Origin of the sequence: Bradyrhizobium vignae (genome assembly GCF_004114425.1) — a bacterium.
Lineage (GTDB): Bacteria > Pseudomonadota > Alphaproteobacteria > Rhizobiales > Xanthobacteraceae > Bradyrhizobium > Bradyrhizobium vignae.
Window position 1 is genome coordinate 112,240 of record NZ_RDQF01000011.1, and the last position, 56,942, is coordinate 169,181.

At 64.5% G+C, this 56,942-nt stretch carries 51 protein-coding genes, 1 tRNA gene and 1 pseudogene (2 of these 53 only partly in view); 31 read left to right on the forward strand and 22 right to left on the reverse strand.

Translation table 11 applies throughout. From position 1 onward, the window contains the following. From EAV90_RS12355 to EAV90_RS12425, 15 genes are all read left to right on the forward strand, one after another. Positions 1-546 carry the 3' portion of a sugar phosphate isomerase/epimerase family protein gene (locus EAV90_RS12355; protein WP_122403244.1) on the forward strand. It extends 270 nt beyond the left edge of the window, so 546 of the gene's 816 nt are visible here — the last part of the coding sequence; the start codon falls outside the window, past its left edge; the stop codon is at positions 544-546. Positions 547-575: 29 nt separating this feature from the next. Next, positions 576-2,213 (forward strand): ABC transporter substrate-binding protein, encoded by a 1,638-nt coding sequence (locus EAV90_RS12360; RefSeq protein ID WP_122403245.1) that lies wholly within the window; start codon positions 576-578, stop codon positions 2,211-2,213. A 1-nt stretch (position 2,214) separates the two neighbouring features. Continuing rightward, positions 2,215-3,198, forward strand: coding sequence for an ABC transporter ATP-binding protein (locus EAV90_RS12365; RefSeq protein ID WP_122403246.1), 984 nt, complete (start codon positions 2,215-2,217; stop codon positions 3,196-3,198). Then, positions 3,195-4,175, forward strand: coding sequence for an ABC transporter ATP-binding protein (locus EAV90_RS12370; protein WP_129143478.1), 981 nt, complete (start codon positions 3,195-3,197; stop codon positions 4,173-4,175). The genes EAV90_RS12365 and EAV90_RS12370 overlap by 4 nt, the downstream gene beginning before the upstream one ends. Then, positions 4,175-5,104 carry an ABC transporter permease gene (locus tag EAV90_RS12375; protein ID WP_162500274.1) on the forward strand — a complete coding sequence of 310 codons (930 nt, stop codon included), beginning with the start codon at positions 4,175-4,177 and terminating at the stop codon, positions 5,102-5,104. The genes EAV90_RS12370 and EAV90_RS12375 overlap by 1 nt, the downstream gene beginning before the upstream one ends. After that, entirely contained in the window at positions 5,101-6,024 is a 924-nt protein-coding gene (locus tag EAV90_RS12380) for an ABC transporter permease (protein ID WP_122403249.1), read from the forward strand. The genes EAV90_RS12375 and EAV90_RS12380 overlap by 4 nt, the downstream gene beginning before the upstream one ends. A gap of 267 nt (positions 6,025-6,291) precedes the next feature. Continuing rightward, positions 6,292-8,142, forward strand: coding sequence for a dihydroxy-acid dehydratase (gene ilvD, locus EAV90_RS12385; RefSeq protein WP_122403250.1), 1,851 nt, complete (start codon positions 6,292-6,294; stop codon positions 8,140-8,142). Positions 8,143-8,541: 399 nt separating this feature from the next. After that, on the forward strand, positions 8,542-8,859 hold the full coding sequence (locus tag EAV90_RS12390) for a hypothetical protein (protein WP_122403251.1): 318 nt from the start codon (positions 8,542-8,544) through the stop codon (positions 8,857-8,859). A gap of 325 nt (positions 8,860-9,184) precedes the next feature. Further along, entirely contained in the window at positions 9,185-9,508 is a 324-nt protein-coding gene (locus EAV90_RS39425; protein ID WP_162500275.1) for a hypothetical protein, read from the forward strand. 274 nt (positions 9,509-9,782) lie between these two features. Further along, positions 9,783-9,872 (forward strand) — tRNA-Ser (locus EAV90_RS12400). Positions 9,873-10,113: 241 nt separating this feature from the next. After that, complete coding sequence (locus tag EAV90_RS12405; RefSeq protein ID WP_129143479.1) at positions 10,114-10,509, forward strand: hypothetical protein; 396 nt, start codon at positions 10,114-10,116, stop codon at positions 10,507-10,509. A 721-nt stretch (positions 10,510-11,230) separates the two neighbouring features. Continuing rightward, the gene (locus EAV90_RS12410) at positions 11,231-11,527 is read left to right on the forward strand and encodes a hypothetical protein (RefSeq protein ID WP_129143480.1); all 297 of its coding nucleotides are present in this window, start codon (positions 11,231-11,233) and stop codon (positions 11,525-11,527) included. Positions 11,528-11,577: 50 nt separating this feature from the next. After that, positions 11,578-13,707, forward strand: a complete 2,130-nt coding sequence (locus EAV90_RS12415; protein WP_245509495.1) for a VTT domain-containing protein — start codon at positions 11,578-11,580, stop codon at positions 13,705-13,707. Continuing rightward, positions 13,707-14,414 (forward strand): endonuclease/exonuclease/phosphatase family protein, encoded by a 708-nt coding sequence (locus EAV90_RS12420; protein WP_122406671.1) that lies wholly within the window; start codon positions 13,707-13,709, stop codon positions 14,412-14,414. The genes EAV90_RS12415 and EAV90_RS12420 overlap by 1 nt, the downstream gene beginning before the upstream one ends. A 212-nt stretch (positions 14,415-14,626) precedes the next feature. Continuing rightward, positions 14,627-14,818 (forward strand): hypothetical protein, encoded by a 192-nt coding sequence (locus EAV90_RS12425; RefSeq protein WP_122403255.1) that lies wholly within the window; start codon positions 14,627-14,629, stop codon positions 14,816-14,818. A 124-nt stretch (positions 14,819-14,942) separates the two neighbouring features. Here the strand turns inward: EAV90_RS12425 and EAV90_RS12430 are convergent, their stop codons facing one another. Continuing rightward, positions 14,943-15,137, reverse strand: a complete 195-nt coding sequence (locus EAV90_RS12430) for a hypothetical protein (protein ID WP_122403256.1) — start codon at positions 15,135-15,137, stop codon at positions 14,943-14,945. Between the two features lie 247 nt (positions 15,138-15,384). Here EAV90_RS12430 and EAV90_RS12435 point away from each other — a divergent pair, with 247 nt between their 5' ends. The 3 genes from EAV90_RS12435 to EAV90_RS12450 all read left to right on the forward strand — a co-directional run bounded on the left by EAV90_RS12435 (position 15,385) and on the right by EAV90_RS12450 (position 17,780). Then, positions 15,385-15,705: a DUF1476 domain-containing protein gene (locus EAV90_RS12435; RefSeq protein ID WP_162500276.1), complete on the forward strand. Its 321-nt coding sequence runs from the start codon at positions 15,385-15,387 to the stop codon at positions 15,703-15,705. An 86-nt stretch (positions 15,706-15,791) separates the two neighbouring features. Beyond that, positions 15,792-16,106 (forward strand): hypothetical protein, encoded by a 315-nt coding sequence (locus EAV90_RS12440; protein WP_376707307.1) that lies wholly within the window; start codon positions 15,792-15,794, stop codon positions 16,104-16,106. Between the two features lie 747 nt (positions 16,107-16,853). Then, positions 16,854-17,780, forward strand: a complete 927-nt coding sequence (locus EAV90_RS12450) for a septal ring lytic transglycosylase RlpA family protein (RefSeq protein ID WP_122403258.1) — start codon at positions 16,854-16,856, stop codon at positions 17,778-17,780. On the opposite strand, the gene EAV90_RS12455 is transcribed toward EAV90_RS12450, so the two are convergent. After that, entirely contained in the window at positions 17,774-18,730 is a 957-nt protein-coding gene (locus EAV90_RS12455; RefSeq protein ID WP_122403259.1) for an alpha/beta fold hydrolase, read from the reverse strand. The two genes, EAV90_RS12450 and EAV90_RS12455, sit on opposite strands and share 7 nt — an antisense overlap. Positions 18,731-18,883: 153 nt before the next feature. On the opposite strand from EAV90_RS12455, the gene EAV90_RS12460 reads away from it, so the two are divergent. The 6 genes from EAV90_RS12460 (at position 18,884) to EAV90_RS12485 (ending at position 25,563) form a co-directional block, all read left to right on the forward strand. Beyond that, on the forward strand, positions 18,884-20,146 hold the full coding sequence (locus EAV90_RS12460; protein ID WP_162500277.1) for a D-alanyl-D-alanine carboxypeptidase family protein: 1,263 nt from the start codon (positions 18,884-18,886) through the stop codon (positions 20,144-20,146). Positions 20,147-20,148: 2 nt separating this feature from the next. Then, positions 20,149-20,835 carry a dTMP kinase gene (gene tmk / locus EAV90_RS12465; protein WP_122403261.1) on the forward strand — a complete coding sequence of 229 codons (687 nt, stop codon included), beginning with the start codon at positions 20,149-20,151 and terminating at the stop codon, positions 20,833-20,835. Next, positions 20,832-21,878 carry a DNA polymerase III subunit delta' gene (locus EAV90_RS12470; protein ID WP_122403262.1) on the forward strand — a complete coding sequence of 349 codons (1,047 nt, stop codon included), beginning with the start codon at positions 20,832-20,834 and terminating at the stop codon, positions 21,876-21,878. Before tmk ends, EAV90_RS12470 begins: the two co-directional genes overlap by 4 nt. 110 nt (positions 21,879-21,988) lie before the next feature. Next, a complete protein-coding gene (gene metG / locus EAV90_RS12475; protein ID WP_122403263.1) occupies positions 21,989-23,962 on the forward strand; it encodes a methionine--tRNA ligase in 1,974 nt (657 codons plus the stop codon). A 13-nt stretch (positions 23,963-23,975) separates the two neighbouring features. Next, positions 23,976-24,752, forward strand: coding sequence for a TatD family hydrolase (locus tag EAV90_RS12480; RefSeq protein ID WP_122403264.1), 777 nt, complete (start codon positions 23,976-23,978; stop codon positions 24,750-24,752). Positions 24,753-24,765: 13 nt separating this feature from the next. Then, entirely contained in the window at positions 24,766-25,563 is a 798-nt protein-coding gene (locus EAV90_RS12485; RefSeq protein WP_122403265.1) for an MBL fold metallo-hydrolase, read from the forward strand. A 338-nt stretch (positions 25,564-25,901) separates the two neighbouring features. Here EAV90_RS12485 and EAV90_RS12495 read toward each other — a convergent pair whose 3' ends face one another. Genes EAV90_RS12495 through EAV90_RS12505 form a run of 3 tightly spaced genes read right to left on the reverse strand, consistent with a single transcriptional unit; the run spans position 25,902 to position 30,510 of the window. After that, on the reverse strand, positions 25,902-27,551 hold the full coding sequence (locus EAV90_RS12495; protein ID WP_162500278.1) for an acyl-CoA synthetase: 1,650 nt from the start codon (positions 27,549-27,551) through the stop codon (positions 25,902-25,904). Positions 27,552-27,573: 22 nt separating this feature from the next. Further along, on the reverse strand, positions 27,574-29,463 hold the full coding sequence (locus EAV90_RS12500; RefSeq protein ID WP_122403267.1) for a TRAP transporter large permease: 1,890 nt from the start codon (positions 29,461-29,463) through the stop codon (positions 27,574-27,576). Positions 29,464-29,478: 15 nt separating this feature from the next. Beyond that, positions 29,479-30,510: a TRAP transporter substrate-binding protein gene (locus EAV90_RS12505; protein WP_122403268.1), complete on the reverse strand. Its 1,032-nt coding sequence runs from the start codon at positions 30,508-30,510 to the stop codon at positions 29,479-29,481. Between the two features lie 454 nt (positions 30,511-30,964). Here EAV90_RS12505 and EAV90_RS12510 point away from each other — a divergent pair, with 454 nt between their 5' ends. Continuing rightward, positions 30,965-32,164: a M24 family metallopeptidase gene (locus tag EAV90_RS12510; RefSeq protein ID WP_129143481.1), complete on the forward strand. Its 1,200-nt coding sequence runs from the start codon at positions 30,965-30,967 to the stop codon at positions 32,162-32,164. Between the two features lie 120 nt (positions 32,165-32,284). Here the strand turns inward: EAV90_RS12510 and EAV90_RS12515 are convergent, their stop codons facing one another. The 8 genes from EAV90_RS12515 to EAV90_RS12550 form a co-directional block, all read right to left on the reverse strand. After that, on the reverse strand, positions 32,285-32,974 hold the full coding sequence (locus EAV90_RS12515; protein ID WP_122403270.1) for a DUF4956 domain-containing protein: 690 nt from the start codon (positions 32,972-32,974) through the stop codon (positions 32,285-32,287). A gap of 233 nt (positions 32,975-33,207) precedes the next feature. After that, complete coding sequence (locus tag EAV90_RS12520; protein WP_129143482.1) at positions 33,208-34,023, reverse strand: hypothetical protein; 816 nt, start codon at positions 34,021-34,023, stop codon at positions 33,208-33,210. 86 nt (positions 34,024-34,109) lie between these two features. Continuing rightward, entirely contained in the window at positions 34,110-35,402 is a 1,293-nt protein-coding gene (gene fsrB, locus EAV90_RS12525) for a siderophore utilization protein FsrB (RefSeq protein ID WP_129143483.1), read from the reverse strand. Positions 35,403-35,458: 56 nt separating this feature from the next. Continuing rightward, positions 35,459-37,447, reverse strand: coding sequence for a TonB-dependent siderophore receptor (locus EAV90_RS12530; protein WP_129143501.1), 1,989 nt, complete (start codon positions 37,445-37,447; stop codon positions 35,459-35,461). Positions 37,448-37,964: 517 nt separating this feature from the next. Continuing rightward, a complete protein-coding gene (locus tag EAV90_RS12535; protein ID WP_122403274.1) occupies positions 37,965-38,630 on the reverse strand; it encodes a methionine ABC transporter permease in 666 nt (221 codons plus the stop codon). Continuing rightward, the gene (locus EAV90_RS12540) at positions 38,620-39,744 is read right to left on the reverse strand and encodes a methionine ABC transporter ATP-binding protein (RefSeq protein WP_164936886.1); all 1,125 of its coding nucleotides are present in this window, start codon (positions 39,742-39,744) and stop codon (positions 38,620-38,622) included. The genes EAV90_RS12535 and EAV90_RS12540 overlap by 11 nt, the downstream gene beginning before the upstream one ends. Before the next feature lie 249 nt (positions 39,745-39,993). Then, positions 39,994-41,466 carry a DASS family sodium-coupled anion symporter gene (locus EAV90_RS12545; protein WP_129143484.1) on the reverse strand — a complete coding sequence of 491 codons (1,473 nt, stop codon included), beginning with the start codon at positions 41,464-41,466 and terminating at the stop codon, positions 39,994-39,996. 143 nt (positions 41,467-41,609) lie between these two features. After that, positions 41,610-42,368: a hypothetical protein gene (locus EAV90_RS12550; protein WP_129143485.1), complete on the reverse strand. Its 759-nt coding sequence runs from the start codon at positions 42,366-42,368 to the stop codon at positions 41,610-41,612. 62 nt (positions 42,369-42,430) lie between these two features. On the opposite strand from EAV90_RS12550, the gene nthA reads away from it, so the two are divergent. From nthA to EAV90_RS12565, 3 genes are read left to right on the forward strand one after another with little or no spacing between them, the layout of a single operon-like run. Then, entirely contained in the window at positions 42,431-43,063 is a 633-nt protein-coding gene (gene nthA / locus EAV90_RS12555; RefSeq protein WP_129143486.1) for a nitrile hydratase subunit alpha, read from the forward strand. Further along, positions 43,060-43,719 carry a nitrile hydratase subunit beta gene (gene nthB, locus EAV90_RS12560; RefSeq protein WP_129143487.1) on the forward strand — a complete coding sequence of 220 codons (660 nt, stop codon included), beginning with the start codon at positions 43,060-43,062 and terminating at the stop codon, positions 43,717-43,719. Before nthA ends, nthB begins: the two co-directional genes overlap by 4 nt. Continuing rightward, entirely contained in the window at positions 43,719-44,099 is a 381-nt protein-coding gene (locus EAV90_RS12565; RefSeq protein WP_164936887.1) for a nitrile hydratase accessory protein, read from the forward strand. Before nthB ends, EAV90_RS12565 begins: the two co-directional genes overlap by 1 nt. Before the next feature lie 158 nt (positions 44,100-44,257). Here EAV90_RS12565 and queC read toward each other — a convergent pair whose 3' ends face one another. Beyond that, complete coding sequence (gene queC / locus EAV90_RS12570; protein WP_129143489.1) at positions 44,258-44,974, reverse strand: 7-cyano-7-deazaguanine synthase QueC; 717 nt, start codon at positions 44,972-44,974, stop codon at positions 44,258-44,260. Between the two features lie 127 nt (positions 44,975-45,101). Here queC and mazG point away from each other — a divergent pair, with 127 nt between their 5' ends. After that, positions 45,102-45,926 carry a nucleoside triphosphate pyrophosphohydrolase gene (gene mazG, locus EAV90_RS12575; RefSeq protein WP_129143490.1) on the forward strand — a complete coding sequence of 275 codons (825 nt, stop codon included), beginning with the start codon at positions 45,102-45,104 and terminating at the stop codon, positions 45,924-45,926. A gap of 11 nt (positions 45,927-45,937) precedes the next feature. Here the strand turns inward: mazG and EAV90_RS41215 are convergent. From EAV90_RS41215 to EAV90_RS12595, 5 genes and pseudogenes are all read right to left on the reverse strand, one after another. After that, positions 45,938-46,083 (reverse strand): annotated as a pseudogene (locus EAV90_RS41215) (GDCCVxC domain-containing (seleno)protein). Positions 46,084-46,132: 49 nt separating this feature from the next. Next, positions 46,133-47,509: a GTPase HflX gene (hflX, locus tag EAV90_RS12580; protein ID WP_164936888.1), complete on the reverse strand. Its 1,377-nt coding sequence runs from the start codon at positions 47,507-47,509 to the stop codon at positions 46,133-46,135. 11 nt (positions 47,510-47,520) lie between these two features. Then, positions 47,521-47,769, reverse strand: coding sequence for an RNA chaperone Hfq (hfq, locus tag EAV90_RS12585; protein ID WP_007591126.1), 249 nt, complete (start codon positions 47,767-47,769; stop codon positions 47,521-47,523). 242 nt (positions 47,770-48,011) lie between these two features. Beyond that, positions 48,012-49,382, reverse strand: coding sequence for a nitrogen assimilation response regulator NtrX (gene ntrX, locus EAV90_RS12590; RefSeq protein ID WP_036039494.1), 1,371 nt, complete (start codon positions 49,380-49,382; stop codon positions 48,012-48,014). 17 nt (positions 49,383-49,399) lie between these two features. After that, a complete protein-coding gene (locus EAV90_RS12595; RefSeq protein ID WP_129143492.1) occupies positions 49,400-51,751 on the reverse strand; it encodes a sensor histidine kinase in 2,352 nt (783 codons plus the stop codon). 177 nt (positions 51,752-51,928) lie between these two features. Between EAV90_RS12595 and EAV90_RS39430 the strand changes: the two genes are divergently transcribed. Continuing rightward, positions 51,929-52,075 (forward strand): hypothetical protein, encoded by a 147-nt coding sequence (locus EAV90_RS39430; protein WP_164936889.1) that lies wholly within the window; start codon positions 51,929-51,931, stop codon positions 52,073-52,075. Positions 52,076-52,641: 566 nt separating this feature from the next. Here EAV90_RS39430 and ntrC read toward each other — a convergent pair. Genes ntrC through dusB form a run of 3 tightly spaced genes read right to left on the reverse strand, consistent with a single transcriptional unit; the run spans position 52,642 to position 56,219 of the window. Continuing rightward, entirely contained in the window at positions 52,642-54,084 is a 1,443-nt protein-coding gene (ntrC, locus tag EAV90_RS12600; RefSeq protein ID WP_122403283.1) for a nitrogen regulation protein NR(I), read from the reverse strand. A 9-nt stretch (positions 54,085-54,093) separates the two neighbouring features. Next, complete coding sequence (locus EAV90_RS12605) at positions 54,094-55,269, reverse strand: two-component system sensor histidine kinase NtrB (RefSeq protein ID WP_027573361.1); 1,176 nt, start codon at positions 55,267-55,269, stop codon at positions 54,094-54,096. Then, a complete protein-coding gene (dusB, locus tag EAV90_RS12610) occupies positions 55,266-56,219 on the reverse strand; it encodes a tRNA dihydrouridine synthase DusB (protein ID WP_244608022.1) in 954 nt (317 codons plus the stop codon). The genes EAV90_RS12605 and dusB overlap by 4 nt, the downstream gene beginning before the upstream one ends. A 325-nt stretch (positions 56,220-56,544) precedes the next feature. Here dusB and EAV90_RS12615 point away from each other — a divergent pair, with 325 nt between their 5' ends. Continuing rightward, on the forward strand, positions 56,545-56,942 hold the 5' end (the start) of the coding sequence (locus EAV90_RS12615) for a bifunctional 2-C-methyl-D-erythritol 4-phosphate cytidylyltransferase/2-C-methyl-D-erythritol 2,4-cyclodiphosphate synthase (RefSeq protein WP_129143493.1). It continues 799 nt past the right edge of the window; the window shows 398 of its 1,197 coding nt (coding positions 1-398); its start codon is at positions 56,545-56,547; the stop codon falls past the right edge of the window.

A 56,942-nucleotide genomic window follows, 5' to 3' on the forward strand; every position in this document is an offset into this window, starting at 1 on the left:
GGGCTGGACGCCGCCGAGTTCCTCGGCGCAACGCAGATGGTGATCCATTCGCCGTTCACGACCTGGGACCACAACAATCTCGATCTCTATCCCGACAATCGCGGCAATCTCGTCGAACGCGTCAAGGCGACGCTCGCCGAGGTGATCGCGCGCGCCGAAACCATCGGCTGCGAAATCGTCATCGAGAACATCGAGGACAAGGATCCGCGCGACCGCGTGCGCCTTGCCAAGGCGCTCGAAAGCAGCAAGGTCCGCGTCTCGCTCGACACCGGCCACGCCAATTACGCGCATGTCTCCACCGGAGCGCCGCCGGTCGACTATTACGTCGAGACCGCCGGCGACATGCTGACGCATGTGCACCTGCAGGACACCGACGGCTTTGCCGACCGGCACTGGGCGCCGGGCGAAGGCAATATCCCCTGGATCGCCGTGTTCCGCGCCCTTGGCCGGCTGACGTCCAACCCGCGGCTCATCCTCGAGCTCCGTAACCACGACGACATCCGGAAGGGCGCCGCGCATCTCGCCGCGCTCGGTCTCGCTGAATAGTCGGATCGGAAAGGGCAGGGGTCATCATCATGAGCAAGCTCACCCGTCGCACCATCCTGACGTCCGGTGGTGCCGCCGCCGGCACATTGCTGCTGCCGCGCTTTGCGATCGCGCAAGGCGACAACCGTCCGTCGGTGACGATCGCCGTGCAGAAGGTTACCAATGCGAACGTGCTCGACGTGCTGCGCGAGCAATCCAATGTCGGCGAGCGCGTGTTCTTCTCCTCGATCTGGGAAGGCCTGATCTCCAAGAATTGGCGCGGCAATCTGGAAGCCGTGCCTGGCCTTGCGACCGAATGGCACCGCATCGACGATCAGACCGTCGAGGTGAAACTGCGACAGGGCGTTAAATTCCACAACGGCGACGAGCTGACGGCGGAAGACGTCGTCTTCACCTTCAGCCGCGAGCGCATGTTCGGCGAGACCGAGGCCAAGAGCCGCTCCACCATCCAGGCCTTTGAGAAAATCCCGACGCCGCGCCCGGGCAAGGAGCTGCCGCCGGATGTGCCGGCCGTCGCCCGCCGGATCTGGCCCGACCTCGTGCGCGTCGATGCCGTCGACAAGTACACCGTGCGCTTCTACAACGCGACGCCCGATGTCACGATCGAGGGCCGGCTGTCGCGCTACGGCTCCGACATCATGAACCGCCGCGCCTGGGAAGAGTCCGCCAGCTATCTCGACTGGGCGCGCAAGCCGATCACGACGGGTCCGTACAGGGTCGTCGAGCTCAAGCCCGACGTGTCGCTGACCCTCGAAGCGCATGACGAATATTGGGGCGGCCGCCCGCCGCTCAAGCGCATCCGTTTCCTCGAAGTGCCTGAAGTCGCGAGCCGCATCAACGGTCTCTTGTCGGGCGAATACCAGTTCGCCTGCGACATCCCACCGGACCAGATCGCCGGCATCGAGAAGAACGCCGCGTTCGAAGTGCAGGGCGGCACCATCCTCAATCACCGGCTGACCGTGTTCGACAAGAACCACGCCGTGCTCGCCAACCCGCTTGTCAGGCGTGCCTTCACCCACGCGATCGACCGCCAGGCCATCGTCGACAGCCTGTGGGCCGGCCGCACCCGCGTGCCGAAGGGGCTGCAGTGGGAATTCTACGGCGACATGTTCAATGCCGACTGGAACGTGCCGGCCTACGATCCCAAGCTCGCGCAGGATCTGTTGAAGCAGGCGGGCTACAAGGGCGATCCGATTCCCTATCGCCTGCTCAACAACTACTACACCAACCAGGTCGCGACCGCGCAGATCCTGGTCGAGATGTGGAAGTCGGTCGGGCTCAACGTGCAGATCGAGACCAAGGAGAACTGGTCGCAGATCATGGAGCGTGCGCCGACCCGCGCCGTGCGCGACTGGTCGAACTCGGCCGCGTTCAACGATCCGGTGTCCTCGCTGGTCGCCCAGCACGGCCCGAACGGCCAGCAGCAGCAGATCGGCGAATGGACCAATGTCGAGCTCAACAAGCTCTCGGAGTTCCTGGAGACCTCGACCGACCGCGCCGCCCGCAGGAAGGCATTCCACCGCATGCTCGAGATCGCCGAGCGCGAAGATCCCGCCTACACGGTGCTGCACCAGAACGCGACCTTCACGGCCAAGCCGAAGTCGATCAAGTGGAAGGCGGCGCCCGCCTTCGCGATGGATTTCCGCGCCGGCAATTTCGAGGCCTGACGTGCCGCCGCTGGTCAGCATCCGGGACTTGCGCGTCGCCTTCAACGGCGTGCCGGTCCTGCGCGGCGTCGACATTGTCTTGCAGAGGGGCGAGGCCCTCGGCCTCGTCGGGGAGTCCGGCTCCGGCAAGTCGGTGACGTGGCTGGCCGCGCTCGGTCTGTTGCCCCGGCATGCGCATGTCACAGGCTCGGTGCAGCTCGAGGGACGAGAGATCCTCGGCGCGCCGGCAGCCGAGCTCGATCATGTCAGGGGCGGGCGCATCGCCATGATCTTCCAGGATCCGGCGAGCGCGCTCAATCCGGTGCTGACCATTCGCAAGCAGCTCTGCGAAGCACTGGCGCTGCATCGTGATCTCCAAGGCAGCGCCGTGAAGACGGAAGCACGGCGGCTGCTCGAACTCGTCGGCATTCCCGATGCGGCGCGGCGGTTAGAGGCCTATCCGCACGAATTCTCCGGCGGGCAGATCCAGCGCATCATGATCGCGATGGCGCTGGCCGGAAATCCCGATCTCCTGATCGCGGACGAGCCGACCACGGCGCTCGACGCCACCATCCAGGCCCAGATCCTGGAGCTGCTCTCTACGGTCCGCCGCGAGCTCGGCATCGCGATGGTGCTGATCAGCCACGATCTCGGCGTCGTCGCGGAGAATTGCGACCGTGTCGCGGTGATGTATGCCGGCCGCATCGTCGAGGACGCCCCGAGCAACCAGCTGTTCGCCGATCCCGTGCATCCCTACGCGCAGGGCCTGATCGGCGCACTGCCGCCGCTCGACGGACCGCGGCGGCGTCTCACCGCTATTCCTGGAACGGTGCCCGATCCCGCGCAGATGCCAAGCGGCTGCGCTTTCGCGCCGCGCTGCGCGCTGGCAGCCGAACCGTGCGGCCTGGCCGCGCCGAGCCTGGCGCCAATCGCGAACGACCGCAGCGTCGCCTGCATCCGCGCCGAGGCTTCGCGCCGCGCGCTGCTCGGGATCGCCGCCGAATGAGCGCGCCGCTCGTCGAGGTCTCCGCGATCTCGCGCACCTATTCGATGCGCTCCGGAATGTTCGGCCGAGCGACGGCTGTGCATGCCGTCGACGCCGTGTCGCTCACGATTGCCAGAGGCCAAACGCTGGGCCTTGTCGGAGAGTCCGGCTCGGGCAAGTCGACCACGGGGCGGATCGTGCTCGGCCTCGAGCCGTCCGATAGCGGCGAGGTGCGGTTTGGCGGCAAGCCCATGGCCGCGCCGGGAACAGCCGTGTGGCGCGCCCAGCGCGCGCGCATGCAGATGATCTTCCAGGACCCGCTGGGGGCGCTGGACCGGCGCCTGCCGGTCGCAACGCAGATCCGCGAGCCGCTCGACATCCACGGCCTCGGCACGCCCGCGATGCGCGAGGAGCGCGTGCGCGAATTGCTGCGCGCGGTCGAGCTGACACCGGCGCAGCGCTATCCGGGCGCGCTGTCCGGCGGCCAGCGCCAGCGTATCGTGCTGGCGCGGGCGCTGGCGACCAAGCCCGATTTTCTCGTCTGCGACGAGCCGGTCAGCGCGCTCGACGTCTCGATCCAGGCGCAGGTGGTGAACCTGCTCGCCGATCTCCAGGCCCAGCTGTCGCTGACGCTGCTGTTCATCAGCCACGACCTGCGCGTCGTCAGGCAGATCAGCAATGTCGTCGCCGTGATGTATCTCGGCCGCATCGTCGAGATCGGCAGCGCCGACGATCTCTTTGCGCGCCCCGAGCACCCCTATACGGAGGCACTGGTCTCGGCCTCGCCCGCGCCGGGCCGCCGCAGCGCCGGCCGGATCGTGCTGTCAGGCGATCCGCCGAACCCGGCGGCGCGCCCGCAAGGCTGCGCCTTCCATCCGCGCTGCCCGCGCGCGATTGCACGCTGTGCGAGTGAGGTGCCGACGCTCGCGGCCATCAGCGGTGACAGACGGGTCGCGTGCCATCTCGTCACGGGCACGCCGGCGCGGGACGCGGCGTGATGGGACGCTATTTCGCCATTCGGATCGGACGCGCGGCGCTGACGATCGTGCTCGTCGTCACCTTCGCGTTCGTCGTGCTGCGTCTCTCGGGCGATCCCGCGCTGATGATCCTGGGACCCGAGGCGCCGCCTGAGGTGCTCGCGGCGTTTCGCAAGGCCTGGGGCCTCGATGATCCCATCTGGTTTCAGTATCTCGACTATTTCGGCGCCATCGCCAGGGGCGAGCTCGGCCGCTCCATGCGCGACGGCCGGCCCGCGATCGAGCTGGTGCTGGAGCGGATTCCGGCGACGCTGGCGCTGACCTTGCCGGCCTTCGTCTTCAAGGTCGCGCTCGGCATTCCCGCCGGCATCTACGCCGCGCTGCATCGCGGCTCGGGCATCGACCGTGCCGTGATGATGACGGCGGTGGCTGGTTTCACGGTACCGAGCTTCGTGCTCGCGCTGGTGCTGGTGCTCGTCTTCGCCGTGCAGCTCGGCTGGCTGCCCTCAGGCGGGCAAGACAGTTGGCGCCACGCCATCCTGCCGATCGCAACGCTGAGCCTCGGCGGAGCTGCTGTGCTGGCGCGCTTCACCCGCAGCGCAATGCTCGAAGTGCTGGGCCAACCCTACATCCGCACCGCCTCGGCCAAAGGCGTGCCGTGGCGCAAGGTGGTGACCTCGCATGCGCTGCCGAACGCGGCGATCCCGACTGTCACCATTCTCGGCTTCATGGTGGGTACGCTGATGGCCGGCGCGGTCGTGGTCGAGAGCGTGTTTGCCTGGCCGGGAGTAGGGCGCCTGCTCGTCGTCGCGGTCGCCAACCGCGACCTCGCGGTCGTGCAATGCATCCTTCTGCTGGTTGCCATGACCATGGTGACGTCCAACCTGGTCGTCGACTTCCTCTACGGCTTCCTCGATCCGCGGCTGCGCAGCAAAGGAGCGCACGCATGACCGACGCGACGCTGAAGGACACCAAGGCGTTTTCAAGCGACGTGGATTCCGTCTCGCGTAAAGAAAACGCGTCAAGACTAGGATCTAGCGTCCGCCGCCGCATCAGCCTGCCGGCGATTCCTGTCTCGGTTGCGCTCGCGATCTCCTGGATCGTGGCGATGCTCGTCATTGCGGCTTTCGCGGAGAAGATCGCACCTTACGGCTTCACCCAGCTCGACCTGCGCAACCGGCTCTCGGCGCCCGGCAATGCCGCGCACTGGCTGGGTACCGACGAGCTCGGCCGGGACGTGTTGTCGCGGTTGCTCGTCTCCATCCGCATCTCGCTGCTGATCGCCTTCGGCGCCACCGCGATCTCGGCGATGGTCGGCACCACGCTCGGCTTCCTCGCCGCGCATTTCCGAGGGCTGGTGGAGCAGCTCGTGCTGATGCTGTCCGACTTCCAGGCCAGCATGCCCTTCCTGATCATGGCGCTGGCGGTGCTCGCCTTTTTCGGCAACTCGCTGCCGCTCTTGATCGGCCTGATGGGCCTGTTCGGCTGGGAGCGCTACGCCCGCATCGCGCGCGGCCTTGCGATCTCCGCCAATGCGCAAGGCTACGCCGTCGCCGTCCGCCAGCTTGGCGCAACGCCGTCGCGGATCTATCTCCGACACATCCTGCCCAACATCGCCTCCACCCTGATCGTCTCGACCACGCTGGTCTTCCCAGAGGTGATCCTGACGGAATCCGGCCTGTCGTTCCTCGGTCTCGGCGTGCAGCCGCCGATGACCAGCCTCGGCAACATGGTCGGCTATGGCCGCGAATACCTCACCCGGGCACCCTGGATCATGCTGGCGCCGGCGACCACCATCGTCGTCACCACGCTGGCGGTGTCAGTAATCGGCGACTGGCTGCGCGACCGGCTCGATCCGACGCTGCAGTAAGTGCTCCGTCATGGCCGGGCTTGTCCCGGCCATCCACGTCTTTGCCGCGCAGAACCAAGAACGTGGATGCCCGGGACAAGCCCCATGACGACTGAGACCGCCTGCGCCCACGCGCCGGGAGCAGGGGAGGCCTGCACGGGGCCGATCCGGGCCGTTTCGCGGCAAGTTCCCGTTGCGCCCGCCGGGTCCGTGCGCTATCCGGCCGGAAAGGCCTGAGGCGGCTTTCATTTTCTGCCCGGCCCAAGCCAATCGAGGACGGAAACCGCCATGCCAGCCTATCGCTCCCGCACCACCACCCACGGCCGCAACATGGCGGGCGCCCGCGGCCTCTGGCGTGCGACGGGCATGAAGGACGGCGATTTCGGCAAGCCGATCATCGCGGTCGTCAACTCCTTCACCCAGTTCGTGCCCGGCCACGTCCATCTCAAGGATCTCGGCCAGCTGGTGGCGCGCGAGATCGAGCAGGCCGGCGGCGTGGCGAAAGAGTTCAACACCATCGCAGTCGACGACGGCATCGCCATGGGCCATGACGGCATGCTCTACAGCCTGCCCTCTCGCGAGTTGATCGCCGACAGCGTCGAGTACATGGCCAACGCGCACTGCGCCGACGGACTCGTCTGCATCTCCAACTGCGACAAGATCACGCCCGGCATGCTGATGGCCGCGCTGCGGCTCAACATCCCCGCCGTGTTCGTCTCGGGCGGCCCGATGGAGGCCGGCAAGGTCAAGCTCGAGGGCAAGACCAGGGCCGTCGACCTCATCGACGCCATGGTGGCCGCCGCCGACTCCAAGGTCAGCGACGACGACGTCAAGGTGATCGAGCGCTCGGCCTGTCCGACCTGCGGCTCCTGCTCGGGCATGTTCACCGCCAATTCCATGAACTGCCTCACCGAGGCGCTTGGCCTCGCGCTGCCCGGCAACGGCTCGGTGGTCGCAACCCATGCCGACCGCAAGCGCCTGTTCGTCGAGGCCGGCCACACCATCGTCGATCTCGTCCGCCGCTACTACGAGCAGGACGATGCTTCGGTCCTGCCGCGCAACATCGCGAACTTCAAGGCGTTCGAGAACGCCATGACGCTCGACATCGCGATGGGCGGCTCTACCAACACCGTGCTGCATCTGCTCGCCGCCGCCCATGAAGGCCAGGTCGAGTTCACCATGCGCGACATCGACCGGCTGTCGCGCCGGGTGCCCGTGCTCTGCAAGGTCGCGCCGTCAGTGGCTGACGTGCACGTCGAGGACGTGCACCGCGCCGGCGGCATCATGGGCATTCTCGGCGAGCTCGACCGCGCCGGGCTGATCGACACTTCGGTCTCGACCGTGCACGCGCCGACCATGAACGAGGCATTGGAGCGCTGGGACATCAAGCGCACCAAGAGCGAACAGGTGCGCACCTTCTATCGCGCCTCGCCCGGCGGCATCCCGACCCAGGTCGCGTTCAGCCAGGAGCGCCGCTATGACGAGCTCGATGCCGACCGCGAGAAGGGCGTCGTGCGCGATCTCGAACATGCCTTCAGCAAGGACGGCGGTCTCGCCGTGCTCTACGGCAACCTCGCGCAGGACGGCTGCATCGTGAAGACCGCCGGCGTCGACGCCTCGATCCTGAAATTCTCCGGCCCCGCGCGCGTGTTCGAGAGCCAGGACGCCGCGGTCGAAGGCATTTTGGGCGGCAAGGTCGTCGCCGGTGACGTCGTCGTCGTGCGCTATGAAGGCCCGCGCGGCGGCCCCGGCATGCAGGAGATGCTGTATCCGACGAGCTATCTGAAATCGATGGGCCTCGGCAAAGCCTGTGCGCTCGTTACCGACGGCCGTTTCTCCGGCGGCTCCTCGGGCCTGTCGATCGGCCATCTGTCGCCGGAAGCTGCCGAAGGCGGCACCATCGGTCTCGTGCGCGACGGCGACCTAATCGCCATCGACATCCCGAACCGCAGCATCAGCCTGGAAGTCTCCGACGAGGAGCTCGCCAAGCGCCGCGCTGCGGAGGAGGCGAAGGGCGATGCCGCCTGGCAGCCGCAGAGCCGCAAGCGCAACGTCTCGACCGCGCTTCAGGCCTATGCCGCGCTCACCACCAGCGCCGCGCGCGGCGCGGTGCGCGAGGTGAAGCGGCGCTCGAGATAGGCGCCTGATCGGCACGTCACAGGCTGGATCGACGGTCTTCCGGAACGGCTCGCGGCTCCACGCGAGCGCGCGGATGCGCCGTTGCAGGAAACACGGAGCCGAAGAGAAGATTCGGAAAGAACGGCCCCCGCTTCCCGGGGCGTGGGCTGTTGGGGGTGGGAGCGGGAGCCGTTTGCGAAGTGGGCACCCGACGCGCGGGCTCGCCCGCCAGGCCCGGTCAACTTAGTGCATTTGTCCACACCTCGCTATTTAATTCTTATTATTTTTTATTTTATTTTCGATTTAATCGTGCCATCCTGAGAAACATCGCCGAAATTCATGTTTTCCGAATCCGGCCGAGGCGGTCACCATATCGAGATCCGTCCGCAACGCTCCGGATTGCCACTAGCGGAGCTAGCCATGAGTCATTCTCCATCACTCGTGCCGCAAATTACGACAGACCAGGACGTCTATCTCGTGCTCGATGATTTCGGCCGCCGGCTGGGCCGCGCCTGGTGTGAAACTGCCGAGGAGGATGCCAATCGCGCGACCCTGCTCAGACATCTCGCCGAAGGGCAGTATCTGCATCCCACACGCATCGTGGCCTTCAATACCGCGGAGGGATGGTCGCGGGATGCCACCGCCGAAATCGCCGACGAGCTGCGCCGCCGCTTCGTCGAACTCGAGGAGACCGATCCCTCGCTGCTGGAGTTCCTGGAAAGAGCCGCGAGGCGTTGAGGCTCGACCATCGGCGGAAGAAACTTCCGCTCGAACGAGTACCGCGGCGATGTCGAATTGCCGGAGCAGCGATCACGCTCTCGCTCGTCATGCGGACTTCGGAGCAGACGCCCATCGCGCGCCAATGCGCGTGGTCAATGAGTTCTTACCGGTTCGCCGCGATCAGCCGTTCGCGTTAAGGATGCCCCGACGAAGTTCGGCCAGGCAAGGTCTTGCGGCGTATACTCCCGCGACACTTCGCAAATCCATTTCGGGCAATTGGGGCACCACTGCAATGTCTCGTACTCTCGCCGTTGTTTTTTCCACTGCCGTCGCCGCGATGTCCATGACGGACGCAGCCTCCGCAGGCTGCTACAATTGCTATGCGCCGCCGTCGTGCACGACCTGCTATCAGCAGCAATATGTGCCGCCGCAATACCGTACCGTCGACGAGACCGTGATGGTCTCGCCCGGCGCCGTCGTCGCGCACCGCACGCCGGCGCAGTATCGCACCGTGATGGTGCCGCAGACCGTGATGGTGGCGCCCCCGAGCGTCCAGTACGAACGCATCCCGCCGCAATACGCCACGCGCCAACGCGTCGAGATGGTCTCGCCAGGCTATTCCTACTACGCCCCGGTGCAGATGGGCTGCGCGTCCTGCGGCTACTGATGCCACGTAACAGAACCGGCTTCGAGCGGCGCTCCTCCTGGGGCGCCGGTTTCGTTTGCGAGCAGCAAAACGAGGCCCGGGCATGGAGACCAATCCAACCCGGGCCTCGCAACCTGCGACGCCCTGGGAGATGTCGCCGGTATCGGGATTGCTAGGCGTGCAGCCTAAGGCAACAGGCTGACGCTTGCCTGACAAGGAGCTGGGAGGCGAGGGCGCCCAACTTCGCGTTGCCTTGCGCAGTCGACTGGGTTAAGCGACAGCCATTCCAAGCTCAGGAAGGGTGGCCGAGTGGTTTAAGGCACCGGTCTTGAAAACCGGCGTGCCCGCAAGGGTACCGTGGGTTCGAATCCCACCCCTTCCGCCAAAAGCTAAGCAAAATCAATTTATTATCTCTATTGGGCGCGGCTGTACACAAACGAACGTGCAATCGACCGTGGCTTAGACCCAGACGTCTTCACCTCATTGGGCGTGGCAATCTTGCTGGCGCCGTCGCCGTTCGGCTTATCGCATGCCGCCTCAAACAGAGAGGCCCGCCAGCGTGAACCGAACCATTCACGGGGGGTTCATACCGGCTGAAGCACCCTGCGCCTTGTGGAGGTTGTCGGATGATTATTATCGGGCTCGTCGCAGCGCTACTCACGGGTCAGGCTTTGCCGGCGATGGAGACTCACCAGCCCATCCAGCAGGTCCAGTATGGCGTCCCCAGGCACCCTCCGCCGTGCGGCGACGGCTGGGACGTCAGCGCCCGTGACGGCATGTGCTATCCAAACGGATACCTTCCTCCTCAAGAACAGGCCGCGAGGCAGTACTATTATCGCGGGGGCGGCTACGGCCATGGCAGATATCCGGTGCCCTGCGGCCATGGCGCCGACGTCGATATCCGAGATGGACAATGCTATCCAAACGGAACGGTACCCCCGCAGTTTCAGCAGGGCCGAGGGTACTACGGCGGTGACTACTACGATCGCGGTCCCCGACGCCGATATTATCGCTATTATTGAGCCCGCCAGCGTGAACCGGCGGGCCGAGGAGACTTCAGGCTGGGCGGCCTTCCATCATCTGCTGGAGGTCCCGCAGGAGTGAAGCGACCACCGGCTCGGGATCGCTCCCATCCACGCCGCCGAAAACCTCCCCGTCGATCTCCAGGCATCGCCACGTGGGCGCTTGTTGTGCCAGTGCGCCTTGATCTTAGATGCCCAGCTCATCAGTGATACCAGTGCTCCACGGAATATCCGTGTACGGCGTAGAATGAGCGCGGCATCGACGTCCGCGGTGCGGGCCGCGGCCACCTTGCCCGTGGCCTCGCGGAATTTGTCTGCAGCCTCGCGCCAGGCCTTGTGGTCCGAAGCGCCGGCGCGCCTCGCCATAACGACGAACGACAGCGGGGCAGGAACGCCCTCGAACGTCAGAGATTAGCCCGACAGGAAGTTTCACAGCGGGCCACGCATGTTCTTCTTTTTCTCGAACCGGCTGGGATGTCTCGGCTCGCTGCTGATCTCCGGCCTGGTCACTGTCGCACTTCTGTTCCTGTTCGGGATCATTCGATTCTAAGCGCCAGCGCGTGGTCCAAGTCGATGCTTCAACCAAGTCGATGCTTCAACCAAGTCGATGCTCCAACCAAGCCGATGCTCCAACGACGGAGAAACACATCCCGAAGCTTGCAGGAACCTGGCCTTGGCTCGCCTGTTGTTCGCACTCTCGACCCATTCATGGAGAGCGCTTGTGGAAAGTACGATCATCGGGGAATTCGATACGCGCCGCGGCGCCGAGCTCGCAGTTGAGCATGTCGTGCAGGAATGCGGCGTGCCGCGAAGCGATGTGTTCGTTCAAGCCGCCGGCGGCGCCAACACGGTGGGGACCCGTCCGGCAGGTAGCGACGTCAAGGCGTCGCCCGCGCCGGAGGGGCGGCAGAAGCTGGAAGGTCCGATCGAGGTCTCCGTGGATTTTCACGGCGATGCGCCCGAGAAGATCGCAGATGTCTTGAGGAGCGCGGGTGCAAAGAGCGTGCATACCAGGTAACGGCATTCGCACGCACTGAAGACGTGGAACCCCTTGAGCGTCCGGCGCGTTTGGACGAAAACGCGAATTGCGAGGTCCACCTGCTTCAGAGTTCATCGACCCTGATGCCCGGCGACACCGTCTGGCGGCGGTGTGAAGCGCAGCGTGTGGCGGTTCTGAATGATGCTGCCGTTTATTTCGCGGCCCTCCGGCAAGCGCTGCTGGAAGCGCAAGATCTCGTCTATATCATCGGATGGGATATCCATAGTGAAACCAGGCTGGTCGGCGCTTCCGGGCGCGCAGATGACGGCTTGCCCGAACAACTCGGCGCCTTCCTGCGCGCGCTCGTTCATCGCCGCCCGACCTTGCGGATCGACATCCTCGTCTGGGACTTCGTCTCGTTTTACGCCTCCGAAAGGGAATGGAACTCTGCAGCGAAATTTACCGCCGAAACATATGGCCGCGTCCGGTTTCATCTGGATGCCACGCTTCCGTTTGGATCGGCGCAACACCAGAAGATCGTCTGTATCGACGGTTCACTGGCGTTCGTCGGCGGGCTCGATCTGACGATCAGGCGCTGGGACACGAGCGAGCATCGTGCCGTTCACGAATTGCGCTGCGATCCCGAGGGTAAGCCATACCCGCCCTTTCATGATGTTCAATGCATGGTCGACGGGGAGGCTGCGGCCTCGCTCCTCGACATTGCGGAAGGGCGATGGCGTGCGGCAGGGGGAAAGGCGCACGACCGGCGCGCGCCGAGGAGCAGTCGCTGGCCGGCGAATGTACCGATCGAGGCCGAGCATATGCCGGTCGGCATCGCCAGGACCGAGGTCGTCTGTCCTGCAGGCTCGAGCATCAATGAGGTCGAACGCTCGTTGATTGCAGCGATCCGGTCCGCGACGAGTTTCATTTACATCGAGAACCAGTTCACCAGCGCCATCAAGATCGCGCGTGAACTGGTGGAGCAGATGCTTCGCGTGCCTTCGCTTCGGGTACTGGTGGTCGCGCCCAAGCTGCACTCCTCATGGCTGGAATCCCAGGCCATGCAAAACGGCCGCGGAGCTTTCATCGATTGCTTCGGCACGGCGGGTATCGCGGATCGCATCCGCTTCGTCTACCCGGTCTCACGCAGCGGGGACACGGACGCTGCCGTGATGGTGCACAGCAAGCTCATCATCGTCGATAACAGGATCTTGAGGATCGGCTCGGCCAACCTGAACAATCGGTCGATGGGGGCCGACAGCGAATGTGACCTGATTTTTGAAGCCGCAACCGAGGAGCATCGGGATTTCATCGCGTCGGTCCGCCGCCGCCTGATCGCCCATTTCTGTGGTCTCGACGAACAGATCATAGGGCAAAACGAGGATCGTCTTTTCGCTGTGCTGGACGACGTGGCGAGCGCCGATGGGGCGAAGACGCTGCGGGACGTGGAGTGCTCGGTCCTGACCAGTACGCTGGCCACAATGGTTCAGCCCGTGGCGGATCTTGAGCGGCCTCTTCATCTGGAACGGGCGGCATCGCGCATGTGGCGCACGAAGACCATAATTGGCATTGCGTCGATAGCGGTGGGGCTTTTCGGACTGGGAATGGCTTGGTCGTACACGTCATTGACTGATTTTGCCGACGCCGCGCATATCTCGGCTCTACTGTCTGCCTACTCGCAGTCCATCTGGGGTCCACTGTTCGCGATCACCGCGTTTGTCGTCGGCGGGCTGGTCGTGTTTCCGGTTCTCGTGCTCATTGCAGCTACTGCTGCCGCACTCGGGCCATGGCTGGGCTTCGTCACCGCAATGGCCGGCGTCTTGCTCAGCGCTTTCGTTCTTTTTGTGATCGGGCGGTCACTTGGCCGAGAACGCCTCCAGAAGTTGCTCGGCCGACGTGCGGGGCGCATCCAGGAACGTGTCGTGGGCGAGGGCATTCTGGCTGTCGTCGTGATCCGGATGATTCCCGTCGCACCATTCTCGTTGGTGAATGTCGTGGCCGGAGCGAGCACGCTGCCGCTGCGCGACTTCCTGGTTGGAACTCTGCTGGGCATGATGCCCGGAATTCTCGCCATGGCCGTTCTGGGCGCTCAGATCGCGGATCTGGCCAGGAATGCCTCCTGGAGCAACATTTTGCTGCTGGCCCTGGCATTTCTGGGCTGGCTCGGGATCTGCGCGGGCGCACAATTCGTCGCGACGTGGCTCGCTGGGAGGCGCTGATGGCGCCGATGCGCTTCATGACCTGGAATGTGCACGGCACGTTCAATCTCAATCCGACATTCGATCTGGAGGGGGTTTGCTGCATCATTCGCAAGTGGTCGCCGGATGTCGTGGCGCTTCAGGAGGTGGATTCGCGATCGCGGTCCGACGATCCGTTTGCGAAGCTGGCGAGTGTCGTCGGCGATCATCGCGTTCACGCCAAGTCGATCGTCACTCGGGATGGCGAGTACGGTCAGATGCTCCTGAGCCGCTTTCCGTTCTCCAGCGTGCCCGAGATCGTCGACGTATCGTATCGGGAGCGGGAACCACGCAGAGCGATTGCCACGGGACTGCTGACACCTTTTGGCGATGTGCGCGTGGTGGCCACTCATCTCGGCCTCAGTGTCCACGAGCGCTATGCGCAGGCTCGGGCTCTGGCGAGCCTGGTGAAACCTGGAAGGACCGTCGTCCTCGGCGACTTCAACGACTGGTTCTGGGTGAAGTCGGTGCGGCGCGTGCTCGCGCAGGTCTGTCCAAACCGTACGCGGCTTCGAACCTTCCCGGCGCGTCTGCCCCTTCTACGGCTCGACAGGATCTATGCAACGCCCGACAGCCGGTTTGGGAACGTTTGGACCGACCGAGAGGCAAGGGCTTATTCCGACCATTTGCCTGTGCTTGCAGACATCGAGATGGAGATGTCGTCGGCTGACGGAAGAGGACCTTCGTGAGACCGATCGGCTGTCCTGGTGATTTTCCGAAGACGGCAGTACGGACTGTTTGGCCCGACGGCTCGACCGCCATTTGCGCGGATGCAAAAGGTGTTGTCGCAGCAGGACTTAGCTACTGTGCATGGGGTTGTTTTGCGAGTTATTGCGTCTGCGCTCAAGGGCCCCTCAGCTCGCCAAGCGGAACTTTTTCCTTGCCGCTACGTTGATTTGGCATGACTGAAGACCTTTCCTTCCGACGCAAACCCCTGACCCCCGAACAGCGCCACGCGCGCGATGCGGCACGCCGGATCGAGGCGGAGAAGGCCATGCGCGATTATGAAGCGGCGCAGAAGGCGTTTTACGCCAACAAGGAACGGCTGAAGGCCGAGCGGCTGGCCCGCGAAGCAGCGGCAGCGAAAGGCTGAGCGAACGCGCACGCCGCCCGATCTCTGAATCGCTTCACCCGACTGGGTTCCGGCGGCCAGTGCCGCTTGGACGTGCCCCTTGAACGTGCCCCTTGGACGTGCCCCTTGGACGTGCTCCTTGGCCTCAGGCCACCTTGAGCGCCTGGACGGCTTCTGCAAACGCCCCGCGGGGTGATTGTGCCTCGATCGCTTCGGCCGCGGCGCGACAATCGTCGGCGACCTTCGGCAGCCCGCTTCGTACGCGATCCAGGGTGGAGAGGGCGGCCTGCTCCAGGCAGACCCGTTCAAGCCGTCGAAACTCCCGCAGCTCTCTCTTCATGCGTCAGCTCTCGATGTCTCCGCGCCATGCGGCGCTGAATCTGCTTAACGAGTTGTAAGCATTCCGAGCCTTGAGCGAATTGACTGGCGCGGGGCTTCCCGTGCACCCGGCCTGGGGCGCATCGCCAGGCTTGACGGCGTTCGGCTTCCGGGAGGAAGCTTCAAATGATCCTAAACTGACGTGAACCGCGGAGACGTTCGCTCCCAGCAGGTCCGATCCTCATCAGCGAAATCAGATGGAGCTGACCATGACCACGTTCGACAAGCGCGAGCAGGGCTTTGAGGCCAAATTCGCCCGCGACGAGGAATTCATGTTCAAGGCGACCGCGCGGTCCAACAAGCTGCTCGGGCTGTGGGCCGCAGGCCAGCTCGGGCTCAGCGGCGATGCTGCGGCACGCTACGCAACCGCGCTGGTGACGGATCATCTGGAGAGCCGGACGATCGACGATGTCGTCGGCAAGGTGTCGGGTGATCTCGCAGACAAAGGCGTCGCGCGTGAGCAGGTCGCTCAGAAGCTTCAGGAGTGTCTGCACCAGGCGCTGGCGCAGCTCGAAGCGGACAAGCAGTGAGAGATGGCCGGCGGAAGACGCGATGCGGTTGCCGCCTTCCATGGGCGGTGCTGTTTCGTGCTACCGTCGCGATCGGCGGTCTTGCGATGGCGACGAACCGGAGGTGGGGCGTGTCTGGAAACTGTTTTGGCAAGTGGTCCGGTGCGGTCACATGCGCGGGCATCATGCTGGTTGGTGCAGGCGGCGCCGAGGTCTCGGCGACGCCGCTGACGCCGTTTCGCTACGAGGCTCAGGCGCAGCGTCATTGCCCGCACGACAGGGTGGTCTGGCTCGATTTCAGGAAGGGCATCTACTACCGCAAGGGTCAGAAGCGCTACGGCCAGGGCTTCGACGGCAGCTTCGTTTGCCTGCGCGAGGCCGGCGACAGCTTCTATCGCCGTTCGCTGTTGGGCCTGCGCTGAGCGGCGCGTCCCCGGAGCTCGCGGTCAACTGACGAAGCTGTGTGCTGTGTCGCGATGGCTTGGCTGGAGATCAGAGAGGTGACTCAGGCAAACGCAAGAGCGACGAGACTCGAGCACAGCAGCACCAAGCCGCCGGCGGTCAAGGCCAGGAAGCCATTGGATACGAGGTCATGGTTGCGCATGGGACACCTGCCGCTCCCGTCTTCGATGCGCGGTCGGATCGGTCAAACTCGTCCGAACGCGCCGCCTTGAAAGAGGTGATGCTTGCCGCCCGCGCGAGTGCCTTCAGGCCCTCGTGCGGTAACCTTCAAACGCATGGGCCAGGAAGATCCCCGCGCTTACTAGACCCATCAGTGCCGAAACAGTCTCGATCATCGTCAAATTCCAAAACCCGCCCTTACATCCGAGAGAACGCGTGCAGCCTTGCACAGTCAAAAGAATTTCGGTGAGCGGCGTGACAATGGGGGTGGAGTGAGGATTTGGCGCAACAGAATGTCCAGGAGTGGCACTCCAGGAGTGGCACAGAGAAGGGCGCCTCAGCTCCGTAGACCGACGGGAAGAAGCGAACGTGGCGTTTACCATCCTGACGTGATCGCTGTGGGCTCCCCATTTCCGCCGTGTTCGGGTTGCGTTATCCTTACCACTTCGGACGCGGTGGTGGGCCGTTTCGGAAACAGAGGGCCGGACAGCGCTCCCCGTGGCCAAAGCGGGTTGGGCACGTCTCCGGCGAAGTGGTATTTGGGGCGCATGGGGATCCAACGGTCAGATTCGGTTTTGCGAGCCGCGCGCGGTGTTGCGGCGGTCGCAACTTGCGTTGTGCTGGCCAATTGCGCCTCCTCGAACAAGTTCGCCAGCCGCGTCGATCCGAAATACGGCGTGTCGTCGAGCCCCCGGGTGGTGGCCTGGGGCGATCCGGTCCCGAAGGGCGGCGGCACCTACCGCGTCGGCAAACCTTATGTCGTGGCGGGTAAGACCTACGTGCCCGAGGAGGACGTCAACTACCGCGCCGAGGGCTTGGCGTCCTGGTACGGCGATGATTTCCATGGCCGCCTGACCGCCAATGGCGAAGTGTTCGACATGGCCTCGCTGACCGCGGCGCATCCGACCCTGCCGATGCCGTCCTACGCACGGGTGACCAACATCTCGAACGGCAAGTCGCTGATCGTCCGCGTCAATGACCGCGGGCCGTATCACGGCAACCGCCTCATCGATGTCTCGAACAAGGCCGCCGAACTCCTTGAATTCAAAGGCAATGGCGTTGCGAGGGTCCGGGTCGAATATGTCGGCCGGGCGCCGCTTGAAGGCTCCGACGACCGCCAGCTGATGGCCACCTTGCGCACCGGCGTTCCGGCACCGTCGCCGTCGATGGTGCGGGTCGCGTCTGCCAAGCCGTTCGTCCCGGAGCTGCCGTCCTCGACCCGCGGTGCCATTCGCGGCGAGGTCCCGCTGCCGGAGGGGCGGCCCTACAATCTCGGCAACAGCTCGGCCGACATGGCCTCGCTCAACGCGACGTCGGAAATGTCGGCATCGAGCCGCAGCCGGGGCCGGGCGCTCCAGAACGCCCGCGCGGTGTCCTATGACGAGGACGGCCGCTATGCGACCGAGAGCGCTCTCTCGTCAGCCGATGGCGCCGCCGAGGCCCGCAGCATCCTGAGCGGCCGCGGGCTCTACTGAGCCGCGCTCGCCGTCAGGAATTTCACCAGCGCCGCGTTCACCTCGTCGGGCCGCTCCTGCTGCACCCAATGGCCGGCGCCATCGAGGATCAGCTTGCCCTTGAGATTGGGCAGCACGCGTTCGAGCTCGTTGACGCGCTTGGCGCCGATCAGGCCAGTGATTACGGCGTCTTTTGAGCCGGCGATAAAGAGGGACGGCTGGTGGATCTGCGCGTCCTGCCAGGGCGCGGTCAGTTCCCAATTGCGGTCGATGTTGCGGTACCAGTTCAGCCCGCCGCGGAAGCCGGACTTGCGGAAGCTTTCGGTGAAGTAGGCCAGATCAGCCTCGCTCAGCCAGCCGGGCAGCGGCTCCTCGGCGCCCGCATGGCCGAGGAAGCCCTTGCCCTCCTGCACGAACATGGCCGCGGTGGGATCGGCGAGGCCCCGTCCGCCGAGGACGATGCGCATGGTGCGGGCGACGTCACGCTCGAGCTCGGCCTCGGCGATGCCGGGCGCCTGGAAATACTGCCAGTAGAAGTTGGTGACGCCGCCCTGGCGCAACAATTCGAGCGGTTTGGCGCGACCGCGAAAGGGCGGCGGAACACTCAGGCCCGCGACGGCGGTGAAGATGTCGGGACGGAACAGCGCCGCATGCCAGGCGACCGGAGCGCCCCAGTCGTGGCCGACCACCATCGCCTTGGTCTCGCCCAGCGCCTGGACGAGGCCGACGACGTCGCCGACCGTGTCGAAGATCGAGTAGGCGTTCACATCAGGCGGCGCTGCGCTCTGGCCGTAGCCACGCATGTCGGGGGCGACGACGTGAAACCCGGCCCCGGCGAGCGCGGGGATCTGGTGGCGCCAGGAGTAGGACAGTTCCGGCCAGCCATGGCACAGCACCACCAGCGGACCTTGGCCGGCTTCGCGAACGAACAGCTCGACCCCATTGGCCTTGATCATCCGAGTTGAGGACATTCGCTTTTCCGCCTTGTTTCAGGGGTTTGGTCGAGAAACATGAGATGCCACGATAGGGGCGCGACGAGAATCGTGCAATCTCAGGGACAGCGTCCAACCGCGTGTTGTTCGCATCTGTTCCAGCTGTTAGAACGCCTCTCTCAGGGCTTCGCCATGGCATTTCGTCTCCCTTCGCTTCGTCGCAACTGGCCCACCGCCAGCATGCTGGCGCGCGGGCTGATCGCGACGGTTTTGGTGGCGTGCATCGGCTGGGGTGGGGCTCTCTATGCCGCCAATCAGAGTGTCCAAGGCGCCAAGAAAGCGGAAGATGCCGGCTTCGATGGCGATGCCCCGACCTCGATCCTGATCGAAGCCTCCTCAGGCAGCGTACTGTTCGAGAAGAACGCCGACGAGCTGCGCGCGCCCTCGAGCATGATGAAGTTGATGACGGTAGAGGTCGTCTTCAATGCCATCAAGAAGGGGGACATCAAGCTGACCGACGAGTACCGGATCAGCGAGAATGCCTGGCGCAGGGGCGGGGCGCCCTCGGGCGGCTCCACCATGTTCGCCGCCATCAACAGCAAGGTCTCCGTCGACGATCTCCTTCACGGCGCGATCATCCAGAGCGGCAATGATGCCTGCATTGCGCTTGCCGAAGCCATGGCGGGCAATGAGCGCATCTTTGCCGCCGATTTCATGACCAAGCGTGCGCGCGAACTCGGCCTTACCAGATCGACCTTCGCCAATTCCAACGGCTTGCCCGACCCGGGCAACAAGATGACGGTGCGCGAGCTCGGAATCCTCGCCCGGCACATAATTCTGGACTACCCCGAGTTCTACAAACTGTTCGGCGAGAAGGAGTTCACCTGGAACAAGATCCGCCAGCCCAACCGCAATCCGCTGCTCAATTCGATGGAAGGCGCCGACGGTCTCAAGACCGGCTACACCAAGGAAGGCGGCTATGGCATGGTGGGCTCGGCCGTGCAGAACGGCACGCGATTGATCGTGGTCGTCAACGGTCTCGAGGATGCCGATGACCGCGCCTCCGAAGCCAAGAAGATGCTTGAATGGGGTTTTCGCAATTTCGAGACCCGCACGCTGATCGCGGCCGAGCAGCCTGTCGGCTACGCCAAGGTGTTCGGCGGCGAGAGCCGCTCGGTCAAGCTCGTGGCGAAGACGCCGGTGAAGGTGATGGTGCACAAGAATGGCAGCGACAAGCTGATTGCGCGCATCGTCTATAGCGGCCCGGTGCGCGCGCCGGTCGAGGCCGGCCAGCAGGTCGGCGTGGTCAAGGTTTGGCGCAGCGGCAACATTGCGGTCGAGACGCCGGTCTATGCGGCCGAATCTGTCGGAACCGGCTCGACCATGCGTCGCGCGATCGATGGCGCCAGCGAGCTCGTGATCGGCATGTTCCGCGCGGGCGCCGAGAAGCTCTGATCATGAGTGAGAGCGCGGCACAGCGGCCGTCCGGACGCGGACGCTTCATCACCTTTGAAGGCGGCGAGGGCACGGGCAAGTCGACCCAGATCAAGAAGCTCGCTGACCGCCTCAAGGCGGCGAAGCTGCGCGTCCGGGTCACGCGTGAGCCGGGCGGCTCGCCGGGCGCCGAGATCATGCGTCATCTGGTGCTGTCGGGCATGGGCAAGCTGCTCGGCCCCGAGGCGGAGACGCTGCTGTTTGCCGCCGCGCGCGATGACCATGTCCACACCGTGATCCAGCCTGCGCTGAATCAGGGCACCTGGGTGCTCTGCGACCGCTTCGCCGACTCGACACGGGCCTATCAGGGCAGCCTTGGCCGCGTACCCGAGGGCCTGATCAACGCCATGCAAAGGGTCACCATCGGCGATCTCAAGCCCGATCTCACCATCATCCTCGACTTGCCGGTCGAGATTGGCCTGCAACGCGCCGCCGCGCGCCGCGGCAGCGGCACGCCTGACAGGTTCGAGTCCGAGAAGCTCAGCTTCCACCAGGACCTGCGCGAGGCCTATCGCAAGATCGCGGCGGAGGATCCCGCGCGCTGCGTGCTGATCGATGCCAATTCCGACCCCGAAACGGTCGCCGGGCGCGTCTGGACCGCGCTGCGCGAGCGTCTGCTCCCCACGCCTGCGTCAGTGATTTCCGCATGAGCCCGCGTCAGGCCGAGCGCGAAACCGCCATTCCGCATCCGCGCGAGACATCGCGGCTGTTCGGCCATCGCGAGGCCGAGGCCGCGCTGCTTGCGGCCTATCGCAGCGGACGCATTCCGCATGCCTGGCTGATCGGCGGACCGCAAGGGATCGGCAAGGCGACGCTGGCCTATCGCATGGCGCGCTTCGTGCTCGCCCATTCTCAGCCGCTGGCCCCCGCCGTGCAACGCGCCGAAGACCTCGCCATCGATCCCGATGACGCCGTGGCGCGGCAGGTGGCGGCCGGCTCGCATGGCGGGCTGCTGACGCTGGAGCGTACCGCCAACGATCGCGGCGTGATGCGCACCGTGATCACCGTGGACGAGACGCGCGAGACGATCGCGTTCTTTGGCTCGACCGCGGCGGCCGAAGGCTGGCGCGTCTGCATCGTCGACACGGTCGACGAGCTCAATCCAAACGCGGCGAACGCGCTCCTGAAAATTCTCGAAGAGCCGCCGCAGCAATCGCTGTTCCTTTTGGTGAGCCACGCGCCCGCGCGGGTGCTTGCCACGATCCAGTCGCGCTGCCGCAAGCTGCGCCTGCGGCCGCTCGCCACGGATGATGTGATCGGGGCGGCAGCTTCGGCGGCCGAGCTCGATCCGAACGATCCGGCGCTGCGCGAGGCGGCCGATGCTTCCGAGGGAAGCGTCGCGCGGGCGCTGACGCTGCTCGGTGGCGACGCGCTGAAGCTTCAGCAGCGCACGGCGGCGCTGCTTGCGCGCCTGCCGCAGGTCGATCCGCGCGAATTGCACACGCTGGGCGATTCGCTCGGCACCAGCGACCGCGTCGCGCTTGCCGCCTTCATCGATGGCATCGACCGCTGGATCGCGGAGCGCTTGCATGCGGATGAGGCCAATGCCAACCAGAACCTGCCGCGCCTTGCGCGCCTAGCTGAGGTATGGGAAAAGATCGTCCGCGCCGCGCGCGACACCGAAACCTACAATCTGGAACGAAAGCCCTTGGTTTTCTCGGTGTTCGGCTGGCTGGCGGACGCAACGCGCTAGAGCATGATCCGGAAAAGTGTGTAGCAATTTTCCGAAAGGATCATGCTCAAGACAATGACCGAACGCAGGTTCGTTTCCAAATTTCGGAAAAGCCGATAAAGGAATTCGTGGTGGCAACGCGAGCTAAGAAGACCGCTAAAGGTAAGAGCAGCAAGACGAGGGTTGCTAAGAAGGCCGTTAAGAAAGCCGCCAGGAAAGCAGTGAAGGCGCGCGCGACCAAAGCCGTCAAGAAGACCAAGAAGTCTGCCGCCAAGAAGGGCGCGACGAAGCGGGCTGCGAAGGCCGTAAAGAAGGTTGCCAAGAAGGGCGCGAAGAAGCAGGTCGTCGCCACGAAGGCTTCGAAAAAATCCTCTGCCAAAAAGCCGAAGGCTCCGGCGAAGAAGGTTGCGAAAAAGCCGGCTGCGCCTGCCGTGACCGCCGCACCGGCTCCTGTCATCACGCCGGCGACGGCTGTGAAGCCCAAAGTATCGCAAGCCAAGACCCCGCGTGCGCCGAACCCCGCCGCGGCTCCGCAGGCCGCCGCGCCCACGGTCGCGCCCGCACGCGACAACGTGTTCTACATCACGACGGCGATCGCCTATCCCAACGGCAGCCCGCATATCGGTCACGCCTATGAAGCGATCGCGACCGACGTGCTGGCGCGCTTTGCGCGGCTCGACGGCAAGGACGTGTTCTTCCTGACCGGCACCGACGAGCACGGTCAGAAGATGGTTCAGACGGCGGCCAGTGAAGGCATGTCCGCTGCCGCGCTCGCGACCCGCAATGCGGGCCGCTTCAAGGAGATGGACGAGCGGCTGAACGTGTCGTTCGACCGCTTCATCCGCACCACCGAGGAGCAGCATCACCGCTCCAGCCAGGAGATCTGGCGGCGCATGGAAGCGAACGGCGACATCTATGCCGATACCTATTCGGGCTGGTACTCGGTCCGTGACGAGGCCTATTACGCCGAGGACGAGACGCGCGTGAACGAGGACGGCGTGCGCCTCGGGCCGCAGGGCACGCCGGTGGAATGGGTCGAGGAGAAGAGCTATTTCTTCCGCCTCTCGGCGTATCAGGACAAGCTGCTCAAGCTCTATGCGGATCACCCTGATTTCATCGGGCCGGAATCCCGCAAGAACGAGGTGGTGAGCTTCGTCAAGGGCGGCCTGCGCGATCTCTCGATCTCGCGCACCACCTTCGATTGGGGCGTGAAAGTGCCCGGCGACCAGGAGCACGTGATGTATGTCTGGGTCGACGCACTGACCAACTACATCACCGGCGTCGGCTTCCCCGATGAGAGCGACAAGAACTGGCGCTACTGGCCAGCCGACGTGCACATCATCGGCAAGGACATCATCCGCTTCCATGCGGTGTATTGGCCGGCCTTCCTGCTGTCCGCCGGGATCCCGCTGCCGAAACGGGTCTATGCCCACGGCTTCCTGTTCAACAGGGGCGAGAAGATGTCGAAGTCGGTCGGCAATGTCGTCGATCCCTTCAACCTCGCCGACCAGTATGGCGTCGATCAGATGCGCTATTTCTTCCTGCGCGAGGTACCGTTCGGCCAGGACGGCAATTATAACCACGAGGCCATCGTGGCGCGTATCAATGCCGATCTCGCCAACGATCTCGGCAACCTCGCGCAGCGCTCGCTGTCGATGATCGCAAAGCAGTTCGGCGGCGTGCTGCCGGAGCCCGGCGAGTTCAGCGACAACGACAAGGCGATCCTGACGATGGCCGACGGCATGATCGCAGCGTCACGTGAGGCCATGGCGACACAGCAGATTCATCAATGGCTCAACGCCGTCTGGGCCGTGGTCGCGGAGGCCAACCGCTATTTTGCGGGCGAGGCGCCGTGGGCGCTCGCCAAGACCGATCCTGCCCGGCAGAAGACGGTGCTCTACATTACCGCCGAAGTCGTGCGCCAGATTGCGATTCTGGCCCAGCCCGCGATGCCGACCGCCTCCGCATTGCTGCTCGACAGCCTGGGCATCCCTGAAGGCGAGCGCAGCTTCGCAATGCTCGGCGGAAGCAAGCGTATCACGCCGGGTTCGACGCTGCCGGCGCCGAAGCCCGCGTTCCCGCGCTACGTCGAGCCGGCAGCCTGAAGGCGTTCGCGTGATGCTGATCGACAGTCACTGTCATCTGGATTTTCCCGACTTTGCGGAAGATCTCGACGGGATCGTGTCGCGGGCGCGCGGGGCCGGCGTCGCGCGCATGGTCACGATCTCGACGCGGGTGCGGCGGCTGAAGGACCTGCTCGCGATCGCCGAACGCTATGACGACGTCTATTGCTCGGTCGGTACCCATCCGCACAATGCGGACGAGGAGGACGGCATCGCGCCGGACGAGCTTGTTGCGTTGACGGAGCACCCCAAGGTCGTCGCGCTCGGTGAGGCCGGGCTCGACTATTTCTACGACAACGGCTCGCCGGAGGCGCAGGCGAGGGGTTTTCGTGCCCACATCGCCGCTGCCCGCACGACCGGCCTGCCGCTGGTGATCCACACCCGCGAGGCCGACGAGGACTGCGCGCGCATTCTGGAAGACGAGGCGGCCAAGGGATCGTTTCGCGCCGTGCTGCATTGTTACACGGGCGGGCGCGAGCTGGCGCTGAAGGCAGTGTCGCTCGGGCTCTATATCGGTTTCACGGGAATCCTGACCTTCAAGAAGTCGGAAGCCTTGCGCGCGCTCGCGGCCGAACTGCCATCCGATCGCATCCTGGTTGAAACGGACTCGCCCTATCTTGCACCGGGCAAGTTCCGGGGCAAACGCAACGAACCCGCTTATGTGGTCGAGGTCGCAAAAGTGCTCGCCGAGACGCGCGGCGTCTCGCTTGACGAGATCTCGCGGCAAACGAGCGAAAACTTCTTCCGCCTGTTCTCGAAGGTGAAAGCTTGAGACTGGGAGCCACATGACGCTGACGCTGACGATCCTGGGCTGCGGCTCCTCCGCCGGCGTGCCGCGCCCGGCGCTCGGCTGGGGCGCCTGTGATCCCAACAATCCCAAGAACCGCCGCCGCCGCTGCTCGCTGCTGGTCGAACGCACGTCCGAGCACGGCACGACACGCATCGTGATCGACACCTCGCCGGACTTACGCGAGCAATTGCTCTCGACCAATGTCGACCATATCGACGCGGTGTTTCTGACGCATGAGCACGCCGATCAGACTCACGGCATGGACGACCTGCGCTCGGTCGTCATGCACATGCGCCGGCGCATCCCGACCTATTTCAACCAGTCCACCGCCAAGGACATCATGGCGCGGTTCTCCTATTGCTTCATCTCGCCGGAAGGCAGCGACTATCCGCCGATCCTGACCCGGCATTCGATCGAGGCGGGCGAGAGCCAGACCATCCTGGGGAAGGGCGGCGCGGTGACGATGACGGCCTTCCTGGTGCAGCACGGCGCCATTCCCGCGCTCGGCTACCGCATCGGGGATGCCGCCTATACACCGGATCTCAACGACATTCCGCGCGAGAGCTGGGACGCGCTGGAAAATCTCGACCTCTGGATCGTCGACGGGCTGCGCTACACCGGCCATGTCAGCCATTTCAGCATCAACGACGCGCTGTCCTGGATCGAGCGCTTCAAGCCGAAGCGCGCGGTCATCACGAATATGACCGCCGACGTCGATTACGAAGTCATCAGGCAGTCGCTGCCCGCAGGCGTGGTGCCGGCCTACGATGGGCTGCGGCTGGAGACACGCTGAACCTGCGATGGAAATTCCGGCATCCGCCGGCATACTCCTTGCCTGAGTCGGCCCCATCATGTTGATCTAACGTCTGAAAGACAGGCGCTGGGCTTGGTCTGCTGCTGGAACGTCTGCATGGGCGGGCCAAGCAGATCGCGGAGATCGTGGCGCTCGGTATTGCCACGGCCTTCATTCTCTATTTCACCCGCTATGCCGTGCAGATGACCTACGATTCCTGATGCTTCAACGATGTGGCACAGGGCGTCGTCGCGCTTCCGCTCTGGATTCCGCAGCTCGGTTTTGCCGGCGGCCTTGCGATGCTGCCGCTGTGCGTGCGAGCGGAAGTCAGACGGCTCTCAGGCCGAGATCGCCTTCACCGAGCCGACTTCGCTACGCAGCAGGAATTTCTGGATCTTGCCCGTGGACGTCTTCGGGATCGGCCCGAACACGACCGCCTTCGGCGTCTTGAAGCCGCTCATCTGCGAACGGCAGAAGGCGATGATCTCGGCCTCGGTTGCGCTGGCGCCGTCCTTCAGCTCGACGAAGGCGCAAGGCACCTCGCCCCATTTCGGATCGGGCTTGGCGACGACAGCGGCGAACAGCACGGCCGGGTGCTTGTAGAGGATGTCCTCGACCTCGACGGAGGAGATGTTCTCGCCGCCGGAAATGATGATGTCCTTGGAACGGTCCTTGATGATGACGTAGCCGTGCTCGTCGAGCACGCCGAGATCGCCGGTGTGAAACCAGCCGCCCTCGAAGGCTTCCTTGGTTGCCTTCTCGTTCTTGAGATAGCCCTTCATCACGATGTTGCCGCGGAACATGACCTCGCCGATGGTCTCGCCGTCGCGCGGCACCTCCTGCATCGTCTGCGGATCGATGACGGTTACGGCTTCCTCGAGCGGGTAGGGCACGCCCTGCCGGCGCTTCAAGCGCGCGCGCTCTGCGGGCGGAAGCTCGTCCCAGCCTGGCTGCTCGGCGCAGACGGAGGCGGGGCCATAGACCTCGGTCAGGCCGTAGACATGCGTCAGCTTGATGCCGATGCTTTCGGCGCCTTCGAGCACGGCGACCGGCGGCGCGGCACCTGCGATCAGGCCGACGACGCGGCGGGCTGCATTGCCTTTGGGCGCGTCAGGTGCGTTGATCAGCGTGTTGTAGACGATCGGCGCGCCGCACATGTGGGTGACGCCGTGCTGCCTGATCAGCTCGAAGATCTTGGTCGGTTCGACCTTGCGCAGGCAGACATTGATGCCGGCAGCGGCCGCAATGGTCCAGGGGAAGCACCAGCCGTTGCAGTGGAACATCGGCAGTGTCCAGAGATAGACCGGATGCTGGCCGAGGTTGCCGGCGAGGATATTGCTGACCGCATTCAAGTAGGCACCGCGATGATGGGTGACGACGCCCTTGGGATTTCCCGTCGTGCCCGAGGTGTAGCTCAGCGCGATCGCGTCCCATTCGTCGTGCGGTAGAACGGCGTTGAAGCCGGGATCGCCTTGCGCGACAGCCGCCTCATATTCGATTTCGCCGATGCGCTTGCCGCCCTTGAATGCGGTATCATCGACATCGATCACGAATGGCTTGGGCCCGGTCATCTGCGCGAGCGCATCGGTGATGACGCCCGAAAATTCGGGATCGACCAGGATGATCTTCGCCCCGCCATGATCGAGCTGAAATGCGATCGAGGGCGCATCGAGGCGGATGTTGAGGGCGTTGAGCACGGCGCCCGCCATGGGCACGGCAAAATGCGCCTCGTTCATCGCCGGAATGTTCGGCAGCATCGCCGCCACGGTGTCGCCGACGCCGATGCCCTTGCCCGCCAGATAAGAGGCAAAGCGTCGGCAGCGCTCGTGAGTCTCTGCCCAGGTGAAGCTGCGGCCCTCATAGACGGTGCTGACGTGATCGGGATAGACCGCGGCACTGCGCGCGAGGAAGCTCAGCGGGCTCAAGGGCACGTAGTTGGCGGGAGTCTTGTCGAGGCCGATATTGTATGGGTTCTGCCGCTCACTCATCGACACCCTCCTCAAATGCGTCTCAAAGGAATCCGATCGATATCCAGGGGAAGATCGCGACCACGATCAATCCCACCAGCAGCGCCAGCAGATAGCCCCAGATCGGCCCGATGCCTTCGGCCGGATCGACGCGTCCGATGGCGCAGGCGGCATAATAGCCGACGCCGAAGGGCGGGGCGAATAGCCCGATACCCATGGCGAGGATGATCACCATGGCGTAGTGCACCTCGTGCACGCCGACGGCGCGTGCGATCGGGAACAGCAACGGGCCGAACAGCACGATCGCCGGTATGCCCTCCAGCACGCTGCCGAGGATGGTGAAGGCCAGGATCGACACGGCGATGAAGGTCGCGGCCCCGCCCGGCAATCCGGTCATGGCGGCGGCCAGCGAACGCGAGAAGCCGGATTGAGTCAGGCCCCAGGCCATGCCGGTCGCCGTGCCGATGATCAGGAGGATCGCACCCGACAGCGCCGCCGTCTCGACCAGCATCGGAAACAGCCGCCGCCAGTCGAAGCGACGGTAGACGAGGAGGCCGACGAGAGCGCCATAGACGATGCCGATGGTGGAGACCTCGGTCGCCGTCGCGATGCCCTCGACTACGGCGTAGCGGATCACGAAGGGCAGCGCGAGCGCGGGCAGGGCGATGATGAAGGTCCTGCCGATCTCGGAAGCAGTGGCACGGCGGACATGGCTCATGTCCTCGCGGCGGTAGCGCCACCACACCAGCATGCACAGCGTGATCGCGAGCACGACACCGGGCAGCAGGCCGCCTGTGAACAGCGCTGCGATCGAGACGCCGGTGACGGAGCCGATCGTGATCAGCACGAGGCTCGGCGGGATGGTCTCGGTCTGGGCTCCCGTCGCCGCCAGCAGCGCGACGAGATCGCCGGGCTTGGCGCCGCGCTCTTTCATCTCGGGAAACAGCACGGGCGCAACTGCGGCCATGTCGGCGGCCTTGGCGCCGGAAATGCCGGAGACCAGGTACATCGCGCCGACCAGCACGTAATGCAGGCCACCGCGGACATGCCCGAGCAGGCTCGCCAGGAACGCCACCATCGCCCGCGCCATGCCGGTCATCTCGATCAGGAGCCCGAGGAACACGAACAGCGGCACCGAGAGCAGGATCAGGTGGCTCATGCCCTCGTCCATGCGCCCGACCAGCACCATGACGGGCGTGCGCGTGGTCAGCGCCAGATAGCCGAAGATCGCCAGCCCAAACCCGAACGCAATGGGAACACCGGCAAAGACGCAGAAGCCGGCGACGCCGACGAAGAAGATGACGAGGTTGAGATTGCCGAGCGGCCGCAGGAGCGGCTCCGCCAGCCAGAACAGGCCGATCACGACCGCAACCGACAGCACGGCGGCTGCGACCATTCGGTAGTCGGCCGCGCGCAGCAGCCGGAGCACGGCAAAAGCCGCCATCAGGCCGACGCCGGCCGGCAGCGCGGCCGCGCGCCACATGTTGGAAATCTGCAGCGCCGGTGTGGTGATGTAGCTCTCTTCGTAGGCATAGTCGCAGGACGGCCAGACGATCAGTGCGAGGAACGCCAGCGCGGCCGAGATCGCGATCAGATCGAGATAGGCCCGCATCGCGGGTCTGGCGCTCGCGACGACCGCGGTCATGCGCATGTGCTCGGAGCGGCGGAATGCGACCGCCGCGCCCAGCATCGCGAGCCACAGGAAGAGAATCGAAGCGAGCTCGTCCGACCAGATCAGCGGCCGGTGCAGACCGTAGCGCGCGACCACGCCGGCAAACAGGATCAGGATCTCGGCGACGACCAGGATCGCCGCCGGGATTTCGACGAGGAGACCGAGCGCGCGTTCAAGTGACGCCAGCAACGAACGTCGGCGAGGGGACTGAACAGCCGCCTCGCCCGTCACTTCGATCACCTCGATCTCGACATGAGCCATGACGGCCCCAAGACGTTACGACAGCTTGCCGACGGCCTTTTCAAGGAGGTCCCAGGCCTGATCGCCATACTTACCCTTCCACTCGGCATAGAAGCCGGCGGTGCGCAGCTTGTCGCGGAACGGCCCGACCGCGGGCTGGTTGAAGGTCAGGCCCTTGCCCGCGAGCTCCTGCTGCAGGTTGGCGTTGAGCTTGGCAGTGTCCTCACGCTCCTTGACCGCGGCGGCGTTGATGTTCTTGGCGACGATGGTGCGCACGTCCTGGGGCAGCTTTTCCCAGGCTCTGCGGTTGGCCAGGAACCAGAAGCCGTCCCACATATGGTTGGTCAGCGAGCAGTACTTCTGCACCTCGTAGAGCTTCGCGGTCGAGATGATCGCCAGCGGGTTCTCCTGGCCCTCGACGATCTTGGTCTGCAGCGCGGAATAGACCTCGCTGAAATTGATCGAGGCGGGCGCTGCGTCGAACGCCTTGAACATCGAGGTCCACAGCGGCGACACCGGCACGCGGATCTTGAAGCCCTTGAGGTCATCAGGGCCGGTGATCGGCTTGGTCGAGGACGTGGTCTGGCGGAAGCCATTGTCCCAGATCTTGTCCATGACCTCGAGGCCGGCCTTCTTGATCTCGCCGCGGACATGGCCGCCGAGGTCGCCGTCCATGGCCTTCCAGACCGTGTCGTAGTCCGGGAACGCGAAGCCGATGCCGTTGATGGACGCCGCCGGCACCAGGGTGGACAGGATCAGGCCTGACAGCGTGAAGAACTCGACCCCGCCGGAGCGGATCTGGCTCAGCATGTCGGTGTCGGACCCGAGTTGGTTGTTCGGGAAGATCTGGAGGTCGAACTTGCCGTTCGTCTCGCTCTTGATCGCCGCCGCCATCTCCTTGGCGCGCACGTTCAGCGGATGGGTGTCAGGCAGGTTATTGGCGTATTTGTAGGTGAACTCGGCGCTCTGGGCGCGGGCCACATGGGGCGCACCGAGGCCGCCCAGGACCGCGGTCGCGGCGGAGGCCTTGAGAAGCGTGCGTCGGGAAAAGCGCGTTGAAAGGACCATGGGTCTGCTTCCTCGGAAGGTTTGTTGTTGTTCTGAGATGCAAACCTATACGGACGGTCGGCCTTAAGGTCATCTGCGATCTCGCGGAAGCCTCGCTTATTGCAGCCGGGCAAGGTCACGGCAATATCGGCTTTTGGAGAGATGGGGCTGGATGCAGAATCTGCAAAACAACCCCATGCACAGTAGCCGGCAAGAGCTGAGACGGCGGTCGGAAGGCGGACCGAACACAGCGCTCAGGCCGAGATACAGTAGCAGGAGTTTCGTCTAAACAATTGATCTAATTGGAAATAAAGATATTCCATAATATACCTTATGCGAATTTTGGATATGGCGCGCAGACGGGACCCTCCTCGCTCTGGCTGGGAGCCAACCGATCATCCGACCGTTATTCGCGAATGGCTGCGAACAGGAATGTGCCGGCAGACCGAACCGCAGCGGCCCTTGGAGGATCGTCATGCAAGAGACCGTTGCCCGCGCTGCTGCCTCGCGTGCCATTCCATTCGATGCCGCCAAGCTCGACCGTCTCATGGAGGCGGCCGGACTTGATATCCTGATCGCGACCTCCAAGCACAACGTGCAGTACCTGCTGGGCGCCGAGCGTGCGATCTTCTTCGACTATATGGATGCCCTGGGAGTTAGCCGTTATCTGCCGGTGCTGGTCTATCCCAAGGGTGCGCCCGAGAAATCCGTCTATGTCGGCCACCGGCTGGAAAGCCATCAGCGCGCCGTCGCGCCGCTCTGGGTGCCGCAGGTCCGAACCGAATCCAACGGTTCGGTGGACGCCATCATGCGGGCTGCAGAACTGATCCGGCAGGCGGGCGTGTCGTTGCGGCGGGTCGGGGTCGAAATGCCATTCCTGCCGATGGATGCAGGGAAGGCGCTGGCCGACGTCCTGCCCGGCGCCGAGCTCAAGGACGCGGTGCTGGTGCTGGAGCGGCTGCGAGCGGTCAAGTCGGTGGAGGAATTGGCGAAGCTCAAGACGGCGTCAGAGCTTGTCGTCGCATCAATGCTGGCCGTGATCGCCGGGCACGGTCGGGGAACGACCAAGCGGCAACTGTCGGATGCATTGCGCCTCGCCGAGGCCAATCGCGGCCTCACCTTCGAATACTGCCTGCTCGCGTGCGGCAGCAGCCACAACCGAGCGCCATCATCGCAGCGCTGGGAGCAAGGTGAGGTGCTGTCGCTGGACTCCGGCGGCAATTATCAGGGTTATATCGGCGACCTCGCCCGGATGGCCGTGCTGGGCGAGCCTGACGCCGAGCTCAAGGATTACCTGGCCGAGATCGAGGCCGTCCAGCGCGCCGCCTTTGCCACCATCCGTCCGGGCGCCTTCGGAGGCGACATCTATGTCGCCGCCGAACGGCAGCTTGCGCAGATCACCCAGCGTGACTGCACCGAGTTCCTGGCCCACGGCATGGGCCTCGTCAGCCACGAGGCCCCTCGCCTGACCGCCAAGGGTCCGGTGCCCTACGACGACACCGACGCCCGCCTGCCGCTCGAGCCCGGCATGGTCGTTTCGATCGAGACCACGATGAAGCATCCGAAGCGCGGCTTCATCAAGCTCGAGGACACAGTCGCCGTGACGTCGGACGGGTACGAGATCTTTGGCGAAGGCGGCCGTGGGTGGAATCGCGGCGGTAGCGGGCTCGCATAGCCGTACCGGTCGAACTGTTCTGGCGGCCGATCCAGGCCTGCCGCTTGGCGCGACGCGAGGTCCCTCACAGCCCGGATGGGCCGCGTCGTCTGGATCGACTTGCCGACGTTTCCGCAAGTATCAATCCCCATCCCCTTCCGGGCCTTTGCCACGCTGCAGGCGAACGACGTTGACCTCCGACGTTCCTGGTACGACGCGAACGGCCGCGGCGATGGTCGGGATGTCTTGTCCGGCGCCGGCGACAATCTCAAACGCGTAGGTCGTGCCGCGCTCAGCTGTGTGCCGCAAAGACACGGAATTGACGCGTTCGGCAACGCGGCTCAGGGCGGTTTCGTACTGCGCGAATGCATCTTCGGCGCCCGTCGCCCTGACGCGCAGCGAGGGCGCGCGGGGCGTGCCGAATTTTATGCGCTCCAAAACGATCAGGAGGATCAGCACGAATGCGCATCCGCCGGCGGTCAGAACGAACTGGCCGCCTCCGATGCCAACGCCCGTCACGATCGATATGAAGACGAAGGTGAACTCTCGCGTGTCGCGGACGATCGTTCGAAACCGGATGAGGCCCAGAAGGCCGATCAACGCGAAGGCGAACCCCTCGCCCATGGCCCGGTTGGCGTTGTCGAACGCCGTGGCCGAGCGGATCGTGTGCATCACCAACGCTGTCAGCGGCACAATGACGACGCAGGCGTGAACGAACGAGGCCGAGAGCAACATCCCGTGGTAGCCGCGCGCGTAAGCAAAGCCGATCAGCAGACCAAGCGCGATCGACAGGACCGTGGCGCCGAGAACGTACTCGATCTGTGGTGTCATCGCCGCTTATGCTCCCAATCGACGGCATCGATTCCAATATGGGGATGATTGTTCTTCAGAAATACTCGCGATAAAGTGGCACGGCGAAAAACCCTTTATAGGGCGCGCAGGAGCCTGAGTCGATGCCATGCCGGCTGATCCGGCGGCACCGTGCTTTGGTAATCGTTCGAGCGTGATTTCGTCGTGAAATTGATTCTCACGTGGCCGACACCACACGTCGGGCCGGCCAGGCTCTAGCGCAGCGGCAGCAGATCCAGCTGGCTCTGCGCCTTCTTGACGGCGGCCGCGAACCAGCTCTGGCTCGGCGCTTCCTTGGCAAAGCACTTGGTGTAGGCGTCCATCGCCTGGTCTTCGCGGGCCATGGCGTCCTGCGGGGTCTTCTTGGCCATCATCTGCTTCCAGACCTTCTCGCAGGGCGGGATCTCGGCAGTCTTCACGGCATCGGTTGCAGCAAGGTAGAAGACCTTGTCGCCCTGGACCGCAACCACGCCAATCTCGCTGGGCGGCCCCTTGAGGCCGCCATTGCCACGCACGCCGAGCACCGCGACCGCGGCGCTCGCGCCGCCAGGCTTGGTGATGGGCAGGTCCGCATATTTCGCGAAGGCGGCGTCCTGAATGGCGTAATAGTAGAACCGGTCCGACCTGAGCGCCGCGCTGATCTCCTGCGGCATGCCGTCCTCGCGGTGCTCGGAAAGCCAGTGCTCGAGCAGCCCGGTCGTGGTCACCACCGCTTGCAGCTTGTCGCCTTCGGTGGCGAAACCGAGGCCGTCGAGATGACCGAAGCCGATGTCTCCCTTGTACAGCGTGTCGACATTCGACTTGCCGTCGGCCGGAAGCCCCTTGATCGTGACCGGGCCTACCAGTGCGCGCAGCGCAGCGGCGAGCTCTCTGAGCGCTGCGTCATGCTGCTTCGAGGTGTCCTCGCTCTCCTTGGCCTTCGAGAATTTGACGATGTAGCGATCACGCAGGTCGAGATAGTGCTGCTCGGGTGTAGCCGCATGTGCGCAGGACCCGAAGACGAGCAGGCAGAGCAAGGCAAGCGATCTCATCGCAATTCCGGAAGACTGTGGACGATCTTCAGTCTTTGTGCCGGTGCCGGCTATGAAGGTTCATCCTTTGACGGAATGCGCGTGCCCTACTCTGCCGGCGTGAGTTGCTGCCGCGTCAGGCGCATCGCGGCGGTCTCGCGCACGCGAACACGGGCGCGGCGCTTGCGCCACCAGATCACGACGCCAGTCACCGAGAGCGCCGCCACCACGAGGCCCATGACCGAGATCAGGATGCGGCCGAACAGTCCGACGATACGGCCCGAATGCAGCGGAAACTGCGCCTGTACGAAGATGTCGGCGGCGGTGCCGACCCAGGGCAGCCGCTCGCCAATGGGGCGGCCGTCCTCGCTGTCGTAATAGAGCTGCGCCGGGCCGACACCGCCGGCGCCGTGGTCGTCGCCGGGGTGGAAGAAGGCGGCGGCATAGACGCCATGGGCGGGGCCGTAATTGATCGAACCGACCGGGGTGGTCCACCCCCGCGCCTTGCCGTCGGCAGCGGCGCGTGCGGCGATGTCGGCGAAGGTGACCTTGGGCTCGATCGGATCGTCGAGATCGCGATACGGCCGCTGCTCATAGGGCGTCGGCGTGTAATTCGACACCATCTTCATCAGCGGTGAGAACACCTCGAAATAGAGGTTCAGCGAGAACGCCGTGAAGGCGATGATGAACAGCACGCCCCAGGTCCAGAGGCTGAAGGCGCGGTGGATGTCGAAATTGATCCGGTACGCACTGCCCGAGGTCTTGATGGTCCAAGCCGGAGCCCAACGCGCCCAGAAGCCGCGCTCGAGCTGGCGTGCGACTTCAGGCGCCCGCGCGGCCTTGGCGCGCGGGCGCGAGGGCAGCGTCAGGTAGAAGCCGACGAAGCAATCGATGGTCCAGATGATGGCGATCACGCCCAGCACGCGCATGCCCCAGCGGTCGCTGCCCCAGAACTCCGGGATGTGCATCGTGTAGTGCAGCTTGTAAAGAAACGAGACGAAGTTCTCGCGCGTGACGGGCCACACTGCGCCCCAATAGCGCCGGCCAAGCTCAGCACCGGTGTTGGGATCGAGGAAGACCTGATTGTAGTCGAGCGGGTAACGCTTGCCGGTTGCGGGATCGATACGCGGCATGATGAAGAACCACAGCGAGTGGCCCTGCTCCGGCGTCATGAAGAGATAAACGACGCGCGCACGGGGATCGCGCTGTTCGATCATCTTGGCGAGCTCGATCGAGGGAATCGCCGGGCCTTTGCTGCCGACGTCGAACAGATGGCTGTTCAGGACGTCGTCGATCTCGTGATCCCAGGAGATGATCGCGCCGGTGATGCCGGAGAAGAACAGGAATCCGGCCGTGAGCAGTCCCGCCCAGCGATGCAGCCTGCCGAATATCGCTCTCATCGTCTTCCACTCTCATCCAGCAGGTTCGGCCCCCCAGTGCCGGACCGTCTTCGATTTCACCAGCGATAGGTCAGCTTGCCGATCGCCTTGCGCCCCTCGGCATAGAAGCAGCCCGCCAGGCTGTAGCACGCAGCGACATAGCGCGTGTCGGCAAGGTTGGTCACGTTCAGCGACAGGCGCCAGTTGGCATGGGTGTAGGCCAAAAGCGCATCCAGCACGGTCGAGGCTCCCACCTTGAAGGTGTTGGCATCATCGCCCCAGGTCGCGCCCACGTAGCGGATGCCGCCGCCGAACTGCAGGCCCGCGAGCGGCCCGTTCTGCAGCGTGTAGTCGCTCCACAGCGAAGCGCGGTTGAGCGGCACGGTGACCGGCGCCTTACCGACATTCACCGGATCCTGCGTCACCATGGCGTCGACATAGGCATAGGCCGCGCGCAGGTTCCAGCCGTCGGCGAGCGACATCGTGCCTTCGAGCTCGATGCCGCGCGACTTCACCTGCCCGGTCTGTTCGGCAAAGGTGGCCGCAGGCACGTAGGTGACGACGTTGTCGCGCGTCAGGTCGAACGCGGCGAAGGTGAACAGTGCGTTCCAGCCGAGCGGCTGGTACTTGACGCCGACCTCGTACTGGACGCCCGTCTCGGGATTGAGCATCTGTCCGCCAAAACCGGTCGCGAGCACCGGCAGGAACGATTCCGAGTAGCTGAAATAGGGCGCAACGCCGTTGTCGAAATTGTACATCACGGCGGCGCGTCCAGTGAAGGCCGAAGCATCCTTCGCGACCGTGGTGTTGACGATGCCGCTATCGACCTGCGTCGTCACGAAATCCTGACGGCCGCCGAGCTGCAACGAGAGCCGGCCGAGCTTGATCTGATCCTGCGCATAGAGGCCCACCTGCGACTGCTTGACGCCGGTGTTGTCGCTCATCGCACCGATGGTCCAGTCGTAGCTGTAGACCGGATTGAAGACGTTGATCTCGGGCGCCGACGTCGTGACGCCGAAGGCGGTGTCGCGAAACCGCGTGTTGCGGTAGTCGACACCGACCAATGTGGTGTGGCTGAGAATGCCGGTGTTGAACTTGCCCTGGAGCTGATTATCGACGGCAAAGGAGTTGATGTAGGAGTTGCTGTAGCTGCCATAACGCGCGAGCTGCCCCGCGGCCTCGTCGGTATAGCCGCCGCCGTAAAACACCTTTTCCTCGTTGTGCTGATAGGCGTAGCGCAGGTTCTGCCGGAACGTGAGATAGTCGGTGAGATCGTGCGAGAGCTGGTAGCCGGCGGTTGCGATCTCGGTATTGAACGCGTCGAAGCTCGGCACGCCTGCGAAGAACGAGACCGGAATGGTGCGCCCGTTGTTCGGCCATACCGTGCCGGAGGCCGGCAGGAACTGAAGGCCCCACCCTGCCCGATCCTTCTGGTAGTTGGCGAGCAAGGTGATGGTGGTGTCCTCGTTCGGCTTGAAGGTGATTGCGGGCGCGATGAAGACGCGGTTGTCCTTGCTGAAATCGACCTGGGTTTCGCCGTCGCGCACGACGCCGGTCAGGCGCCACAGCACGGTGCCTTCCTTGTTGGCGGGGCCGCCCACGTCGAACTGACCCTGATAACGGTTGAAGCTGCCGCCGGAGATCGAGACCTCGCCGAACTGCTGCGCCGTCGGCAGCTTGGTCACGTAGTTCAGGATGCCGCCGGTGCCGCTGCCGCCATACATCGCGGAGGACGGGCCCTTGAGCACCTCGATGCGCTCGGCGCCATAGGGATCGAGGCCGTTGAAATGCACGTAGTTGCTGGAGGGAATCCGCAAGCCGTCGACGTAGAGTCCCGGCATGGTCATGTCGAAGCCGCGGATCTGGAGACCGCCGAAGCGGGTGTCCGAGCCGCCATTGACGTCGCCGCTGACGCCGGCGGTGTAGCGCAGGGCCTCGCCGATCGAGACGGCGCCCTGGTTCCTGATCTGATCGGTGGTGATGACGGACACCGACTGCGGCGTTTCGATTAGCGGCGTATCAGTCTTGGTGGCGGTGCCGCTCCGCGTCGCGACGAAACCGCGCACCGGTCCATTGGCGCGTTCGACCGTGACACCGTTCGATGACGCCGACTGGGCTGGCGTAGCCTGCTGCGCCGGAACGCGACGATTGGCGCGTGCGGTGCGTGTCGCCGCAGCCCTTCGCGACGAAGCAATCGCCGCCGGACGGGCGCGCTGCGCCGGCGCTTCCACGGTGACTTCGGGAATTTGCGTCTGCGCCTTCACATAACCGAAGGGAACGACGAGAGAGAATGTGCTGACCGCCCCGAGGAAAAGCACCTGAATCTGTCGACGACGCGTGCACCACGCGAAGAAAGTTGGAAGTCGGTCACGTCTTTCGAGACCCCACGCACTGCCGGCTTCGCCGGTATCGTTTTTGATGCCCTGCCCTAACTCAGGCGGTTTTCGAGTGCGATAGGAGCGGTGTTAGAATTTCTCCAGACGTGTGCGCAGCACCTGCGGCCAATGCGCTCAGGCGTGCTTCGGAGTTTGGAATGTTTCCAGACAGACGAGACTCTGCCTGTTCGCAACATCTGGAAACGGCTCAGCGATGCCGCAGCCGGCGGTTGACCCGGCGTGCCAGATAATCGCCGGCGCTCTGGACGAGCTGCACCAACGCGATCAGCACGACCACGACGGCGAGCATCATCTCCGGCATGAAGCGCTGATAGCCGTAGCGAATACCGAGATCGCCGAGCCCTCCGCCGCCGACCGCGCCGACCATCGCGGAGTAGCCGAGCAGACTGACCACGGCGAGCGTCAGCGCCAGAAGCAGACCCGGCAGCGCCTCGGGGATCAGGACCTTGAACACGATCTGAAGCGGCGAAGCCCCGAACGAGGACGCGGTCTCGATCAGGCCGCCGTCAACCTCGCGGATCGCGGCTTCCACCAGGCGTGCGATGAACGGCGTCGAGGCGATGGTCAGCGGCACGATCGCAGCGGTCGATCCGATCGAGGTGCCGGCAATGAGGCGGGTGAACGGAATGATGGCGACGACGAGGATGATGAAGGGCGTGGACCGCGTCGCATTGACGACGATGCCGAGCACGCGATTGACGAGCGGGGCCGCGAACAACTCGCCTTTGCGGCTGGTGGCGAGGAAGACGCCGAGCGGCAGGCCAAAGGCGGTGCCGAGCAGCGCGGCGATGCCGACCATGTACAGGCTTTCGCCCGTGGCCTGGATGATCAAATTGATGAGTTCAGGCGACATAGCCGAGACGCTCCGCCGAGAATTGGTGTTGAGAGAGCCAAGCGAGCGTTCGCGTCACCGCGTCCTCGCCACCGGGAATTCCGAGCGTGAGCGAACCGACATGCTGGCCGCCGATCTCGTCGATGCGGGCCGACAGCAGCGCGACGTCCAGGCCGAGGTCGCGGGCGAGCCGGGCCACCACGGTATCGCCGGCCCCTGCCCCACGCACCTGAACGCGGATCACGGCCTGTCCGCCGGCGGACGGCTCTGAAGTCATCCGGCTCGCCAGCGACACGGGCAAGCTGTCGCCGATCACCTCGGCCAGGAAGGACTGCGTGATCGGATGCTTCGGGTGGGTGAAGATGTCCGCGACATGGCCGCTCTCCACGACATGGCCGCCATCGAGCACCACCACTTCCCTGGCGAGCTGGCGCACCACGGACATTTCGTGGGTAATCAGCACGATGGTCACGCCGAGCTCGCGGTTGATGTTCGCGAGCAGATCGAGGATCGCCCGCGTGGTCTGTGGATCGAGCGCCGAGGTGGCCTCGTCCGACAGCAGCACGCTCGGTCGGGTCGCCAGCGCCCGCGCGATGCCGACGCGCTGCTTCTGGCCGCCGGAGAGCTCTGACGGATAGCGATCGTGCTTGTCGGCGATGCCGACCAACGCCAGCAGTTCGGCGACGCGCGCTTTGATGTCCGCCTTGGTCCAGCCGGCGATCTCGAGCGGCAGCGCGATGTTGCCGGCGGCCGTGCGCGAGGACAGCAGGTTAAAGTGCTGGAAGATCATGCCGATCGAGCGCTGCGCCAACCGTAGTTCGCGGCCGGCGAGCGCCGAGATATCCCTGTTGTCAACGATCACGCGGCCCGTGGTCGGCTTCTCCAGCCCGTTGATCAGCCGCACCAGGCTCGACTTGCCGGCGCCGGAGCGGCCGATCACGCCGGTGATGGAACCGCGCGGAATCGCAAAGTCGATGTCTTGCAGCGCGTTGACGCCGGGCTTGCCGCGATAGGCCGGATAGGTTTTTGAGATGGCTTCGAAACGGACCATTGCGTCCGGCTCGGTCGGAGCAGGTGAAATCGCTTCAAGCGTTTCGATCGGTCTTCCGATCGCGAGCGATTGGTGAGCGTTCATGGAAGCGGCCTTCATGCACAATAATTCGCTTGCCCGCGCCGCTCAGGGGCATACGGGAACCAGGTCGCTGGAGCGACGGGGGTGAAAGTGAGATGCCGGCTCAGGGGAGCGCGCTGCACCGCAGCACGCACCATCGCCGTTTCCGGTCTTTCATGCAATATCAGATATTTGCGGGGAGTTGGACGAAGTTTTCCCAATCTCTCGCGTACGAAGAAAATTCATCTGCCGGAGGCACCCTCCCCACCCTCCTCAGTGGACCCGCAGCCAAGGCAGCACGATCAGCAGGAGCCCTGCGAAATAAAGCAGCCCGAAGATCAGCCCAAAAGCCCAGAACTGCCCCTTCCCGATATAGCCGCTGCCGAAATACATCGGCGCAGGCCCCGTTGCGTAAGGCGAGATCACGCCCATCAGGCCGAGCGAATACATGCAGAGCATGGCAAGCGTCGTGACCGGCAGGTCCGCGATGCCCGAGCCGACCGCGAGCACCACGGGCAGCACCGCGGCGGCATGCGAGGTGATGCTCGAGAAGAAATAGTGGATCCAGAAGAACAGCGCGACCAGAAGGATCATCGCGGTCGACGGCGACAGGCCCGCGAGCGGCTTGGCGTATTCGGTCGCGAACCATTTGATGAAGCCGATCTCGTTGAGACCCGACGCCAGCGTCAACAGCGAGGTGAAATAGAAGAACACCTCCCAGGCGCTCTTCTCGCCGACGATGTCGGCAAATTCGATCACCCCGGAGACCAGCATCAAGGAGATCACGATGAAGACGACGGTGGTGGCGTTGACGAAATTCGAGCCGAGCAACGGCACGTGGATGTCCGGGCTCGAGCCCGCGATCCACAGGAACATCGCGAGCACGATCAGCGCCAGCATGATCCACTCGTTGCGCGACATCGGTCCCATCGCCGTCAGCTCCTTCGCCGCCCATTCGGAGATTTCCGGGCTGCGCTTCACCTCGGGACGGCAAACCACGTAGCTGAGCAGCGGAACGAGCACCATCAGGAGGATTCCGAGCGGCGCAAAGCCCAGGAACCACTGGCCCCAGCTGACCTCGACCCCGACGGTCTTCTTGGCGATCGCCAGCGCCGCCGCATTGGGCGCGAGCGCGGTGAAGAACAGTGAGCTCGTGACCGCAGTCGCGGCGAACGCGGTCCACATCACATAAGTGCCGATCTTGCCGGCGGTCGGCCCCGGCTCGGAGCCATAGATGCGCGGGATGTTGCTGATGATGGGATAGACGATGCCGCCGCTGCGTGCCGTGTTCGACGGCGTTGCCGGCGCGAGCACGAAGTCGGACATCGCCACCGCATAGCCGAGGCCGAGCGTGTTGCGGCCAAGCCGCTGCACCAGCACCAGCGCAATGCGCCGGCCGAGTTGGCTCTTGCGATAGCCGATCGAGAACACGAAGGCGCCGACGATCAGCCAGACCGTACTCTCGGCAAAGCCTGCCAGCATCCAGCGCAGCGATTTGGTCGGATCGGGGTCGATATAGCCACTGATGCCGGCGACGGTGAGTCCGATCAGCCCGACCGCGCCGACCGGCATCGATTCCAGGATGAGCCCGGTGATGACGGCCGCGAACACGGCGAAATAGTGCCACTGATTGACGTTGAGCCCCGTGGGCACGGGCCACAGATAGATCGCCAGCCACACCATGAGCGGCGCGATCAGCTTCCAGCGAAATCCCTTCGCCTCAGGCGCCTGCGAGCTAGCGGCCATGGGCCCTCCCCTCGATTGTCGTCAAATCAAGCGGTCCGTTGGCCGGGCCGCCCTTGTCCCATCGCGGCGTATACGGATTGTCCGCGGCGCGATCAATGGCCAGAAGCGGGTTCTGCCGCTAAGTGCCTGATTTTCCGAGAGGCTCACAAATGCCCGGTGCGCCGGTGCGCCGGCTCGCTACCACCGACAGGAAACCTGATCGTTGTGCCGATGGTGACCCAGTTGGCGTTCTCGCCGGTGATGTTGCGGCCGTAGATCACGTCGACGGAGAATATCTCGTTTGGCCGGTAGCGCACGCCGGTCTGAAAGCGCGGCTGCACGATGCTCGCGACCTGGGACGCGCCGGCCTGGCCGTAAGCCTCGATCGTCCACTGCAACGTGTCGGTGAACTTCCAGTCGAAGCCGAAGCCGTAGCTCAGGTAGTGGCGATCGACGGCGCGATCCCAGAGCCAGCCGGCATTGACGTTGACGCGCATGGTCTCGGACAGGCGAAAGGTCGCTGGTATGACCACAAAGGCGGACAACGCCTCGCCAGTCGCTGCATCGAATGATCCACCGCCATAGGCCGACAATCCCCAGCGCCCGATTCCGGTGGGGATGAAGTTGGTCTTGGCTTTCGGAGCCAGCGTCGTGCTCCAGTCGCCATCGCTGCGGGCCCGAATGGTCTGCATACTCAGCTCGATCGGCCTGAAGGGATCGACGACGCAGGAGGGATTGGCAACCGCTGCGAAATCCGTGTTGGAAGCAGTCGACAGCCAGCTTTCGACCTTGCAGGAGCCGACCTCGGAGATATCGGCGGCATCCACGGCATAGGCGCCATTCGCCGCGCGCGCATCCTGCGCCGCAAGTGCGACAAGAGCCGTGATTGCGGCGTATATTCCGGTTCGTGCAGCCCAGCCCATGGCGCGACGTTAGCAGAGTCTTCGCCTCGACAAGGCCCGGATTCTGGGACTATCTTCGCGCCATGAGCGAGCATCATCACGACCACGACCACGATCATGACCATTCCGAGCTGTCCGAAACCGAGCTGCGCGTACGCGCGCTCGAGACGATCCTCACCGAAAAAGGCTATGTCGAACCGGCCGCGCTCGATGCCATCATCCAGGCCTATGAGACCAAGATCGGCCCGCACAATGGCGCGCGCGTCATCGCAAAAGCCTGGACCGATCCGGCCTTCAGGAAGGCGCTGCTGGAGGACGGCAGCAAGGCGATCGGCACGCTCGGCCATGTCAGCCGCGTCGGCGATCATCTCGTCGTGGTCGAGAACACGCCGCAGCGTCACAACATGGTCGTGTGCACGCTGTGCTCCTGCTACCCCTGGGAAATGCTGGGGTTGCCGCCGGTCTGGTACAAGGCGGCGCCTTACCGCTCGCGCGCGGTGAAGGATCCGCGCGGCGTGCTCGCCGATTTCGGCATCTCGCTGTCCAAGGACATCGAAATCCGGGTGTGGGATTCCACCGCCGAGACGCGCTTCCTGGTGCTGCCGATGCGACCCGAGGGCACCGAGGGCTGGAGCGAGGAGCAGCTCGCTGAGCTCGTCACCCGCGACTCCATGATCGGCACCGGCTTTCCGCGCAGGCCTGGAGCGCCGTCGTGAACGGCGTGCACGACATGGGCGGCATGGACGGGTTCGGCAAGGTCGAGCCCGAGCCGAACGAGCCGATGTTCCATGCGGATTGGGAATCGCGTGTCCTGGCGATGGTGCGTGCGATGGGCGCGGCCGGCGCTTTCAACATCGACACGTCGCGCTTCTATCGCGAGACCTTGCCGCCGGATGTTTATCTCTCAAGCTCCTATTACGAGAAATGGTTTCTCGGGCTCGAGGAGATGCTGATCGAGAAAGGCTACCTCACAAGAGAGGAGGTCGCCGCCGGCCACGCGATGCAGCCAGGAAAGGCGCTCAAGCATGGCAAGTTCGATCTCTCCAACGTCGAGCGCGTGATGGTGCGCGGAAAGTTCGCTCGCCCTGCCCCGGCCCCGGCGAAATTCAGCATCGGCGATCGCGTGCGCGCCAAGAACATCCATCCGGCGACACATACGCGGCTGCCGCGCTACGTGCGTGGGCATGTCGGCGTGGTCGAGTTGAACCATGGCTGCCATGTGTTTCCGGACACGGCGGCGATGGAGCGCGGCGAGAATCCGCAATGGCTCTACACCGTCGTCTTCGAGGGCCGCGATCTCTGGGGCGAGGATGGTGATCCCACGTTGAAGGTTTCGATCGACGCGTTCGAACCCTATCTGGAGCCGGTGTGATGAGTGGTAGCGCCGCTGCCGCCGCGACGGCAGCGATCCCGGGCATTCCGCGCGATGACGAAGGCCCGGTGTTCCGCGCGCCCTGGGAGGCGCATGCGTTCGCGATGGCGCTGACGCTCCACGAGCGTGGTGTGTTCACCTGGCCCGAATGGGCCGCCGCCCTTGCCGACGAGATCAAGCGCGCGCAGGCGGCCGGCGATCCCGATACGGGCGAGACGTACTATCTGCACTGGCTCGCCACGCTTGAGGGCCTCGTCGCGCGCAAGGGCGTCGCCTCGATCGAGACGCTGCATCGCTATCGCGACGCCTGGGATCATGCGGCCGATCGCACGCCGCACGGCAAGCCGATCGAGCTGCGGGACGAGGATTTTGCGGGGTAATCACCTCCGCGTCGCGTGGATACTGTCGCCCCAACCAACATTGTCATCACCCGCGAAGGCGGGTGATCCAGTATTCCAGAGACGCTCGTGGGATACCGAGAAGCTGCGGCGTACTGGATTCCCCGCCTTCGCGGGGAATGACAGCGAAGATTGGAGCGCTATTTCCGCCCCGCCACATACTCCCGCCATCCCTTCGCCCGCAGGCTGCACGCCGGGCACTCGCCGCAGCCATAGCCCCAATCGTGCTGTGCGCCGCGTTCGCCGAGATAGCAGGTGTGGGACTGCTCGCGGATGAGATCGACCAGGCCGTCGCCGCCGAGATCATGCGCCAGCTTCCACGTCGCGGCCTTGTCGATCCACATCAGGGGCGTATGCAGCTCGAACTGCTTGGCCATGCCGAGTGAGAGCGCCGCCTGCATGGCGCGGATGGTCTCGTCGCGGCAATCGGGATAGCCGGAATAGTCGGTCTCGCACATGCCGCCGACGATGTGGCTGATCCCACGTCGATAGGCCAGCGCCGCGGCGAAGGTCAGAAACACGAGGTTGCGGCCCGGCACGAAGGTATTGGGCAGGCCGTCCGCGCCCATCGCGATCGCGACGTCGCGGGTCAGCGCGGTCTCGGAGACGGCCGCGAGCGTCGGGATGGACAGGGTATGGCTCTCGCCGAGTTTTGCAGCCCAATCCGCGCGCAGCTCTTTGATGCCGTCGAGCAGGCGGTCACGGCAGGCGAGCTCGATGGCATGGCGCTGGCCGTAGTCGAACCCCAACGTCTCCACGCGGGCAAAGCGGCTGAGCGCCCAGGCGAGGCAGGTGGTGGAATCCTGGCCGCCGGAGAACAGCACCAGCGCGGTTTCGGAGGATGATGCGTCACTCATGGCCCGCGCTTTAGCACCATGGAACGGGGCCGCCAATCGGTGGAAATCGATCTGTTCCGCTGCGCCCCGCTGGGAACGGCGGCCCGCTTTTGGCATAAGGCCTTGGAGCCTAGGAGACTGCCCCGCAATGACCCCTTCCCGCGACATTTCCCGCCTGATCGAGATCATGGCGGCGCTGCGCACGCCGGTGACCGGCTGCCCCTGGGACCTCGAGCAGGATTTTTCGACGATCGCGCCCTACACGATCGAGGAAGCCTATGAGGTGGTGGACGCCATCACCCGTGGCGATCTCGACGATCTCAGAGAGGAGCTCGGCGATCTCCTGCTCCAGGTCGTGTTCCACGCCCAGATGGCGTCGGAGCAGAACGCGTTCGATTTTGGGGACGTGGTCGAGGCCATCACCCGCAAAATGATCCGCCGCCATCCCCACGTCTTCGCCGACAAGGACGGCAATCTCGCCTCCTCTCACGTCAAGGAAGTCTGGGACCGCATCAAGGCCGAAGAGAAAGCCGAGCGCGCCGCACGCCGGCCCCCGGAGGAGACGACGACGCACAAATCGCTGCTATCAGGCGTCAAGGCCGGCCAGCCGGCGCTGACCCGCGCCATGGAGTTGCAGCGCAAAGCCTCCACCGTTGGCTTCGACTGGAACGACCCGCGCGCGGTGCTGCAAAAGATTCGTGAGGAAACCGACGAGATCGAGGCCGCGCTGGACCGTAACGACAAACAGGAGCTGGCGGAAGAAACCGGCGATCTCCTGTTCGCGCTGGTCAACCTCGCTCGTCATGTTGATGCCGATCCGGAAGCCGCGCTGCGCACCACCAACGCCAAATTCGAACGCCGCTTCGCCTATATCGAGCGCGCGCTGAAAGCGCAGGGCCGCACGCTGGAGCACGCCTCGCTCGCGGAGATGGACGCGCTTTGGAATGCGGCGAAGCGGGAGGAGGTCCGGTGACGGAATTGCCGCTATGAGCAGCAACGATGTTCGCTCTGCTTCCGTGGACAAGGCGTTGTCCCGTATGAGCAGAACACACAGCAATCGCCGGCCTTTGGCTGCAATTGCCTGCCGCAACCTTTGCAAATGTAGAAATACTGGCAAGCGTCGGGCGCATGATCTGTGCCGACTGGCAGCGACATCCCGGACTACCAGTTTCACGAGCATCACATCGCGTGCGGCACGGCATCAAACCTCGACACCACGATATCTCGCTTGGTCTCGTCCACTCGCACGGTCATATCGAAGCGGCCATCGTGCAGCTCTTTCGCCAGCACCTCGGCATTGCGATGCAGCCAGCTGATGCCGGCCCCGTCGGCGGCGTCGATGGAGAGATCGAGCGTGGTGCGCTTGGCGGCCAGGCGCTCCTCGATCGCGGCAAGCAGTGCGTCGACGCCCTGCCCTGACACGGCGGACACCAGCATCGCCGGATGATCCTCCGGCCTGCGCGCGGCGATATTGAGCAGCTCTTCGCGCTGTTCGGGATCGAAACGGTCGATCTTGTTCCAGACCTCGATGATGCGGCCGGAATCGTCGGGGTTGATGCCGAGCTGGCGCAGCACCGCGTCGACGTCGCTCTGCTGCGCCTCGGCGTCCTCATGCGAGATGTCGCGCACATGCAGGATGACGTCCGCCTCCAGCACCTCCTCCAGCGTGGCGCGGAAAGCGGCCACGAGCTGGGTCGGCAGGTTGGAGATGAAGCCGACGGTGTCGGACAGCATCGCCTTGCCGCCATGCGGCAGATTGAGTGCGCGCAGGGTCGGATCGAGCGTTGCGAACAGCATGTCGGCGGCCTGCACGTCGGCGCGCGTCAGGCGGTTGAACAGCGTCGACTTGCCGGCATTGGTGTAGCCGACCAGCGCCACGACGCGGTACGGCACGCGCTGGCGTCCCACACGATGCAGCCGCCGCGTCGCCTGCACCTTCTTCAGCTCGCTCTCGAGCTTGGAAATGCGCTCCTGGATCAGGCGGCGGTCGGCCTCGATCTGGGTCTCGCCCGGGCCGCCCATGAAGCCGAAACCGCCGCGCTGGCGTTCGAGATGGGTCCAGGAGCGCACCAGTCGCGAGCGCTGGTAGTTGAGATGCGCAAGCTCGACCTGGAGCGAGCCCTCCCTGGTCTTGGCGCGCCGGCCGAAGATTTCCAGGATGAGCCCGGTGCGGTCGAGCACCTTGGCGTGCCATTCCTTCTCCAGGTTGCGCTGCTGGATCGGCGACAGCGCGCAATCCATCACCACGAGCTCGACCTCGAGGGACTTGATCAGTCCGGCGATCTCCTCGACCTTGCCCTTGCCGATATAGGTCGCGGGCCGGATCTGGCTGACCGGCGCGATGATGGCGTCGGCAATGACGAGATCTATCGCGCGCGCGAGGCCCGCGGCCTCGTCGAGGCGGGCCTCAACGTCGCGCAGGACATAGCCATCCGCTTGCGCGTCGGCATTCCCTGCGCGCACTCGCAAATAGGGGCCGATGACCAGCACCCGCCCCGTATGAGCCCCCGCTGACCGCGGACGGTCAGCATCCCCGCTGAAATTCCGGGGTTCCAATCAGATCACTCTCAAGCCGGCTGGTCCTCGCCGCCTTCGAACAGCTGAATCGGAGCGCCGGGCATGATGGTCGAGATCGCATGCTTGTAGACAAGCTGCGAATGACCGTCGCGCCGCAGCAGCAAACAGAAATTGTCGAACCAGGTCACGATGCCCTGGAGCTTCACTCCGTTGACCAGAAAGATCGTCAGTGGCGTCTTGGTTTTGCGAACGTGATTAAGGAAGGTGTCCTGTAGGTTTTGTGCGCGGTCTGCCGCCATTGTTTTTTTCTCGCTTTGAGTTTCTTTTTATTGCGCCGGTTGCGGCCTCTTGTGACGAGGCCTCTCCCGGTTGCCGTCCTCATGAGATCCCCCTCGGAAGGAACAGCGTTTCAATTAGAGGACAGGTCGGGATATTAGGCAAGCCGCTTCACGCGGCAGGCCATGCCCTATTGCCCCGAAAAATTACGGAAATCGATGATTTTCCTCGCCTATTCCCGAGGGCGGCCTGCAGTGTCGCGGCGCTAGCCGACGCCGAGCGCCTTCAACTTCCGATGCAGCGCCGACCGTTCCATGCCAACGAACTCAGCCGTGCGAGAAATATTTCCTGAGAAACGGCTGATCTGCGCAATCAAATAGTCGCGCTCGAACACTTCGCGCGCTTCGCGCAGCGGCAGGCCCATGATGTGCTCGCCATTGTTGCTGGTCGGCATCGCCGGCACCATGGAGCCGACGTCCTGCGGCAACATATCGGCCGTAATGATCACTTCGGGTCCGCCTGCCGCCAGAATCATGACTCTCTCAACGTTGTTGCGGAGCTGGCGCACATTACCGGGCCAGACATGCGATTGCAGCACCGCCATTGCGTCCTGCCCGATCTGACGCTTGGGCAAGCCACTGCCGGCCGAGATCTGCTCCATGAAGTAGTCGATCAATTCCGGAATGTCCTCGCGCCGCTCCGACAGCGCCGGCACGCGGATCGGCACCACCGAGAGCCGGTGGTAGAGATCCTCCCGGAAACGGCCCGCCGCGATCTCCTCTTCGAGATTGCGCGCGGTCGATGAGATGATGCGCACGTCGACCTGCACCTTGGCAGTGCCGCCGACGCGCTGGAATGACTGCTCCACCAGCACGCGCAAGATCTTGTTCTGGGTCTCGCGCGGCATGTCCGCGATCTCGTCGATGAACAACGTGCCGCCATGGGCTTCCTCGAGCGCGCCGGGCTTGCGCGGCTGCTCGCCATTGGACTGCTCGACGCCGAACAGCTCGTGCTCCATGCGCTCGGGTGTGATCGCGGCGGCATTGATCACCACGAAAGGACCGTCGGCGCGGCCCGAGGCCGTATGCAGAGTGCGCGCGGTCAGTTCCTTGCCGGCGCCAGCGGGGCCGACGATCAGGATACGGCTGTTGGCTTTGGCGGCGCGCTCGATGGTCTGGCGCAGCTGGTTCATGCTTGGCGAACGGCCGACCAGCTGGCTGGCACTCGGCGCGAGCTGTTTCAGCTCCTTGACCTCGCGCTTGAGCCGCGAGTTCTCCAGTGCGCGGGTCGCGACCAGGATCAGCCGGTCGGCCTTGAACGGTTTCTCGATGAAATCGTAGGCGCCGCGCTTGATCGCGGCGACCGCGGTCTCGATGTTGCCGTGGCCTGAGATCATCACGACGGGCAGATCGGCATTGTCCTTCTTGACCTGCTCCAAGAGCTGCAAGCCGTCGAGCTTGGAGCCTTGCAGCCAGATATCGAGAAACACGAGATGCGGCCGGCGATTGGCGATCTCGGCGAGCGCCGTATCGCTGTCGCGTGCGGTCCGGGTCACGAAGCCCTCGTCCTCGAGGATGCCCGCAACGAGATCCCGAATATCGGCCTCATCATCGACAATCAGAATTTCACTTGCCATGGATCGCGCCTGTGTTGTCAGCTGCCTGTTGAGGCTTCGATTTTGGTTGAATCATTGGTCTTTTCAGCCGGCTCTTTGGTTTGCTGGCTCTTGACGGATTCCGTGGCCGCTTGCTTGGCCGCCGGCGTTTGCTCGACCATCTCGGACTTCGCGGGTTGCCCCGAGACGGCAAAGCGCATCCGCATCCAGGCGCCGCGCTGGCCTTCGCGGAAGTCGGAGGCGTCCTTCAGCTCGATGCGCCCGCCATGGTCTTCCAGCACGCGGCCGACGATGGCCAGCCCCAGCCCGGTGCCCTTGGCGCGCGTGGTGACGTACGGCTCGAGCAGGCGCGAGCGCGCGACCTTGGGCAGGCCGATGCCGTTATCGATGACGTCGATCAACACGTCTTCGCCCTCGCGCGACACCACGACGTCGATGCGGCCTTTGCCGAGTTCTTCCGGCGGGACCTGCTCGATCGCCTCGGTGGCGTTCTTGATGATGTTGGTGACTGCCTGCGAGATCAGCCGCCGGTCGAACTGGGCGCGCAGCGGATCCTGTTTGAACTCGGCCTCGATGTCGATCTCGGGATGGGCGACCTTCATCAGGAACACGGCTTGCCGCACGGTGTCCGCGACGTCCTCGCCTTCCATTACAGGCTTGGGCATCCGCGCAAAGCGCGAGAACTCGTCGACCATGCGCCTGATGTCGTCGACCTGGCGCACGATGGTGTCGGTGCACTGGTCGAAGATCTGCTTGTCCTTGTCCTCGGTGATGGTCTTGCCGAACTTGCGGCGGATGCGCTCGGCCGAGAGCTGGATCGGCGTCAGCGGGTTCTTGATCTCATGCGCGATGCGACGCGCGACGTCGCCCCAGGCCGAGGTGCGCTGGGCCGAGACGAGCTCGGTGATATCGTCGAGCGTGATGATGTAGCTGTCGTGCGGCTGGTTCTTCTCGGCACTGACGCGGACCGACAGATTGCGCTCGGTGCCGTCGCGGGTGATCGTGATCTGGCCCTGCACCAGACGCTGGGTCCCTTCGCGCGCCGCCTTCATCATCTCGTCGAGCTCGGGCAGCACGTCGGAGAGCGGATGGCCGAGGGTCTCCGCTTCGGAGTGCCCGATCAGCTTCTCGGCGGAGCGGTTGAGGATGCCGACACTGCCGGACGTATCGACACCGATGATGCCGGCGCTCGCCGAGGACAGCACGGCCTCGATGAAGCGGCGGCGGCTATCGATGAGATCGCTGGCGTTGACGAGCTCGTCGCGCTGGCTGCGCAGTTCCTGCGTCATCTTGTTGAAAGTCTCACCCAGCTGGGCGAGATCGCCTTCCGACTGGTGCACGGGCACCTGGACGTGGAGGTCGCCGGTCGAGACCGTGTGCGCCGCGTTCATCAGCCGCCGGATCGGCGAGACCAGCGAATTGGCGAAGTTGAGGCCGATCAGCACCGAGGCCATCAAAATGGTCAGCGCGATCACCGCGAACATCAGCGCGAACGCGACCTGGATGCCGAGCCGGCGTGACTCGATCTGGGCGTATTCGGCGACGCTGACTTCGGTCTGCTTGAGCTGATTGACGACATTCGGGTCGAGCGGACGGGCGACATAGAGGAAGGTGTCGTTGAAGGCGCGCAGGCGGATCACCGCGGCGACGAAGCTCGCATCGGGGAGCACCGCGATCTCGGGCTCGTTCTCGTTGACATTGCTGAGAAAGTCCGACGCCGGCGGCGAATAAGCCAGCCGCATGCCGGTGTCGGCCGACTCCAGGATGTTGGTGTTCTTGTCGATGATCATCGCGCCCGGCAGGTTCCGGGAGGCGGCGCTCGCCGTCAGCATCTCGCGGAACGAGCGGCGGTCCTGGTCGTAGAGCGGCCGGGCATGGGCGATGTCGTTGGCCATGCCGATGATGTCGCCACGGATCAGCTGCGCGTGATCCTGCATATAGGCCCGCGCGATCGTCAGCGAGTTCTGGATCACCTCCTTGGTCGGCCCGGAGAAGAGCCGGTCGAGGCCACGCTCGATGGTGACGTTGGCGACGACCGCGACCAGCACCGCCGGCAGCACCGCCACGATCGAGAACAGGCTGACGATTTGGACATGGAGACGCGCCGCCGCCCTGCCCCGCCGCCGCGCCAGGATCAGCTGCCAGAGTTCGCGGATGATAATGCCGACCAGCAGCAGGATCGTGGCCGCATTGATCAGGTAGAACGTACGGACCACCTCGGGCGTCGGCTCGATCTTGGTGAGACCGGTCAGGACCAGGAAGGTCAGGAAGGCCGACAGCAGCGCCAGCGCCACGGCAACGGGTGCCAGCCAGCGCCGCACCGACCAACGCCGGGGCTCTTCCGCTGGGGCCGTGTCAAAGTGTGCGGCCGAGGTGTCTGCGCTGGTCATTCCGGCAATGGTGGTGCTGAAAACGGGTCCGCGACGGGCGGGTACTGATGTATTCGTACCACATTGTTGCCGAATTGCGACAATTCCGCGGCGTCTGCCCCGCCGCGGAGCGGCGCAATCCACAGGGACATGCCATTCGGCTGGGAACGGATTCCCGCCGTCCCGGCTTGATCCGGCATGGATAGGATCTTTCTCGCGACGATGGTTTCGGCCGTTCTTCTGCTGATCGTGGCCGCCGACCTCCTGGTCAACGGCCTCGCCCTTCAGCAGGTCCCGGTGAATCTCGCCAGCGTGATGCCGGCATCCGGCCAAACGGTCAGATAGATGTCATGCCGCGCGTTGCGGCCGAACGACCCATTTGAACGCAAGCGGAACATTTAGGCCGATTGGGATTTCTGCTCAGCGCGTCAGCCACAACGGCCAGCGCGATCCGGACAGGCTCAGCTCTGCCTTGGTAGGGGGAGCTGAGCCACCGCCGGGCAAACCAATGCGGACTTGCGTGGAGCGTGCCCTCGGCGTCCTCGCATCAACATCGCGGCGCACGGCCGCGGCATGCCGAGGTGGAAGCCCGTGCGCTCGGATTGTTCTCGCTGGTTCTGGCCAATCGCTCGTTCAGCGCCTCGCTGGTCTCCGCGTTCCGCCGTCCCAGCGCAGGTGTGAATCCAGCTCGCGATCGCCGCGTTGCTGCTCGGTCCCCCGAAGCACGCAAGCCGATCTGGAGCAGCCGGCAGCGCCTGCGAGCAACCGAGCTACCCTGCGGATTTTTTCAGAGCGGCCGTGCCCGCCTCCGAAGCTCGGCAACCGCCGGCATTCGCGTCACCGTCGCGGCGGGTGTTAGTCGGCCTCGGCTCCTTCCGCTTCGGCCTGCCCAGCTTCGGCTCTGAGCGGAATCAGCCCCCGCTCCGATACACCTGGATGTCGAGGTCCCGGATCTTCTTCCGCAACGTGTTGCGGTTGAGACCGAGCAGGTCGGCGGCGCGGATCTGGTTGCCGCGGGTGGCAGCGAGCGCGGCCGTGAGCAGCGGCACCTCGATCTCCTTGAGGATGCGGTGATAGAGGCCGGGCGGCGGCACACCGTTCGGAAAGCCCTGGAAGTGCGAGGACAGATACGCTTCCACGGCGCCGCCGAGATTGTCGACGCCCTGCTGGACCGCAGCGCCCGGACTGACCGAGGGGGGCGCGAGCTCGCCGTCGATGACGGAGGCCGTGATCACGTCCTGCGGATAGAGCGCTGCGAGGCGCCGGGCGAGATTTTCCAGCTCGCGCACGTTGCCGGGCCAGCGATGCTGCTTCAGCCGCTCCAGCGCCAGCGCATCCAGCTTCTTCGGCGGCAGGCCGTCCTTCTCGGCCAGCGTGAAGAAGTGACGCACGAGATCGGGCAGGTCCTCGATGCGCTCGCGCAAAGGCGGCAGCCGCAGCGGGACGACGTTGAGGCGGAAGAACAGATCTTCGCGGAACAGGCCCTGCTGGATCAGGACTCGCAGGTCCTTGTTCGAGGCGGCGACGATGCGCACGTCTGTCTTGATCGGGGTGCGGCCGCCGACCGTCGTGTATTCGCCCTGCTGAAGGACGCGCAGCAGACGGGTCTGCGCCTCCATCGGCATGTCGCCGATCTCATCCAGGAACAGCGTGCCGCCTTCGGCCTGCTCGAACCGGCCGGAGGCGCGGGTGTTCGCGCCGGTGAAGGCACCGCGCTCGTGGCCGAACAATTCGGACTCGATGAGATCGCGCGGGATCGCCGCCATGTTGACCGCGACAAACGGCCCGTTGCGACGCTTGCCGTAATCGTGCAGCGCGCGCGCCACGAGCTCCTTGCCGGTGCCGGACTCGCCCGTGATCATCACGGTGAGGTCGGTCTGCATCAGGCGCGCCAGCACGCGGTAGATTTCCTGCATCGCCGGCGAACGGCCGACCAGCGGGATCGCCTCCATCTCGGCATCCTCGTCAGGCGTCGAGGTCCGCTCCTTCGGCTCGGCGAGCGCGCGACCGACGATGGCGATCAGCTCCTTGAGGTCAAAGGGCTTCGGCAGATATTCGTAAGCCCCGCGCTCGGAAGCTCGGATCGCCGTCATGAACGTGTTCTGCGCGCTCATGACGATGACGGGCAAATTCGGCCGCATCTTCTTGATCCGCGGCAACAGGTCGAAGGCGTTTTCGTCCGGCATCACCACGTCGGTGATGACGAGATCGCCCTCCCCCTGGCTGACCCAGCGCCACAGCGTTGCGGCATTGCCGGTCAGCCGCACCTCGTAACCGGCGCGGGACAGTGCCTGATTGAGAACGGTGCGGATGGCGGTATCGTCATCGGCTACGAGAATGCTACCTGCGGGCATCGTTGATCCTCATTTTGCCCCCTGTGATGCAGGCGACGACTTCCCGGCAGAGCCGTCGCGACTGCTTTGATCGGCATGTTTGACCGATGTGGAATACATCGGCATCAGCACGCGGAAGGTGGTCTTGCGCGGCTGAGATTCGCATTCGATGATGCCCCCGTGATCGCCGACGATTTTTGCAACCAGCGCCAAACCGAGACCACTTCCGGTCTGCTTGGTGGTCACGAAGGGGTCGAACAGATTGGGCAGAAGATCGTCGGGCACGCCTGGTCCATTGTCCCTCACGCAGAATTCGAGCGGCAGAGATACCCGGGATTTTTGACCAGGCACTGACAGGCGCACGCCGGGGCGGAACGCGGTGGTGAGCTGGATCTCGGCGTCGGGCACGTCGATCAGGGCTTCTGCGGCGTTCTTCACGAGGTTGAGGAACACCTGAATCAGCTGGTCCTGATTCGCGAGCACCGGCGGCAGCGAGGGATCGTAGTCCTCGATGAAGCGGATGTTGCGGGCAAAGCCCGACTGCGCCAGCCGCTTCACGTGGTCGAGCACCGAATGGATGTTGACGGGCCCGCGCACCACGGGACGCTCGTCGCCGAACACCTCCATGCGGTCGACCAGCGTCACGATGCGGTCGGCCTCGTCGCAGATCAGGCGCGTCAGCATGCGGTCCTCGGACGAGGCCTGCTGCTCCAAGAGCTGCGCCGCGCCGCGAATACCCGAAAGCGGATTCTTGATCTCATGCGCGAGCATTGCTGCTAGCGCTATCACCGAGCGCGCGGCGCTGCGATGGGTGAGCTGTCGATCCATCTTGTCGGCGATGGTGCGTTCCTGCAGCATCACCACGATGTGGCCCGGACGCTCGGTGAGCGGCGCGACGTGCAGGTCGACCTGGCGATCGCCGCCCATGCGCGGCGTACCCAAATCGACCTTGTATTCGTTGACCGGCGAGTTCGACGAGCGCACCTGGTCGATCAGCGCCAGCAAGGGGCTGCCGAACGGCACCAGTTCCTTCAACGACTGCCGCTTCAAGAACTGCGTCGAGATCTCGAAGAAAGCTTCGGTCGCGATATTGGCGGCGACGATCTTGCCGTCCGGCCCGATCATGAGCACGGGATTCGGCAACGCATCCAGGATTGCGTCGCTGTCGGACTGAAGCGGCCGACGATGTTCAGCGGCTGAGCTCATGCAGCGGCGCTCCATGCGAAGTCGTCGAAAGCGTCTTGCAGTGAATTGTGAACGAGGCGCGGATCCTCCGAGACCAGGATCTTTTGGCGCCAGGATCTCAGCTTCTCGGCCGGCGCACGGCTCGCCTGCGCTGCGACATCGAGCGCCCAGCCCAGATGCTTGCGGGCATGCCTGAGACCGATGCGCAGACCATAGAGCGCGCAAACGCCATCATAGAGTGTGCGGACATAATGCAGCTGCGTTTCGAGCGAGGGGGCAGCTTCCTCAGCCCCGCCCTGCAGGCGGCGGCCGATCTGACCGGGCAGCCAGGGCTGGCCCTGCGCACCGCGGCCGATCATCACGGCGTCGGCGCCTGAGGCTTCCAATGCGGTGAGCGCCTTTTCATAGGACGTGATGTCGCCGTTGACGACGAGCGGAATGGAGATGGCCTCGCGCACGGCGCGGATCGCATCCCAATCGGCCTCGCCCTTGTAGAATTGGCAGCGGGTGCGGCCGTGAACGGTGACGAGCCGGATGCCGGCGGCTTCAGCGCGCCGCGCCAGTTCCGGCGCATTGCGCGTGCGGTCGTCCCAGCCGAGCCGCATCTTGAGCGTCACGGGCACCTTCACCGCGGCGACCGTCGCGTCGATCAGGCTGACGGCGTGGTCGAGATCGCGCATCAAGGCCGAGCCAGACTGGCCGCCGGTGACATGGCGGGCCGGACAGCCCATGTTGATATCGATGATGTCGGCGCCCTCGGATTCCGCGATGCGGGCGCCTTCGGCCATCCAGTGCGCCTCGCAGCCGGCAAGCTGGACCACGTGCGGACCGATTCCCGTGGCTTCGCAACGCAACCGGGACATCCAGTGGCCATTGGCGAGCTCATCGCTTGCGGTCATCTCGGATACGACGAGACCGGCCCCAAGCTCGGCGGCCAGCCGGCGGACGGGCGAGTCAGTCACACCTGACATCGGCGCCAGGAAGACCGGGGTGGCGACTTCAATATCGCCTATTTTCAACGGCTTAGAGCCTGATACTGCCGAGCCGGTCACGGGGGTCTCGTTGACTGAGCAGGGCGTCATTGCGCCTGCCATGATCTATCTTGCGCACAATTCTTGTGCAGTCAAGCGTCATGCCTACAGTTTAGACAGTTCTGCAAATCTTTCAAGTGCAGTGCAGCAAAATGCTGTTTCCCACAATCCCGGGAAATCCCCTTTTTTTGCGGGCTTGCCGTGCTAGAGGCATGCCGGCAAATCACCCCCTGCCCTTTCATTGGCAACTGAGTATTTGAGTCCTATGGCGAAATCACAACGCACCGCTGTCGTCCTCGTGGCGGCCGGACGCGGCCTGCGCGCCGGCGCTGGCGGGCCGAAGCAATATCGCGAGATTGGCGGCGTGCCTGTGATCTATCGCGCCATGGAAGCCTTCAGCCGCCATCCTGATGTGTTCGCAGTGCAGCCGGTGGTGAACCCCGACGACACCGCCATGTTCGCCGCGGCGGTCGCAGGGCTGAAGCACGAGCCGCCGACCAATGGCGGCGCGACGCGGCAGGCTTCGGTGCTTGCCGGTCTCGAGGCGCTGGCGAAGCACGAGCCGGATATCGTGCTGATCCACGACGCGGCGCGTCCCTTCGTCTCTGACGGGGTGATCTCGCGCGCGATCGAGGCGGCGAGCCGCACCGGAGCCGCGATTCC

What these genes read in the sequence shown, in the direction of transcription:
- EAV90_RS12360 (WP_122403245.1), top strand. Translation starts at nt 576, where the DNA reads ATGAGCAAGCTCACCCGTCGCACCATCCTGACGTCCGGTGGTGCCGCC.
- EAV90_RS12370 (WP_129143478.1), top strand. Translation starts at nt 3,195, where the DNA reads ATGAGCGCGCCGCTCGTCGAGGTCTCCGCGATCTCGCGCACCTATTCG.
- EAV90_RS12375 (WP_162500274.1), top strand. Translation starts at nt 4,175, where the DNA reads ATGGGACGCTATTTCGCCATTCGGATCGGACGCGCGGCGCTGACGATC.
- EAV90_RS12380 (WP_122403249.1), top strand. Translation starts at nt 5,101, where the DNA reads ATGACCGACGCGACGCTGAAGGACACCAAGGCGTTTTCAAGCGACGTG.
- ilvD (WP_122403250.1), top strand. Translation starts at nt 6,292, where the DNA reads ATGCCAGCCTATCGCTCCCGCACCACCACCCACGGCCGCAACATGGCG.
- EAV90_RS12390 (WP_122403251.1), top strand. Translation starts at nt 8,542, where the DNA reads ATGAGTCATTCTCCATCACTCGTGCCGCAAATTACGACAGACCAGGAC.
- EAV90_RS39425 (WP_162500275.1), top strand. Translation starts at nt 9,185, where the DNA reads ATGACGGACGCAGCCTCCGCAGGCTGCTACAATTGCTATGCGCCGCCG.
- EAV90_RS12405 (WP_129143479.1), top strand. Translation starts at nt 10,114, where the DNA reads ATGATTATTATCGGGCTCGTCGCAGCGCTACTCACGGGTCAGGCTTTG.
- EAV90_RS12420 (WP_122406671.1), top strand. Translation starts at nt 13,707, where the DNA reads ATGGCGCCGATGCGCTTCATGACCTGGAATGTGCACGGCACGTTCAAT.
- EAV90_RS12425 (WP_122403255.1), top strand. Translation starts at nt 14,627, where the DNA reads ATGACTGAAGACCTTTCCTTCCGACGCAAACCCCTGACCCCCGAACAG.
- EAV90_RS12430 (WP_122403256.1), bottom strand. Translation starts at nt 15,137, where the DNA reads ATGAAGAGAGAGCTGCGGGAGTTTCGACGGCTTGAACGGGTCTGCCTG.
- EAV90_RS12435 (WP_162500276.1), top strand. Translation starts at nt 15,385, where the DNA reads ATGACCACGTTCGACAAGCGCGAGCAGGGCTTTGAGGCCAAATTCGCC.
- EAV90_RS12440 (WP_376707307.1), top strand. Translation starts at nt 15,792, where the DNA reads ATGGCGACGAACCGGAGGTGGGGCGTGTCTGGAAACTGTTTTGGCAAG.
- EAV90_RS12450 (WP_122403258.1), top strand. Translation starts at nt 16,854, where the DNA reads ATGGGGATCCAACGGTCAGATTCGGTTTTGCGAGCCGCGCGCGGTGTT.
- EAV90_RS12455 (WP_122403259.1), bottom strand. Translation starts at nt 18,730, where the DNA reads ATGTCCTCAACTCGGATGATCAAGGCCAATGGGGTCGAGCTGTTCGTT.
- EAV90_RS12460 (WP_162500277.1), top strand. Translation starts at nt 18,884, where the DNA reads ATGGCATTTCGTCTCCCTTCGCTTCGTCGCAACTGGCCCACCGCCAGC.
- tmk (WP_122403261.1), top strand. Translation starts at nt 20,149, where the DNA reads ATGAGTGAGAGCGCGGCACAGCGGCCGTCCGGACGCGGACGCTTCATC.
- EAV90_RS12470 (WP_122403262.1), top strand. Translation starts at nt 20,832, where the DNA reads ATGAGCCCGCGTCAGGCCGAGCGCGAAACCGCCATTCCGCATCCGCGC.
- EAV90_RS12480 (WP_122403264.1), top strand. Translation starts at nt 23,976, where the DNA reads ATGCTGATCGACAGTCACTGTCATCTGGATTTTCCCGACTTTGCGGAA.
- EAV90_RS12485 (WP_122403265.1), top strand. Translation starts at nt 24,766, where the DNA reads ATGACGCTGACGCTGACGATCCTGGGCTGCGGCTCCTCCGCCGGCGTG.
- EAV90_RS12495 (WP_162500278.1), bottom strand. Translation starts at nt 27,551, where the DNA reads ATGAGTGAGCGGCAGAACCCATACAATATCGGCCTCGACAAGACTCCC.
- EAV90_RS12500 (WP_122403267.1), bottom strand. Translation starts at nt 29,463, where the DNA reads ATGGCTCATGTCGAGATCGAGGTGATCGAAGTGACGGGCGAGGCGGCT.
- EAV90_RS12505 (WP_122403268.1), bottom strand. Translation starts at nt 30,510, where the DNA reads ATGGTCCTTTCAACGCGCTTTTCCCGACGCACGCTTCTCAAGGCCTCC.
- EAV90_RS12510 (WP_129143481.1), top strand. Translation starts at nt 30,965, where the DNA reads ATGCAAGAGACCGTTGCCCGCGCTGCTGCCTCGCGTGCCATTCCATTC.
- EAV90_RS12515 (WP_122403270.1), bottom strand. Translation starts at nt 32,974, where the DNA reads ATGACACCACAGATCGAGTACGTTCTCGGCGCCACGGTCCTGTCGATC.
- EAV90_RS12520 (WP_129143482.1), bottom strand. Translation starts at nt 34,023, where the DNA reads ATGAGATCGCTTGCCTTGCTCTGCCTGCTCGTCTTCGGGTCCTGCGCA.
- fsrB (WP_129143483.1), bottom strand. Translation starts at nt 35,402, where the DNA reads ATGAGAGCGATATTCGGCAGGCTGCATCGCTGGGCGGGACTGCTCACG.
- EAV90_RS12535 (WP_122403274.1), bottom strand. Translation starts at nt 38,630, where the DNA reads ATGTCGCCTGAACTCATCAATTTGATCATCCAGGCCACGGGCGAAAGC.
- EAV90_RS12540 (WP_164936886.1), bottom strand. Translation starts at nt 39,744, where the DNA reads ATGAACGCTCACCAATCGCTCGCGATCGGAAGACCGATCGAAACGCTT.
- EAV90_RS12545 (WP_129143484.1), bottom strand. Translation starts at nt 41,466, where the DNA reads ATGGCCGCTAGCTCGCAGGCGCCTGAGGCGAAGGGATTTCGCTGGAAG.
- EAV90_RS12550 (WP_129143485.1), bottom strand. Translation starts at nt 42,368, where the DNA reads ATGGGCTGGGCTGCACGAACCGGAATATACGCCGCAATCACGGCTCTT.
- nthA (WP_129143486.1), top strand. Translation starts at nt 42,431, where the DNA reads ATGAGCGAGCATCATCACGACCACGACCACGATCATGACCATTCCGAG.
- EAV90_RS12565 (WP_164936887.1), top strand. Translation starts at nt 43,719, where the DNA reads ATGAGTGGTAGCGCCGCTGCCGCCGCGACGGCAGCGATCCCGGGCATT.
- queC (WP_129143489.1), bottom strand. Translation starts at nt 44,974, where the DNA reads ATGAGTGACGCATCATCCTCCGAAACCGCGCTGGTGCTGTTCTCCGGC.
- mazG (WP_129143490.1), top strand. Translation starts at nt 45,102, where the DNA reads ATGACCCCTTCCCGCGACATTTCCCGCCTGATCGAGATCATGGCGGCG.
- hfq (WP_007591126.1), bottom strand. Translation starts at nt 47,769, where the DNA reads ATGGCGGCAGACCGCGCACAAAACCTACAGGACACCTTCCTTAATCAC.
- ntrX (WP_036039494.1), bottom strand. Translation starts at nt 49,382, where the DNA reads ATGGCAAGTGAAATTCTGATTGTCGATGATGAGGCCGATATTCGGGAT.
- EAV90_RS12595 (WP_129143492.1), bottom strand. Translation starts at nt 51,751, where the DNA reads ATGACCAGCGCAGACACCTCGGCCGCACACTTTGACACGGCCCCAGCG.
- EAV90_RS39430 (WP_164936889.1), top strand. Translation starts at nt 51,929, where the DNA reads ATGGATAGGATCTTTCTCGCGACGATGGTTTCGGCCGTTCTTCTGCTG.
- ntrC (WP_122403283.1), bottom strand. Translation starts at nt 54,084, where the DNA reads ATGCCCGCAGGTAGCATTCTCGTAGCCGATGACGATACCGCCATCCGC.
- EAV90_RS12605 (WP_027573361.1), bottom strand. Translation starts at nt 55,269, where the DNA reads ATGAGCTCAGCCGCTGAACATCGTCGGCCGCTTCAGTCCGACAGCGAC.
- dusB (WP_244608022.1), bottom strand. Translation starts at nt 56,219, where the DNA reads ATGTCAGGTGTGACTGACTCGCCCGTCCGCCGGCTGGCCGCCGAGCTT.